At 61.2% G+C, this 43300-nt stretch carries 41 protein-coding genes (1 of these 41 cut by a window edge); 20 read left to right on the top strand and 21 right to left on the bottom strand.

Features of this window, described 5'->3' with window-relative positions; genetic code table 11:
* Positions 1 to 253 precede the first annotated feature (253 nt).
* From QLQ16_RS04520 to hsdR, 3 genes are read right to left on the bottom strand one after another with little or no spacing between them, the layout of a single operon-like run.
* Positions 254 to 2011 carry a restriction endonuclease subunit S gene (locus QLQ16_RS04520; RefSeq protein WP_283223487.1) on the bottom strand — a complete coding sequence of 586 codons (1758 nt, stop codon included), beginning with the start codon at positions 2009 to 2011 and terminating at the stop codon, positions 254 to 256.
* Positions 2008 to 3477, bottom strand: coding sequence for a type I restriction-modification system subunit M (locus QLQ16_RS04515; RefSeq protein WP_283223486.1), 1470 nt, complete (start codon positions 3475 to 3477; stop codon positions 2008 to 2010). Before QLQ16_RS04515 ends, QLQ16_RS04520 begins: the two co-directional genes overlap by 4 nt.
* Positions 3478 to 3486: 9 nt before the next feature.
* Positions 3487 to 5961 (bottom strand): EcoAI/FtnUII family type I restriction enzme subunit R, encoded by a 2475-nt coding sequence (hsdR, locus tag QLQ16_RS04510; protein WP_283223504.1) that lies wholly within the window; start codon positions 5959 to 5961, stop codon positions 3487 to 3489.
* Positions 5962 to 6099: 138 nt separating this feature from the next.
* On the opposite strand from hsdR, the gene QLQ16_RS04505 reads away from it, so the two are divergent.
* Positions 6100 to 6843 carry a tyrosine-protein phosphatase gene (locus QLQ16_RS04505; protein WP_283223485.1) on the top strand — a complete coding sequence of 248 codons (744 nt, stop codon included), beginning with the start codon at positions 6100 to 6102 and terminating at the stop codon, positions 6841 to 6843.
* Positions 6844 to 6947: 104 nt separating this feature from the next.
* Here the strand turns inward: QLQ16_RS04505 and QLQ16_RS04500 are convergent, their stop codons facing one another.
* Positions 6948 to 7994, bottom strand: a complete 1047-nt coding sequence (locus QLQ16_RS04500) for a homocysteine S-methyltransferase family protein (protein ID WP_283223484.1) — start codon at positions 7992 to 7994, stop codon at positions 6948 to 6950.
* Positions 7995 to 8019: 25 nt separating this feature from the next.
* The gene (gene queC / locus QLQ16_RS04495; RefSeq protein ID WP_283223483.1) at positions 8020 to 8739 is read right to left on the bottom strand and encodes a 7-cyano-7-deazaguanine synthase QueC; all 720 of its coding nucleotides are present in this window, start codon (positions 8737 to 8739) and stop codon (positions 8020 to 8022) included.
* Between the two features lie 102 nt (positions 8740 to 8841).
* Between queC and recQ the strand changes: the two genes are divergently transcribed.
* Complete coding sequence (gene recQ, locus QLQ16_RS04490; RefSeq protein WP_283223482.1) at positions 8842 to 10722, top strand: DNA helicase RecQ; 1881 nt, start codon at positions 8842 to 8844, stop codon at positions 10720 to 10722.
* A gap of 15 nt (positions 10723 to 10737) precedes the next feature.
* On the opposite strand, the gene QLQ16_RS04485 is transcribed toward recQ, so the two are convergent.
* Positions 10738 to 10986 carry a DUF3297 family protein gene (locus tag QLQ16_RS04485; protein WP_283223481.1) on the bottom strand — a complete coding sequence of 83 codons (249 nt, stop codon included), beginning with the start codon at positions 10984 to 10986 and terminating at the stop codon, positions 10738 to 10740.
* A gap of 178 nt (positions 10987 to 11164) precedes the next feature.
* Here QLQ16_RS04485 and QLQ16_RS04480 point away from each other — a divergent pair, with 178 nt between their 5' ends.
* Positions 11165 to 12418, top strand: a complete 1254-nt coding sequence (locus tag QLQ16_RS04480) for an Hsp70 family protein (RefSeq protein WP_283223480.1) — start codon at positions 11165 to 11167, stop codon at positions 12416 to 12418.
* A gap of 67 nt (positions 12419 to 12485) precedes the next feature.
* On the opposite strand, the gene QLQ16_RS04475 is transcribed toward QLQ16_RS04480, so the two are convergent.
* Positions 12486 to 14723 carry an NADP-dependent isocitrate dehydrogenase gene (locus tag QLQ16_RS04475; protein WP_283223479.1) on the bottom strand — a complete coding sequence of 746 codons (2238 nt, stop codon included), beginning with the start codon at positions 14721 to 14723 and terminating at the stop codon, positions 12486 to 12488.
* Between the two features lie 290 nt (positions 14724 to 15013).
* Between QLQ16_RS04475 and QLQ16_RS04470 the strand changes: the two genes are divergently transcribed.
* Complete coding sequence (locus tag QLQ16_RS04470; RefSeq protein WP_283223478.1) at positions 15014 to 15727, top strand: YebC/PmpR family DNA-binding transcriptional regulator; 714 nt, start codon at positions 15014 to 15016, stop codon at positions 15725 to 15727.
* Positions 15728 to 15803: 76 nt separating this feature from the next.
* Here the strand turns inward: QLQ16_RS04470 and QLQ16_RS04465 are convergent, their stop codons facing one another.
* The 3 genes from QLQ16_RS04465 to QLQ16_RS04455 all read right to left on the bottom strand — a co-directional run bounded on the left by QLQ16_RS04465 (position 15804) and on the right by QLQ16_RS04455 (position 18541).
* The gene (locus tag QLQ16_RS04465; RefSeq protein WP_283223477.1) at positions 15804 to 16229 is read right to left on the bottom strand and encodes a GlcG/HbpS family heme-binding protein; all 426 of its coding nucleotides are present in this window, start codon (positions 16227 to 16229) and stop codon (positions 15804 to 15806) included.
* Positions 16230 to 16388: 159 nt separating this feature from the next.
* On the bottom strand, positions 16389 to 17465 hold the full coding sequence (locus QLQ16_RS04460; RefSeq protein ID WP_283223476.1) for a 3-deoxy-7-phosphoheptulonate synthase: 1077 nt from the start codon (positions 17463 to 17465) through the stop codon (positions 16389 to 16391).
* A gap of 89 nt (positions 17466 to 17554) precedes the next feature.
* Positions 17555 to 18541 (bottom strand): Bug family tripartite tricarboxylate transporter substrate binding protein, encoded by a 987-nt coding sequence (locus QLQ16_RS04455; protein WP_283223475.1) that lies wholly within the window; start codon positions 18539 to 18541, stop codon positions 17555 to 17557.
* A gap of 71 nt (positions 18542 to 18612) precedes the next feature.
* Here QLQ16_RS04455 and QLQ16_RS04450 point away from each other — a divergent pair, with 71 nt between their 5' ends.
* The 4 genes from QLQ16_RS04450 to QLQ16_RS04435 all read left to right on the top strand — a co-directional run bounded on the left by QLQ16_RS04450 (position 18613) and on the right by QLQ16_RS04435 (position 22474).
* The gene (locus QLQ16_RS04450) at positions 18613 to 19032 is read left to right on the top strand and encodes a PaaI family thioesterase (RefSeq protein ID WP_283223474.1); all 420 of its coding nucleotides are present in this window, start codon (positions 18613 to 18615) and stop codon (positions 19030 to 19032) included.
* A 56-nt stretch (positions 19033 to 19088) separates the two neighbouring features.
* Positions 19089 to 19223, top strand: coding sequence for a hypothetical protein (locus QLQ16_RS04445; protein ID WP_255350435.1), 135 nt, complete (start codon positions 19089 to 19091; stop codon positions 19221 to 19223).
* Positions 19224 to 19589: 366 nt separating this feature from the next.
* Entirely contained in the window at positions 19590 to 21455 is a 1866-nt protein-coding gene (locus QLQ16_RS04440; RefSeq protein ID WP_283223473.1) for a phosphoenolpyruvate carboxykinase (GTP), read from the top strand.
* Positions 21456 to 21550: 95 nt separating this feature from the next.
* Positions 21551 to 22474, top strand: a complete 924-nt coding sequence (locus tag QLQ16_RS04435; protein WP_283223472.1) for a DMT family transporter — start codon at positions 21551 to 21553, stop codon at positions 22472 to 22474.
* 68 nt (positions 22475 to 22542) lie between these two features.
* On the opposite strand, the gene QLQ16_RS04430 is transcribed toward QLQ16_RS04435, so the two are convergent.
* Positions 22543 to 23016: a hypothetical protein gene (locus tag QLQ16_RS04430; RefSeq protein WP_283223471.1), complete on the bottom strand. Its 474-nt coding sequence runs from the start codon at positions 23014 to 23016 to the stop codon at positions 22543 to 22545.
* Positions 23017 to 23165: 149 nt separating this feature from the next.
* On the opposite strand from QLQ16_RS04430, the gene QLQ16_RS04425 reads away from it, so the two are divergent.
* The 3 genes from QLQ16_RS04425 to QLQ16_RS04415 all read left to right on the top strand — a co-directional run bounded on the left by QLQ16_RS04425 (position 23166) and on the right by QLQ16_RS04415 (position 25538).
* Positions 23166 to 24143: a LysR family transcriptional regulator gene (locus tag QLQ16_RS04425; protein WP_283223470.1), complete on the top strand. Its 978-nt coding sequence runs from the start codon at positions 23166 to 23168 to the stop codon at positions 24141 to 24143.
* The gene (locus QLQ16_RS04420) at positions 24140 to 25000 is read left to right on the top strand and encodes a metallophosphoesterase (RefSeq protein WP_283223469.1); all 861 of its coding nucleotides are present in this window, start codon (positions 24140 to 24142) and stop codon (positions 24998 to 25000) included. The genes QLQ16_RS04425 and QLQ16_RS04420 overlap by 4 nt, the downstream gene beginning before the upstream one ends.
* Before the next feature lie 115 nt (positions 25001 to 25115).
* Positions 25116 to 25538, top strand: a complete 423-nt coding sequence (locus QLQ16_RS04415; protein ID WP_283223468.1) for a universal stress protein — start codon at positions 25116 to 25118, stop codon at positions 25536 to 25538.
* A gap of 6 nt (positions 25539 to 25544) precedes the next feature.
* Here QLQ16_RS04415 and QLQ16_RS04410 read toward each other — a convergent pair whose 3' ends face one another.
* A complete protein-coding gene (locus QLQ16_RS04410) occupies positions 25545 to 27149 on the bottom strand; it encodes an alkaline phosphatase D family protein (RefSeq protein ID WP_283223467.1) in 1605 nt (534 codons plus the stop codon).
* A 23-nt stretch (positions 27150 to 27172) separates the two neighbouring features.
* The gene (locus tag QLQ16_RS04405) at positions 27173 to 27958 is read right to left on the bottom strand and encodes an alpha/beta fold hydrolase (protein ID WP_283223466.1); all 786 of its coding nucleotides are present in this window, start codon (positions 27956 to 27958) and stop codon (positions 27173 to 27175) included.
* A 95-nt stretch (positions 27959 to 28053) separates the two neighbouring features.
* Between QLQ16_RS04405 and QLQ16_RS04400 the strand changes: the two genes are divergently transcribed.
* The 3 genes from QLQ16_RS04400 (at position 28054) to kce (ending at position 31088) form a co-directional block, all read left to right on the top strand.
* Complete coding sequence (locus tag QLQ16_RS04400) at positions 28054 to 28938, top strand: DMT family transporter (RefSeq protein ID WP_283223465.1); 885 nt, start codon at positions 28054 to 28056, stop codon at positions 28936 to 28938.
* A gap of 111 nt (positions 28939 to 29049) precedes the next feature.
* Positions 29050 to 30036, top strand: coding sequence for an acrylyl-CoA reductase (NADPH) (gene acuI / locus QLQ16_RS04395; protein WP_283223464.1), 987 nt, complete (start codon positions 29050 to 29052; stop codon positions 30034 to 30036).
* Between the two features lie 128 nt (positions 30037 to 30164).
* The gene (kce, locus tag QLQ16_RS04390) at positions 30165 to 31088 is read left to right on the top strand and encodes a 3,5-dioxohexanoate:acetyl-CoA acetone transferase (RefSeq protein WP_283223463.1); all 924 of its coding nucleotides are present in this window, start codon (positions 30165 to 30167) and stop codon (positions 31086 to 31088) included.
* A 181-nt stretch (positions 31089 to 31269) separates the two neighbouring features.
* On the opposite strand, the gene QLQ16_RS04385 is transcribed toward kce, so the two are convergent.
* Positions 31270 to 32076, bottom strand: a complete 807-nt coding sequence (locus QLQ16_RS04385) for a helix-turn-helix domain-containing protein (protein ID WP_283223503.1) — start codon at positions 32074 to 32076, stop codon at positions 31270 to 31272.
* 51 nt (positions 32077 to 32127) lie between these two features.
* Between QLQ16_RS04385 and QLQ16_RS04380 the strand changes: the two genes are divergently transcribed.
* Genes QLQ16_RS04380 through QLQ16_RS04365 form a run of 4 tightly spaced genes read left to right on the top strand, consistent with a single transcriptional unit; the run spans position 32128 to position 35175 of the window.
* Positions 32128 to 33003, top strand: coding sequence for an AEC family transporter (locus QLQ16_RS04380; RefSeq protein ID WP_283223462.1), 876 nt, complete (start codon positions 32128 to 32130; stop codon positions 33001 to 33003).
* Between the two features lie 30 nt (positions 33004 to 33033).
* Positions 33034 to 33729 (top strand): glutathione S-transferase family protein, encoded by a 696-nt coding sequence (locus QLQ16_RS04375; protein WP_283223461.1) that lies wholly within the window; start codon positions 33034 to 33036, stop codon positions 33727 to 33729.
* A gap of 3 nt (positions 33730 to 33732) precedes the next feature.
* Positions 33733 to 34431, top strand: a complete 699-nt coding sequence (locus QLQ16_RS04370; protein WP_283223460.1) for a glutathione S-transferase N-terminal domain-containing protein — start codon at positions 33733 to 33735, stop codon at positions 34429 to 34431.
* An 18-nt stretch (positions 34432 to 34449) separates the two neighbouring features.
* Complete coding sequence (locus QLQ16_RS04365) at positions 34450 to 35175, top strand: haloacid dehalogenase type II (RefSeq protein WP_283223459.1); 726 nt, start codon at positions 34450 to 34452, stop codon at positions 35173 to 35175.
* 64 nt (positions 35176 to 35239) lie between these two features.
* Here the strand turns inward: QLQ16_RS04365 and QLQ16_RS04360 are convergent, their stop codons facing one another.
* Complete coding sequence (locus QLQ16_RS04360) at positions 35240 to 35428, bottom strand: hypothetical protein (protein WP_283223458.1); 189 nt, start codon at positions 35426 to 35428, stop codon at positions 35240 to 35242.
* Between the two features lie 42 nt (positions 35429 to 35470).
* Here QLQ16_RS04360 and QLQ16_RS04355 point away from each other — a divergent pair, with 42 nt between their 5' ends.
* Together QLQ16_RS04355 and dapD are read left to right on the top strand one after the other, a co-directional pair.
* Positions 35471 to 35953, top strand: coding sequence for a substrate binding domain-containing protein (locus tag QLQ16_RS04355; protein WP_283223457.1), 483 nt, complete (start codon positions 35471 to 35473; stop codon positions 35951 to 35953).
* Positions 35954 to 36162: 209 nt separating this feature from the next.
* Positions 36163 to 37140, top strand: coding sequence for a 2,3,4,5-tetrahydropyridine-2,6-dicarboxylate N-succinyltransferase (dapD, locus tag QLQ16_RS04350; RefSeq protein WP_283223456.1), 978 nt, complete (start codon positions 36163 to 36165; stop codon positions 37138 to 37140).
* Positions 37141 to 37215: 75 nt separating this feature from the next.
* On the opposite strand, the gene yjjJ is transcribed toward dapD, so the two are convergent.
* The 6 genes from yjjJ to QLQ16_RS04320 all read right to left on the bottom strand — a co-directional run.
* Positions 37216 to 38547, bottom strand: a complete 1332-nt coding sequence (gene yjjJ, locus QLQ16_RS04345; protein ID WP_283223455.1) for a type II toxin-antitoxin system HipA family toxin YjjJ — start codon at positions 38545 to 38547, stop codon at positions 37216 to 37218.
* 156 nt (positions 38548 to 38703) lie between these two features.
* A complete protein-coding gene (locus QLQ16_RS04340) occupies positions 38704 to 39657 on the bottom strand; it encodes an alpha/beta hydrolase (RefSeq protein ID WP_283223454.1) in 954 nt (317 codons plus the stop codon).
* Between the two features lie 20 nt (positions 39658 to 39677).
* Positions 39678 to 40571, bottom strand: a complete 894-nt coding sequence (locus QLQ16_RS04335) for an amidohydrolase family protein (RefSeq protein ID WP_283223453.1) — start codon at positions 40569 to 40571, stop codon at positions 39678 to 39680.
* 3 nt (positions 40572 to 40574) lie between these two features.
* Positions 40575 to 40934 carry a YkvA family protein gene (locus QLQ16_RS04330; RefSeq protein WP_283223452.1) on the bottom strand — a complete coding sequence of 120 codons (360 nt, stop codon included), beginning with the start codon at positions 40932 to 40934 and terminating at the stop codon, positions 40575 to 40577.
* An 11-nt stretch (positions 40935 to 40945) separates the two neighbouring features.
* A complete protein-coding gene (locus QLQ16_RS04325; RefSeq protein WP_283223451.1) occupies positions 40946 to 43036 on the bottom strand; it encodes an acetoacetate--CoA ligase in 2091 nt (696 codons plus the stop codon).
* 88 nt (positions 43037 to 43124) lie between these two features.
* Positions 43125 to 43300 carry the 3' end of a cob(I)yrinic acid a,c-diamide adenosyltransferase gene (locus QLQ16_RS04320; protein WP_283223450.1) on the bottom strand. 379 nt of this gene lie beyond the right edge of the window, so the window shows 176 of its 555 coding nt (coding positions 380-555); its start codon lies off the right edge, out of view — the gene reads right to left on this strand; its stop codon occupies positions 43125 to 43127.

Here is a 43300-nt window from a genome sequence, read left to right as displayed (position 1 = left end):
GCTATAGGCTCAAGGAGGCGGCGGCGCGCTTGGTCATCCAAGCTGACGCGTCATAATCTGAGGGCGCTGCCTGGGGGAATTTGGGGTGGCCACGGGTGGGGGAATTTGGACTGACCATCAGGGAGCGCTTCCGCTTCACATTTATTTCTCACCAAGGCATTCATTGCATGAGATTCGTCACGCAAAAAATAGTGCAATTCGAGCCTAGCAATTGCCATCGTTTTCCCCCTGTTGCTTATCTTTGAGTGTGGCTTTATGAAACTACCAAAGTCTTGGTTAGCTGAGTCTGCGCCAACTGAACAGATTCAAGCTGAGCCCGCAAATCGGCGCACAAGCTACGGAGTTCGTTGACACAAGTGACGATGCGGAATTGCTCTGCAAGTGGTGGTAGAGGAAATTGCAGCGAACCAATATGGCCTTGGTTGACCGTCTTCTGACCCGCAGTGGTGATGAATAAGCTTTGTATGCTTTCTCGCACTATTGGACTTTCCCCAAGCAACGCGCAAAAGTCAGGTGCAATCCACTGTCGATCAATTCGCATGCGAATGAAATGGTCACAATAGATCGCATCTACGGGTCTGTCGCAAAGATTGAACTGCCCAACGATTTCTGCACTGCCATTCACTCGGGTGATCAAGATGTCCCCTTCCTCAAGTCGGTACTTGGCAATGTCGTGGGAGGCTATGGGTATTTGACGCGTATCCATCAGAGAAATACGCCTCTTCTTAATGTCAGCAAGACGCAGCACTGTGATTAATTGCCCGCCGGAATCACCGCGACTCGATGCACCATTCTGAAATTCCGGCATCAAATCACACAACCGCACCCACTCCCACCCCCGTGGCAACTCAAACGATTTTTCTTCGTCCGTGATGGGCGGCAGGGGTTTGTCGCGTTTGATCTTGCCTTGGGCGATGAGGTGGTCTTTTTCGGTGCGGATTTTTTGCAGGAGGACGCTGGCGGGTTCGTCGGTGGGGTCTTGGGGGACGAGGAGGCCGCGCACGGCCAGTTGGAGGATGGTTTGTTCGAGGGCGTCTACGGCTTCGGGGCGGTCGAGCAGCACGTCGAAGTGGGTGGCGATGCGTTGCCAGTTGTCGGCCAGTGCCTCGGGTGTTTCGCTTTGGGTGAGCGTGCCCAGCAGGGTGCCTACGAGTTGGGCGTGTTGCTGCGCTTCGAGCTGGCCGCTGGCTTCGAGGGCGTCACATAGTTGCATCAGTTCTTCGACGCGGGTGACTATGCGGGATTGCTCGGCCAGTGGTGGTAACGGAATATCAAGCCCGAGGAGTGATGTCCCCTTGAGGTTATTGATTCCAATGCCTGCTGAGGCTGCCGAAACAGTATCCCGATACAGCGGGCTTGAAAGGTAAATTGCGAGAAAGCCCATGTCAGATAACGGACGAATTACCCCGCAAAAAGCGCCAAACGTGCAAGCTACATCTGAGGTGAAAGGTGCCGCCTTACCTACAAGCTTTTTGCTGCCACTAGCCAAGCACACAAGGTAGTCACCTTTGCGTAAGCACTGGTCATCCGAGACCAAATGCCTTGGAACATATACAAGACCATCGAGGTTGATAGTTGCTTGAATATTATTGGCTCGCAGCAGTGGGAGGTGTTCTTCGACAAATGTTTCGCGTGCATCAGTTTTTTGATAAGTCACACCACGAATCACGTTGAATATTTCGCGACCTTTGCACCATGACCAATTTGTAGGCAACTCAAAGGGCTTTTCTTCATCAGTAATTTCGGCGAACGGCTTGTCCCGCTTGATCTTGCCTTCTGCAATCAGTCGGTCTTTCTCAACCCTGATTTTCTCGAGCAGCTCACTCGCCGGTTCATCGCTCGGGTCTTGCGGCACAAGCTTGCCTTGCACAGCCAGCGTCAAGATGAGTTCGCGCAGGCGGGCCACGCCGCCGGGGGCTTGGGCGATCAAGTCAAAGTGCCGCACCAATGGCGGCTGCAAATTCACCAGGTATTTGGCGCTGGGCTCTTGCGCCGTCAGCTCTGCGCTCACGCTTTGGCTCCCAGCGATTGGGCGAGGATGCTTTTGAGTTGGTCGCGCAGGCTTTGCGCCTCTGCTTGCAGGCGGGCATAGTCGGCCAGCAGTTGTTCGGGGTCGTGGCTCACCACTTCGGCGGCGTGGGGGTTCTTTTGGTCGAGGTTGTAGTTGGCGGCTTTGATTTGCTCAATGCTCACCTTCCAGGCACGCTCGTTTTCCACACGGGCGGCAAAGCCGTCGGCCTCGGTGCCCCACCAGGCTTTTTCGGCGTCGAACTCTTCGATGCAGATGGGCTTGGTTTTGTTGTAGTTCTTCACGCCCGCTGGGTAGGGGTGTTCGTAGTACCAAACGTGTTCGGTGGGCTTGCCTTTGGTGAAGAACAGCAGGTTGGTTTTGATGCCGGTGTAGGGCGCAAACACGCCGTTGGGCAGGCGCACGATGGTGTGCAGGTTGCATTCGGCCAGCAGTTGTTCTTTGATGCGGGTCTTCACGCCTTCGCCAAACAGCGTGCCGTCGGGCAGCACCAGCGCGGCACGGCCGTTGGTTTTGAGGATGTGTTTGATGAGCACCAAAAACAAGTCGGCCGTTTCTTTGGTGCGCACATCGGCTGGAAAGCCTTGCTCGATGCCCGGTTCTTCGATGCCGCCAAAGGGCGGGTTGGTCAAGATCACGTCCACCCGGTCAGCTGGGGTGTAGTCGCGCAGCGGGCGGCTCAAGGTGTTGTCGTGGCGGACCAGGCTGGGCACTTCGATGCCGTGCAGCATGAGGTTGGTCACGCACAGCATGTGGGGCATTTGTTTTTTCTCAACGCCCAAGATGCTGTTTTGCAGCGTGGCTTCTTCGTCGGTGTTGTGCACTTGCTTGCGCAAGTGCTCGATGGCGCAGACCAAAAAACCGCCTGTGCCGGTGGCCGGGTCCATCACGCGCTCGCCCAGCTGGGGGTTGACCATGTCCACCATGAACTGCGTCACGGCACGGGGCGTGTAGAACTCGCCCGCGTTGCCTGCGCTTTGCAGGTCTTTGAGGATTTTTTCGTAGAGGTCGTTGAACTGGTGGCGCTCGGCTTGGCGGTTGAAGTCGATCGCATTGAGCTTGTTGATGACCTGGCGCAGCAACTGGCCGCTCTTCATGTAGTTGTACGCGTCTTCAAACACGCCGCGCACCACATAGCCACGCGGGTTGCGCTGGGCGTCACCGCTCAAGCTTTTGAGGGTGGCAAAGAGCTGGTTGTTGACAAAGTCCAGCAGCGCATCACCGGTGATGCCTTCTGCGTCGGTGGCCCAGTTGCGCCAGCGCATGGCTTCGGGGATGGGGCTTTTGTAGTCGTCGCGGGTCAGCTCCAGCTCTTCTTCGAGTGCGTCAAACACCTTCAGGAACAAGAGCCAAGTGAGCTGCGAGATGCGCTGCGCGTCGCCATCCACGCCACTGTCTTGGCGCATGATGTCTTGGATGGATTTGATGACGGAGGAGAGGTTGGACATTCGGATTCTTTAAGGTTTGGCGGCGTACAGCTCGCGCTCCAGCGTTTGCAGGGCACCCAGGTATTGGGGGCGACCGCCAAAGCATTTCACCAACTCGCTGGCCGAGCCCATTTGGGTGAAAGGCTGGACTTTGAAGACGTCGTTGCTTTCGATGGTGGCGATGCCTTCGTCGGCGTATTTGTCGATCAGTGCGTCGATCACCTTGCGGGCCACGGGGCCGTATTGTGTGAAGGCGTTGCGCTTTTTGACGCGGTTGGCGCGCTCGCGGCGGGTCAGGGGTGGCTGGTTGTAGGCCACATGCAAGAGCAGGTCGAAAGGGTCAAGGTCTTTGCCAATTTCTTCGGCCAGTGCTTCGATCAGCACACCCTGCTTTTCCAGCTCTTCCACCAAGGCAGCTTTGCGGTCGGCGTCGTTCCAGGCCTGCAAAAATTTGTCGAGCGAGTCGTACTGTTTGGCCAAGTTGATGCGGGTGTAGTCGCGCAGACTTTCGGTGATGAGCTTGCCGTCGGCGCTGAGGTATTGCACACGCTCTCGCGCCACAGCCACGGTGACCATGCCGCCGAGGACGTATTTTTTAGGCTCAACATCACTGCCTGCACCGGGCGCGGTGTAACCGCCTGCTTGTGCAGCAAAGGGATCGGCCAGTGGATCGGGTTGTCCCGTCGTCAGCGGGTCGCCCATGCCCGGCGTGCCTGTCAGCTCGTCTGGCGGTGTCACAGGTTCATCGCCTTTGGGCTGGTAAATCTGCACCGGCTCGCCGTCAAACTTAGGGTCGGCAAACAGCTCGGTGGCGCGTTTGAAGTCGAGGATGGTGAACCAGGTTTTGCCCAGGTCTTCGCGCAGGCGGGTGCCCCGGCCAATGATCTGCTTGAACAGCGTCATGGACTTGATGTTTTGGTCCAGCACGATGAGCTTGCAAGTTTGCGCGTCCACCCCGGTGCTCATGAGCTTGGAGGTGGTGGCGATCACGGGGTAGGGCTTTTCTGGGTCGATGAAGTTGTCGAGCTGGCCTTTGCCCTCGGCGTTGTCGCCGGTGATTTGCACCACGTAGCGGGGCTGGTCTTTGCAAATGTCGGCATTGGCATTGGCCAGCGCTTGGCGCATGCGGGCGGCGTGGTCGATGTCTTCGCAAAACACGATGGTCTTGGCGTAGCGGTCGGTGGCCTTGAGGTATTCGGTGACCTTGGCGGCCACCACTTCGTCGCGCTGCTCCAGAACCAGTTTGCGGTTCATGTCGGTGGCGTTGTAGATGCGGTCTTCGATCAGGTGGCCGTGTTTGTCGGTCATGCCCTGCGTGGGCCGCCAGCCAAAGGTGTCTTTGTCCAGGTCCACCCGCACGACTTTGTAGGGCGACAAAAAGCCGTCTTCGATGCCTTGCTTGAGGCTGTAGGTGTAGATGGGCTCGCCAAAGTAATCGCTGTTGGAGGTGTCTTGCGTTTCTTTGGGCGTGGCCGTCAGGCCCACCTGCGCGGCGTTGCCGAAATACGTGAGAATCTCGCGCCACGCCGAGTCTTCATTGGCGCTGCCCCGGTGGCACTCGTCCACCACGATCAGGTCAAAAAAGTCGGGGCTGAACTGTTTGTAGATGTTGCGCTCTTCTTCGGTGCCGGTGACGGCCTGGTAGAGCGAGAGGTAAATCTCGTAGCTTTTGTCCACCAGCTTGGTGGTTTTGTTGACGGCAAGGTCCACCTCTTCGATGGTGACCTGGCCTTGTGCGTTGACCGTTTCGATGCCCTTCGCGTTGGGGCTGAGTTTGGCCATCGCGCCTTTGAAAGGCCGAAAGTCGTTGACCATGGTCTGGTCGATCAGGATGTTGCGGTCGGCCAGAAACAGGATGCGCTTTTTGGCACCGCTCTTCCACAAGCGCCAGATGATCTGGAACGCGGTGTAGGTCTTGCCGGTGCCAGTGGCCATGACCAGCATGGCGCGGTTCTGGCCTTGGGCAATGGCTTCAACGGTGCGGTTGATGGCGTTGATTTGGTAGTAACGCGGCGTTTTGCTGGGTGCGTAGTCAAACTCGGCCACTTGGCGAACGGCGGGCGTCCAGCCTTTCCACGCACAGTAGCGATCCCACAGGTCTTGCGGCGAGGGGAATTCGTCCAGCGTGAGGTTTTTCTCGAGCACGCCATCGGCCAGTGTGGCGTCGCGGAACACGAAGCCGTCCCCATTGCTGGCAAAGCAAAAGGGCACGCCCAACAGCTCGGCATAGTTGATGGCTTGGGCCATGCCCGAGCCCATGGGCTTGTTGTTGTCTTTGGCCTCGACCACCGCAATGGGGATGTTGGCTTTGTAAAACAAGGCGTAGTCGGCCCGCAGCACGGTGCTGAGGTCACGGTGGGCCTTGTTGCCGCGCACGCTGACGCGCCCCGCCCGCAAGGGAAACTCACGGTAAATCTGGTCGAACCCGTGCCACCCAGCCTGCTCCATGGCGGGGCGGATGAACTTGTCGCAGATGTCGCTTTCGGAGAGTTTTGTCTTGTCCAAGCTGGGGCTCGCGTGGGCGATGGGTAAGAGGCTGGTCACAAAGTTCTATTTTTATTCAATTTCCAGGCTTTTCCTGAAGGGGACAGAGATTTCGCAGGGCCTCGGCACAATCAAGGCTGTTTTCAATATGAGGTTCACATGCTCCCTGCTGTTCCTGCCCCTTTGCTGCAAGGCGCTTCCAATTTTCGCGATCTGGGCGGTTACGGCACGGCCAGCGGCCAGCGTGTGCGGCGGGGGCGGGTGTTTCGCTCTGACCATCTGGCTGGACTGACTTCTGAGGACCTCGCACGGTTTCAGCAGCTGGGCATCGGGCATAGTCTGGACTTTCGCGGGGTGTCTGAATACACCGCCACGCCCTATGCCATCCCGGGTGTGCAGCGCGTGGCCCTGACGATCGAGCCCACCGTGGTGGCCCGCATGCAGGCGCTGGTGGCGCAAGGCATCGAGCCGACCACCGAAGAGACGGTGGACCTGATGCGCGAGACCTACCGCGATTTCGTGAACCGCAATGCCGACACCTTCGGCCGATTTCTGAAGCATTTGCTGGCGCAGCCCACCCCGCAGGTGTTCCACTGCACGGCGGGCAAGGACCGCACCGGTTTTGCAGCGGCCCTGCTGCTGTCCGCACTGGGCGTGGACCGCGCCACCATTGAGCACGATTACCTGCTGACCAACCAGCTCTACCGCCGCGACCCCCGCCTGGAAGGCAAAGGCCCAGCCCATGTGATGAAAGTGCTGTGGCAAGTGCAACCCGAGTTTTTGCACGCCGCCTACGAAGCCGTCGATGCCCAGCACGGCGGCATGCGCGACTACCTGCATGGGGCGATTGGCCTCAGCCCACAAGAGCTGACCGAGCTCCAGCGGATGCTGTTGGAGGGTTAAGGCCTGTTTGTCGGGGCTAAAGCCGCCGACCTGCAAATCCAACACTGCACCACTGACCGGGAAGTTGTAGGTCGGAGCTTCAGCTCCGACATGGCTTGAAAAGCTCAGGCCGCTTCTTTATAGAAAAAGCCGCCATGCACATTGCGTGGCGCCAGCGGGCCCACGGCCTTACTGATGGCGCCGATGTGGTCCGGCGTGGTGCCACAGCAGCCGCCCACGATGTTGACCAGGCCTTCGGCGGCAAACTCGTGCAGCAGGCGGCTGGTGACTTCTGGCGTTTCGTCAAAGCCTGTGTCGCTCATGGGGTTAGGCAAGCCGGCGTTGGGGTAGCAGCTGATGAAGGTATCGCCCGCGACCTTGTTCAGCTCCTGGATGTAAGGGCGCATCAGCGTGGCGCCCAAGGCACAGTTCAGGCCAATGGCCAGCGGCTGCGCATGGCGCACGCTGTGCCAAAAAGCCGTCACGGTCTGGCCGCTCAGGATGCGGCCCGAAGCGTCGGTCACCGTGCCGCTGATGATCAGGGGCAGACGCTCGCCGCTGGCCTCAAAGAATTCTTCGATGGCGAACAGTGCGGCCTTGGCGTTGAGCGTGTCAAAAATCGTTTCGACCAAGAGCACATCCGAGCCGCCTTCGACCAGGGCTTCGACTTGCTCGTAATAAGCCGCACGCAACTCTTCAAAGGTCACGTTGCGGGCACCGGCGTCGTTCACATCGGGGCTGATGCTGGCGGTCTTGGGCGTGGGGCCCAGGGCTCCGACCACATAGCGGGGCTTGTCGGGCGTGGAGAACTTGTCGCAAGCGGCGCGGGCCAGCTTGGCGGATTGCAAGTTCATCTCGCGGGCCAGGTGCTGCATGTCGTAGTCGGCTTGGGCGATAGTGGTGGCGCCAAAGGTGTTGGTCTCGATCATGTCGGCACCAGCGGCCAAATAGCCCTCGTGGATGTCGCGGATCACGTCGGGGCGGGTCATGCTCAGCAACTCGTTGTTGCCTTTGACGTCTTTGGGGAAGTCCTTGAAACGCTCGCCCCGGTAGTCGGCCTCGGTCAATTTGAAGCGCTGGATCATGGTGCCCATGGCGCCATCCAGGATGGCGATGCGGGTGTTCAGGATCTCGGGCAGCGCTTGGGCGCGGGTGTAAACAGGGGCTTTCATGGGCCCTATTGTAAAAGTCCGCGTTTCAGGCCTTTTGAAAGCGCGCAAAGCCCGCCGCCCGGAGCTGGCACGCCGGGCACTGGCCGCAGCCGTAGCCCCAGTCCTGGCGCTGGCTGCGGTCGCCCAGGTAGCAGGTGTGGGTGTGCTCCACGATCAAGTCCACCAGCGCTTGCCCGCCTTGCGCCAGGTCGGCTTTTTGGCCCAGCTCGTGCGCCAGTTGCCAGGTCTGGGCCTTGTCGATCCACATCAAGGGCGTTTCGATCAGCAGCTTGCGGTCCATGCCCAGCGACAAGGCGATCTGCATGGCCTTCATGGTGTCGTCGCGGCAGTCGGGGTAGCCCGAAAAATCGGTCTCGCACACGCCGGTGACGATGACCTGCAAACCCCGCCGATAAGCCAGCGCAGCGGCCAAGGTCAGGAACAAGAGGTTGCGCCCCGGCACAAAGGTGTTGGGCAAGCCCGAGCTTTCCATCTCAATGGCTGTGTCGCGGGTCAGCGAGGTTTCGCTGATCTGGCCCAAGATGCCCGCATCCAGCAGGTGGTCCTCGCCCAATTTGGCGGCCCAGGCCGGAAACCGCGCCTTGAGGGCGGTCAACACATTCAAACGGGCATCGAGCTCGACCTTGTGGCGCTGGCCATAGTCAAAGGCCAGGGTTTCGACGCGTTCATACCGCGACAAAGCATGGGCCAGGCAGGTGGTGGAGTCTTGGCCACCGGAAAACAAGACAAGGGCAGAGGTGTGCATGGCGGGCATGTTAGTGCATGTGCATGGGTCTTCGTGAACAACGCTCATGCCCCCAGGCTAAGAGGCACAATATCGGCTGTTTGGCTGTCACACCCCCCGCTTTTGTCCCCTCACCTGCCCATCCTGCGCGAAGTTTTCGGCTACGACGCCTTTCGCGGCCCGCAACAAGCCATCATCGACCATGTGGCCGCAGGAGGCGATGCGCTGGTGCTCATGCCCACGGGCGGCGGCAAATCGCTGTGCTACCAAATCCCGGCCATTGCGCGCCAACGGGCGGGCCACGGCATCACGGTGGTGGTCTCGCCGCTGATAGCGTTGATGCACGACCAGGTGGGCGCGCTGCACGAGGCGGGTGTGAACGCCGCGTTCCTCAACTCCACCCTCACCAGCGAAGAAGCCGCTGACATCGAGCGTCGCTTGCTGCGTGGCGAGATCACCCTGCTGTACGCCGCGCCCGAACGCGTGACCAACGCCCGTTTTTTGGCGCAAATGGATTCGCTGCTCGAACGCGGATTGCTGAGCCTGTTTGCGATCGACGAGGCCCATTGCGTGAGCCAGTGGGGCCACGACTTCCGCCCCGAGTACCGGGGCCTGGCCGTCTTGCACGAGCGCTACCCCAGCGTGCCGCGTGTGGCACTCACGGCCACAGCCGATGCGCTCACGCGTGCCGACATCGTCGAGCGCCTGCAGCTGGAAAGCGCCGAGCTCTTCATCAGCAGCTTTGACCGGCCCAACATCCGCTACACCATCGTCGAGAAAAAAGACGCCAGCACGCAGCTGCTGCGTTTCATCGAGCGCGAGCACCCCGAAGAAGCGGGCGTGGTCTATTGCCAATCGCGCAAGCGGGTCGAAGAGATCGCGGCCATGTTGGTCGAATCGGGCATCCACGCACTGCCCTACCACGCGGGGCTGGACGCGGGCATGCGCCAGCGCCACCAGAACGAATTTTTGCGCGAAGAAGGCGTGGTGATGGTCGCCACGGTGGCCTTTGGCATGGGCATCGACAAGCCCGATGTGCGCTTTGTGGCGCACCTGGACATGCCCAAGAACATCGAAGGCTACTACCAAGAAACCGGCCGCGCCGGCCGCGATGGTTTGGCATCCGACGCGTGGATGGCCTATGGCCTGCAAGACGTGGTCAACCAGCGCCGCATGATCGACGAAAGCCCGGCCGAGGAAGAGTTCAAACAGGTCATGCGCGGTAAGCTCGACGCGCTGCTGGCCCTGGCCGAAGCGACCGACTGCCGCCGGGTGCGCTTGCTGAGCTACTTTGGCGAGGCATATGCCAAAGGCGACGACACGCAAGGCGTGTACATGCCCTTTTGCGGCAACTGCGACAACTGCCTGAACCCGCCCCAAGTGTGGGACGGCACCGACGCGGCCCGCAAGCTGCTGTCCACCGTCTACCGCACCCAGCAAATCAGCGGCCACAGCTTTGGCGCGGGCCACACCATGGACATCGTGCGCGGCAAGAAAACCGACAAGGTGGTGCAGCGCGGCCACGAAGCCATCAGCACCTTTGGCCTGGGCGCCGAGTACAGCGAGCAGCAACTGCGCGCCGTGATGCGCCAGCTGATCGCGATTGGCGCTTTGCATGTGCACACCGAAGAGGGGTTCAGCACCTTGCACCTGACCGAAGCCTCGCGCGCTGTGCTCAAAGGCGATGTGCCGGTGCAGCTGCGCGAGAGCACCAGCCAGCGCAGCGACAAGAAAAGCCGCTCGCGCAGCGCCCAAAGCCCGGCCGCAGCCAACCTGGGCCAAGACGCGATGGTGCGCTACATCAACCTCAAGGCCTGGCGCGCCGAAGTGGCCAAAGAGCACAACCTGCCGGCCTATGTGATCTTCCACGACGCCACACTGGCGGCCATTGCCGAGCACGCGCCGCAAAGCCTGGCCGACCTGCAAGGCATCAGCGGGCTGGGCGTCAAAAAGCTCGAAGCCTACGGTGAGCAGGTGCTGCGGGTGTGTAACGGGGCCAGCTGATCTCGCCGCTCTAACTCAGCGGTAAAACGCCTCGACCTTGCCTTTGAGCTTGATCAAGAGGGGCTGGCCTTTGCGGTCCAGGGTCTTGCCGGCGGGCACTTTGACCCAGCCTTCGCTGATGCAGTATTCCTCGACGTCGTTGCGGTCCTTGCCATTGAAGCGGATGCCGATGTCGTGCTCGAACACGGCGCGAACATGGAAGGGGCTGCGCGGGTCGATGGACAAGTGATCGGGCAATTCAGGGCGCTGTGTGGCTTCGGTCATGGGGGGCTTTGAAAAGAGGAATACGAACAGCTTCCGATTTTCCACGATTTGCAGCGCCCGCTCGGCGAAAAGCGGCCTGCGGGCTGGCACAATCGCCGGTCCTCAAACCAGCTTCGGCCATTTCACGGGCCGATGCCTTGCGCTTTTGGGCACAGCCCGTGCCCCGCTCCTCTTGCTCATGACTTCATCGCACCCCGGCACACTCGGCATCGATTTCGGCACTTCCAACTCGGCCATGGCCTGGGCCACACCCCAAGGCACTGCCCGCCTGATGGCCCTGGAGGGCGAGGCGCTGGCCATGCCAACGGCCGTGTTCTACAACGCCGAAGACGGCACCACGCATTTCGGTCGCGATGCGATTGGCCACTACCTGGAAGGCACCGAAGGCCGCTTGATGCGCTCGCTCAAAAGCCTGCTGGGCAGCCCGCTGTTGATGGAGACCACCCAAATTGGCCACCAGCAGATCAGCTTCCAGGACATCATCGCCACCTTTTTGACCACGCTGCGCGAACGCGCCACCCAATCGCTGGGCTTTGCCCCCACGCGGGTGGTGATGGGTCGGCCCGTGCACTTTGTGGACGACGATGCCGAGCGCGATGCGCAAGCCGAAACCTCGCTGCGCCAAGCGGCGCAAGCTGTGGGTTTTGAGAACGTGTCGTTTCAGCTGGAGCCCATCGCTGCAGCGCTGGACTACGAGCGGCGCTTGACGCAAGACAGCACCGTGCTGGTGGTGGACTTAGGCGGCGGCACGTCTGACTTCACGGTGGTGCGCCTGGGGCCTGAGCGCATGCAGCAGGCCGACCGCAGCGCCGACATTTTGGCCACCACCGGTGTGCACATTGGCGGTACCGATTACGACCAAAAGCTCAGCTTGGAGCAGGTCATGCCGCTCTTGGGTTACCGGCACATCGGCCCCGAGCAGCGCGAGGTGCCCAGCCGCGTGTTCTTTGACCTGTCCACCTGGCATTTGATCCATTGGCTGTACCAGCCCAAGGCCATTGCCCACGCCAAGACCCTGCGCAGCAATTACAGCCAGGCCCACTTGCACGAACGCCTGATGCAGGTGCTGACCGAGCGCCACGGCCACCTGATGGCCCACGAGGTGGAGCAAGCCAAGATCCGTTGCTCGGTCACCGATGCCGACACGCGCATTGACCTGTCCTTGATCGAGCTCGGCCTGCAAGCGGCCTTGGGTGTGGCGGACATGCATGCGCACTTGGCAGGCTTGCTGGCGCGCACCGTGGCCTGCGCACGCGAATGCGTGCAGGCGGCCAGTTTGACCGACCGGCAGATCGACGCGATTTACCTGACGGGCGGCTCCTCGGCGCTGCGCACCTTTCAACGCGCCTTGCAGACGGCCTTTCCGGGTGTGCCGCTGGTGGAAGGCGATCTGTTTGGCGGTGTGGCTTCGGGCTTGGCCTACAGCCGCTGACATCCATCGCCCATGAAAAAAGCCACCCGGGCTTGCGCTCGGGTGGCTTGGCAGACCGCTTAAACGATCAGGCCTTGACGCTGGCCAAAGCCGCGTTGAAGGTGGCGCTGGGGCGCATGATGGCGGCCAGCTTGGCTTGGTCGGGCATGTAGTAGCCGCCGATGTCGACTGGCTTGCCTTGCACGGCGTTGAGCTCGTCCACGATCTTCTTTTCGTTCTCGGTCAAGGCTTTGGCCAAAGGCGCGAACTGGGCAGCCAGTGCCGCGTCTTCGGTTTGTGCGGCCAACTCTTGGGCCCAGAACATGGCCAAGTAGAACTGGCTGCCACGGTTGTCCAGCTGACCGGTCTTGGGCGAAGGGTTCTTGTTGTTGTCCAAGAGCTTGCCGGTGGCCGCGTCCAGGGTCTTGGCCAACACGCCCGCTTTGGGGTTGTTGGTTTTGAGGCCCAGGTCTTCGAAGCTCACGGCCAAGGCCAGGAATTCACCCAAGGAGTCCCAACGCAGGTGGTTTTCTTCGACCAACTGTTGCACGTGCTTGGGGGCAGAGCCACCGGCACCGGTTTCGTACATGCCGCCACCGGCCATCAAAGGCACGACCGACAGCATCTTGGCCGAGGTGCCCAACTCCATGATCGGGAACAGGTCGGTCAGGTAGTCGCGCAGGATGTTGCCTGTGGCGCTGATGGTGTCCAGACCGCGCACGACGCGCTCCAGGGTGTAACGCATGGCACGCACCTGGCTCATGATCTGGATGTCCAGACCGGCGGTGTTGTGCTCGTGCAGGTACATCTTCACTTTGGTGATCAGCTGGGCTTCGTGGGGGCGGTACTGGTCCAGCCAGAACACCACGGGCATGCCGGAGTTGCGGGCACGTGTGACGGCCAGCTTGACCCAGTCGCGTATCGCAGCGTCTTTGACCTGGCACATGCGCCAGATGTCGCCGGCTTCCACGTTTTCGCTCAGCAGCACTTCGCCGGTGTTCAGGTCGGTGATGTTGGCCACGCCGTCTTCGGGGATCTCAAAGGTCTTGTCGTGTGAGCCATATTCTTCGGCTTGCTGGGCCATCAGGCCGACGTTGGGCACGGTGCCCATGGTCTTGGGATCGAACGCGCCGTGCCATTTGCAGAAGTTGATCATCTCCTGGTAGATGCGGGCGAAGGTCGATTCGGGCATCACGGCCTTGACGTCTTTCAAGCGGCCGTTGGCGTCCCACATCTTGCCGCCGTTACGGATCATCGCGGGCATGGAGGCGTCCACGATCACGTCGTTGGGCGAGTGGAAGTTGGTGATGCCTTTGGCCGAGTCCACCATGGCCAGCTCGGGGCGGTTCTCGTGGCAAGCGTGCAGGTCACGCTTGATTTCGTCTTGCTTGGACTGGGGCAACGTGGTGATCTTGTTGTACAGATCGGCCATGCCGTTGTTGACGTTCACGCCCAGCTCTTTGAACAGGCCGCCGTGCTTTTCAAACGCTTCTTTGTAGAAGATCTTGACGCAGTGACCGAACACGATGGGGTGCGAGACCTTCATCATGGTGGCTTTGACGTGCAGCGAGAACATCACGCCGGTTTTGCGGGCGTCTTCGATTTCTTTTTCGTAGAACTCGCACAAAGCCTTTTTGCTCATGAACATGCTGTCGATGACTTCACGGTCGAGCAAGGAAACTTTGGCTTTCAACACGATGGCTTTGCCGCTCTTGGTGATCAGCTCCATCTTCACGTCACGGGCTTTGTCCAAAGTCATGGACTTTTCGCCGTGGTAGAAGTCGCCAGCGTGCATGTGCGAGACGTGCGAGCGCGAAGCTTGGCTCCACTCGGCCATGCTGTGGGGGTTCTTGCGGGCGAACTCTTTGACGGCGCGGGGGGCGCGGCGGTCGGAGTTGCCTTCACGCAGCACGGGGTTCACAGCCGAGCCGGTGCACTTGGAATAACGGGCCTTGAGGGCCTTTTCTTCGTCGGTGGTGGGGTTCTCAGGGTAGTCGGGCAGGGCGTAGCCCTTGGACTGCAGTTCCTTGATGGCGGCGGTCAACTGGCCCACAGAGGCGCTGATGTTGGGCAGCTTGATGATGTTGGCTTCGGGCTTGAGGGTCAGCTTGCCCAGTTCAGCCAGGTTGTTGGTCACGCGCTGCTCGGCAGGCAACAAATCGGAAAACTCACCCAAAATGCGTGCGGCCACCGAAATGTCGCTCTCGGCCACTTCGATGCCAGCGGGGGCGGCAAAGGTGCGGATGATGGGCAAAAAGGAGGCCGTGGCCAACAAAGGGGCTTCGTCGGTCAGGGTGTAAATGATTTTGGATTTGTCTGCTGCCATGGATCGTCTCGTCATCAGGGATGTGAAAAAAGAATATGTGCTCGGCGGTGTGTCGGGCAAATTCGCTAAACCGCCCTTTTAAGGCGGATTAACCCACGACTTTATCTCAAATGACACCCTGTTTTGCTTACGCAGACCCCATCAGCGCCCCCTTGGGCGTTCAGGGTGGCCGCTGGCACAGTTTGGGCGTTTAAACTGACACCCCTTCAGACACGCGCCAAGCCCATCGGCATGGCGCCCCACCCCCCGGCCAGCGCCCGTGCGCGTGGCCACACACCGAGGAGCACCCCATGGGCGCGCAATGGAAAGCCAAAGGCAAAGCACAAGCCGCGGACGCCAGAGGCAAATTGTTTGGCCGTCTGGCCAAGGACATCATGATCGCCGCCCGCAACGGCGCCGACCCGGCCGCCAATTCGCGCTTGCGCTTGGTGGTCGAGCAGGCCCGCAAGGTGTCCATGCCCAAGGAAACGCTGGAGCGCGCCATCAAAAAGGGCGCCGGCCTGTTGGGCGATGCCGTCAGCTTTGACCGCGTGATCTACGAAGGCTTTGCCCCGCACCAGGTGCCGGTGATGATCGAGGTGCTGACCGACAACGTCAACCGCACCGCGTCCGAGATGCGCGTGCTCTTTCGCAAGGGCCAGCAAGGCACCTCGGGCTCGGTGTCCTGGGACTTTGACCATGTGGGCTTCATCGAAGCCGAACCCGCCCAAGCCGGCGCTGACGCCGAGCTGGCCGCCATCGAAGCCGGCGCACAAGACTTTGAGCCCGCCGACGAAGACGGCGTGACGGTGTTCATCACCGAAGCGACCGACCTGGACCTGGTCAGCCGCGCACTGCCCAACTTCGGCTTCACCGTGGTGGCGGCCAAGCTGGGCTACAAGCCCAAAAACCCGGTCGACCCGGCCAACCTGAGCGCCGAGCAGATGGAAGAAGTCGAAGCCTTCTTGGGCGCCATCGACAACAACGACGACGTGCAAAACGTGTTCGTGGGCCTGGCCGGCTAAGACCGTCCTACGCCAAGCAAGGGGGCTGTTCAGCCCCCTTTTTTCTTACTCGGGCTTGATTTGGCGACTCAGGTTTTCAGCCTGCGATCAGGCCCGCGGCCTCGATACCGGCGATGCAGATCGCCTCGTCTTCGTCGCCCGTGCCGCCGCTGGCCCCCACGGCCCCCAGCACTTCACCGGCTGCGTTTTTGACCAACACAGCACCGGGCTGCGCCAAGAACTTGCCCTCGGCGGTGGCCGCCAGCGAGACAAAAAAGTTGGGGTTGTCCTTGGCGCGCTGGGCCAAAACACGGCTGGAGGCGCCCATGCCCACAGCGCCCCAGGCCTTGGCCCGGGCGATGTCAAAGCGGAACATGCTGGCCCCGTCTTCGCGGGCAAAGGCTTTGAGCTGGCCGGACTCGTCGAGCACGGCAAGGCCCATGGGTTTGTAGCCTTGGGCTTTGGAATGCGCCAGAGCGGCGTCGATGATTTTTTGGGCCGTGGCCAAATTCAAAACGGTCATTCGGTTCTCCTGATGGACTGGATGCGCGCCAAGCGCGTTGGGCCCAGTTTAGACAATGCGACCGAACCGAGCCTCTCAAGCCATGGATTGGCTTGATTTTCCTTGGGTCATCCAAAGCCTGGTCCAGCGCCAAGGGGCAGGGCCTTCAGCCTTGCGGGTTCACTGCGCCGCCAAACGGCGCTTTTGCACCGCCTGCGCCAGCGCATCGAGCACGGGCACGGTCTGCTCAAAGCTGATGCAGGCGTCGGTGATCGACACCCCGTATTGCAGGGGCTGGCCGGGCTTGAGGTCCTGACGGCCTTCGTGCAAGTGGCTCTCGATCATCAGGCCCATGATGCGGCGGTCACCGCCTGCCACCTGCGCGGCCACGTCGTGCGCCACCTCGATCTGCTTGGCGTGCTGCTTGCTGCTGTTGGCGTGCGACACGTCCACCATCACTTGCGGTGCAATGCCCGAGGCTTGCAGTGCCTTGCAGGCGGCATCCACGTCGGCGGCCGAATAGTTGGGCGCTTTGCCCCCGCGCAAGATGATGTGCACGTCCTGGTTGCCACGCGTCTCGAAAATCGCGGCCTGGCCCATCTTGGTCATGCCCATGAAAGCGTGCGGCGCTTTGGACGCCACCACCGCGTCAGCGGCCACTTTGACGCCGCCATCCGTCCCGTTCTTGAATCCCACCGGGCACGACAAGCCGCTGGCCAGCTGGCGGTGGCTTTGGCTTTCGGTGGTGCGGGCGCCAATCGCGCCCCAGGTGACCAGGTCGCTGATGAACTGGGGGCTGAGCAAATCCAGAAACTCGGTGGCCACGGGCAGGCCCAAATCGATGATCTCCAGCAGCAACTTGCGGGCCATCTCCAGGCCCTGGTTCATGGCGAAGCTGTCGTCCAGATGCGGGTCGTTGATGTAGCCCTTCCAGCCCACGGTGGTGCGGGGTTTCTCGAAATACACGCGCATGACGATTTGCAGGTCTTGGGCGTGCTTGTCGGCCTCCACCTTCAGAAGCCGGGCATAGGCGATGGCTTGCGCGTGGTCGTGGATCGAGCACGGCCCGACCACCACGACCAAGCGGTCGTCTTGGCCCTGCAGCACCTTCGAGATGTCTTGCCGCGAACGCTCCACCAGCGCCAGGTGCGCGGGCGACGCGGGCAAGCGCTCTTCGAGCAAGGCTGGCGTCATGAGGGGGCGCACCGAGGCAATGCGGGTGTCGTCGATGCGGGTTTTGTCTTGGGTGGAAAGCATGCCAGGAGCCGAAAAATAGCCGTCAAATCAGACCGGCCAGTTTAAAGGCACCTGCGTTTTGGCCTGAAGGGCGCGACCCCTTGGCGCCGTCACTCAATCCGGATCTTGTTGCGCACGATGATGTCCTGGTAGGTCTTCGTGTCTTGCTGGATGCGGGCGGCCAAGCCTTTGGCGCTGGCATCGTCCACCTTCCAGCCTTGCAGGAAGAGCTTTTGGCGGATCTCACGCGTGTTGAGGATTTTCTCCAACGCTTGGCTCAAGCGGGCTTGGTGGGCCGCGGGCATGCGGGCCGGGGCCATCACCGCGTTCCACACTTCAATGTTGATGCCTTTGGCACCGATCTCTTCCATGGACGGCAAGGTCGGTGCCAGCGGTGTGCGCTGGGCCGAGGACACCGCCACGGCTTCGAGCTTGCCAGCCTGTACCAGCGGACTGACGGTCGAAGCGGGCAACAACGTCATTTGCACCTGCCCGCCAAGGATGGCGTTCAAGATGGCAGGTCCGCCATTGAAAGGCACATGGATGGGGCCAATGCCCAGGGCCTGCTTGAGCAACTCCATGCCCAAATGGCCACCCGAGCCCGCACCGACCGAGCCATAGGCCTGCTTGTCACCGTCGGCCTTGATCTGGCTGATGAACGAGGCCACGCTACGCTCGCTGGCGGGTTTGGCCGTCACCCACACCAGCGGCGCGGTGCCGATCAGCGCAATCGGCGCGAAGTCCGTGCTGGGGTCATAGGGCAGTTTGGCGTACAGAAATTTTGAACTGGTCAGCGGGCCGTTGCCCAGCACGCCCACCGTGTGGCCGTCTTCCGCCTTGGCAATGGCATCGGCCGCAATATTGCTGCTGGCACCGGGTTTGTTCTCGACCACCACCGACTGCCCCAAAGCGCGTGCCAAAGGCTCGGCAATCAATCGGGCCTGCACATCGGGCGAAGAGCCGGCTGGGTAACCCACGATGATGCGGATCGGTTTGCTGGGCCAGCCATCGTTGGCCTGAGCGGCCAAGCCCGTCCATGCCAAGGCCATGGCCAGCACATGGCGGCGCTTTCGATTCAGGGTGGGTGTGAAAAGCATAGGATCGCCCGCGAGTGAAGTTCAGCCATTGTGAAGCGAAAATAAGCCATCGCCGCTTTTGAAAGTCACCCATGAGCTCCGCTGACATCACCACCGATCAGCTTCAACAATCCCTTTCAGACCTGTTCGCCCCGTGGGTGCAGGCGCTGAACTTGCGTGTTGAAAGCTTGCATTCCGATGGCGTGACCTTGCGCTTGCCACAAAGCGATCAGCTGTCGCGTGTTGGCGGCATGTTGTGCGGCCAGGCCATGATGGCGGCCGCTGACACGGCCATGGTGCTGGCCTTGATCCAGCACTTTGGGGCGTTTCGGCCCTGCAGCACGGTGCAGTTGTCCAGCACCTTCATGAAGCCGCTGTCGGGGCAAGATGCCCTGGTCACCGCGCGGGTCTTGCGGGTGGGCAAGGCCATGGCTTTTGGCGAAATTGATCTGGCTGGCGCCGATGACGGCAAGAGCGTTTTCCGGGCCAGCACCACCTATGCCTTGATGTAAGGCAAGTGCCGGCCGAGCTTGGCTACAATACGCGCATTCTTGTTTTGAGGTTCACCATGTCTGCTCACAACGACGCACATACATCTGACGATCCCGTGGAAAACGTGGTCAAGCACATTCCCGTGATCATTCCGGCCGCTGGCGCCGTGCTGATTTTCCTGTTGGCCTTCATCGCCGTCTTCATGGCCTGAGGCTTTCAGCCCCCTCGGTGCAGGCGCTTGCCTTCACCGACGCACAACCCGCAACAGCTTTGGCTTTGCGGGTTTTGTTTTTTCTGCGCCACTTTTGCACGCACAACGCGCTTTTACCCCTTTCCACCAGCAGACACCTCCTTTCGAGGGTCTTGGCATAACATCATGCATTTTTTGCATAGATTTAAGCCGGTTTTCGGCCCAAATGACAGGCACAAATTGGCCAGCCTCCCTAAAATCGAGGCCCGCGCAGTTACCGGGCGGTTACATGGCCTGTGTGACACCCTGATTTCAAGCCAATTCGTTTTTTCAAAGTCCCTGCCCAGAGCCTTTGAAAAGACGATTTTTAAACTTTGGAGCTTTCCCATGAACTCACCCGTGATGCAGGGCTTGAACCTGAACACACCGGCTTACGTCAAAAACGCCAAGCTGATCGCTTGGGTCGCCGAAATGGCTGCCCTGTGCAAACCCGCCAACATTTACTGGTGTGACGGCTCGCAAGAAGAATACGACCGCCTGTGCGCCGAGCTGGTCGCTGCGGGCACCTTCAAAAAGCTCAACCCCGCCAAGCGCCCCAACTCTTTCCTGGCCTGGACCGATCCTTCGGACGTGGCCCGCGTGGAAGACCGCACCTACATCTGCTCGGACAAGAAAGAAGACGCCGGCCCCACCAACAACTGGATGGAACCTGCGCAAATGCGCGCCACCTTGAACCCGCTGTTTGACGGTTGCATGGCTGGCCGCACCATGTATGTGGTGCCCTTCTCCATGGGCCCCTTGGGTTCACACATCAGCCACATCGGCATCGAGTTGACCGACAGCGCCTATGTGGCCGTCAACCAAAAACTGATGACCCGCATGGGCAAAGCCGTGTACGAGGTGCTGGGCACCAATGGCGAATTCGTGCCTTGCATGCACACCGTGGGCGCACCTTTGGCCGCAGGTCAAAAGGACACCACCACCTGGCCTTGCAACCCCACGACCAAGTACATCGTTCACTTCCCCACGACCCGCGAAATCTGGTCGTATGGCTCGGGCTACGGCGGCAACGCGTTGCTGGGCAAGAAGTGCTTTGCTTTGCGCATCGCCTCCAACATGGGCCGCGAGCAAGGCTGGTTGGCCGAGCACATGCTCATCTTGGGCGTGACCAGCCCCGAGGGCAAAAAGTACCACGTGGCCTCGGCTTTCCCCAGCGCTTGCGGCAAGACCAACTTCTCGATGCTGGTGCCGCCAGCGGCTTTCGAAGGCTGGAAAGTCACCACCATCGGTGACGACATCGCTTGGATCAAGCCCAACGCCGACGGCAAGATGTACGCCATCAACCCCGAAGCCGGTTACTTTGGTGTGGCCCCTGGCACCAACATGAAGACCAACCCCAACTGCATGCTGAGCCTGCACAAGGACGTGATCTTCACCAACGTGGCCCTCACGGACGACGGCGACGTGTGGTGGGAAGGCATGGACAAGGACACCGGCAAGCTGCCCGATCACCTGATCGACTGGCAAGGCAACGACTGGACCCCCGCCATTGCCAAAGAAAAAGGCACCAAGGCCGCACACCCCAACGCCCGCTTCACCGTGGCCGCGATCAACAACCCGGCCCTCGACCCCGCTTGGGACGACCCCAAAGGCGTGGCGATTGACGCCTTCATGTTTGGCGGCCGCCGCTCGACCACCGTGCCACTCGTCACCGAAGCGCGCAGCTGGACTGAAGGCGTCTACATGGCCGCAACCATGGGCTCCGAGACGACCGCCGCCGCCTTTGGCGCACAAGGCGTGGTGCGCCGCGATCCTTTCGCCATGCTGCCTTTCTGCGGCTACAACATGAGCGACTACTTCCAGCACTGGTTGGACACCGGCGCCAAGGCCCAGGCCGCTGGCTTCAAGCTGCCCGCCATGTACTGCGTCAACTGGTTCCGCAAGGACGAGACCGGCTCCTTCGTGTGGCCAGGTTACGGCGACAACATGCGCGTCTTGAAGTGGATGATCGACCGCATCGAAGGCAAGGCCCAAGGCGAGCAAACCATGTTCGGCGTGGCCCCCACGTACGGCGAGATCAACTGGACCGGCGTGAGCTTCACCGCCGACCAATTCAAGTCCGTCACCAGCATCGACAAAGCCGCTTGGCAAGCCGAATTCAAGCTGCACGACGAGCACTTTGCCCAATTGGCTTTCCACTTGCCCCAAGCGCTGCTGGACACCAAAGCCGCCCTGGAACAACGCCTCGGCTAAACCGATGAGGCATTGCGCCCCACCGGCGCAAGACCTGACAACCGCCCCGGCCACAAACCGGGGCGGTTTTTTTTGAGTTGCACAATCGCAGGCTTATGCCTTTTTTGAACACCCCCGAATCCCGCCAGCGCCTGGCCCTGTGGCTGCTGTGGGTCACCCCGGCGCTGTGGTCCGTCAACTACATCGTGGCCCGCACCGCGCCCGGCGTGGTGCAGCCGCATGTGCTGGCCCTGGGCCGCTGGGGGTTGGCCGGTTTGGTGCTGGCCTTTGTGGCCCGCCATGAACTGTGGCGCCAACGGCAAAGCACCCTGAAAGCCGCTTGGCAGTACCTGGTGCTGGGCGCCTTGGGCATGCTCATTTGCGGCGCTTGGGTGTACCGGGGCGCACAAACCACCTCGGCCATGAACATCGCCTTGATCTATGCGGCCTCTCCCGTGCTGATCGCGCTGGGCGCGGTCTTGTGGTTGGGTGAGCGCTTTTCGTGGCGACAAGCTGCGGGGGTGCTGATCGCCATGACCGGGGTCTTTCATGTGGTGGTCAAGGGCCAATGGCTGTCGCTGGGCCAAGTGCAGTGGGTGGCCGGTGACGGCTGGATCGTGCTGTGCATGGTGGCCTGGGCCGCCTATGCCCTGCTGCTCAAGAAATGGCCCAGCCCTTTGGGGGCCACGGCCCGTTTGGCGGCCACGGCCTTGGGCGGCTCGCTGGTTTTGTTGCCCTTTGCGCTGAGCGAATGGTTCGCACCCGGCCGCCCCGCCTGGTCCACCACGGCCACGGCGCTGGTGCTGGCGGCGGCGGTCTTGCCCGGCATCGGGGCATACTGGGCCTATGGCTTTTGCCAAAAGGTGCTGGGTGCCAGCCGCGTGGCCGCCAGCCTGTACCTAGGGCCTTTGTATGGCGGGCTGGCCGCCTGGGCCGTGTTGGGCGAGCCCATGGGCTGGCACCACATCATGGGCGCGGGCCTGATCTTGCCGGGCATCTACATGGCCTCGCGTCAGCCCACCGAGACTGCCGAGCCCTGAAGCCCATGCAAAAGGCCTCCCGAAGGAGGCCTTTTGTGACGAAACATCGGGCCTTTGCCCGCATCCGATCAGACGTAGTGCATGCCGCTTTTGACGATGCGGGCGGCACGGCGGCTCATCAGGACGTTGATGTCTTGCGCTGGAGTGTCTTCGTCATCGGCGCGGTCCATCGCGGTTTGCAGGTCGCGCATCATGCGGCTGTCGTTTTGGGCCATGGCCCACAGGCGTTGGTCGGCACGGCGGTGGGCCACATGGGCGGACCAGCTGTCCAGACCGGCCATCAGGTTTTGGGCCAGCAAGCGGGTCACGCCACGCAAAGCACCAATGGCCAGCACGGCCACGGCCCACAAGGCCAGCCAAGAGGCCAGCACATGGGTTTCGGCCCAGTTGTCGATCATTTGATCGGTGATCACCACCAAAGCGGCCACGCCCGCGGCGAGCAACAAGGTGGACAGCGCCTTGGCCGAGGTGGCGGGTGCCACCGCTTGGGCGGTGGGTGCGGGCACTTGGCCCAGCGGAGACTTAGAGACGGTCGAGTTCATTTTGTATTCCCTTCAAACTGGTTTTAGGGCTTTGATTGCCAAAACTTTTAAAACCACAAGGCGAATATTAGGGTTAATACGGGTGTTGTTCAACTTTATATTCATGATGTGTATCATTCATATCAGTGATGAATTGACCTCACCGCCCCATGAACTCACACATCCCGGCCGCCTTTCGCACCCTGGACCTGAACCTGCTTCGGGTCTTTGACGAAGTCATGGCCGAACGCAGCCTGACCCGGGCGGCACGCAATTTGTCGCTCACCCAGCCCGCCGTCAGCAACGCGCTGCGCCGCCTGCGCGATGCGCTGGACGACGAGCTGGTGCGTCGCCACGGCCAAGGCATCGAGCCTACGCCCCGCGCCTTGGCCCTGTGGCCCAGCGTGCGCGAGGCCCTGCGCCAGCTGCAGGCGGCCATCGTGCCCAGCCTGTTTGAGCCCGCGCAAGCGAGCAGCACCTTTGTGCTGGCCATGGCCGATGCCACCGCCGCCGAGCTCATGGGCGGCTTGGCCCGCAGGCTGCAAAGCGACGCGCCCGGCGTCTCGCTGCGGGTGGTGCCTTTGACCACACGCGACCCGCGCCGCATGCTCAGCGACGGCGCAGCCGATGTGGCCTTGGGCTACTTTCCGGCGGTGCTGACCGATTTGACCGCCCGCGCCCAGGCCGGTGAGGCCGTGCCTTTTGAACACCAGCGCCTGTATGCGGGTGAATACGTGTGTGTGATGCGCAAAGGCCACCCCCTGGCCGATCAGCCGCTCAGCACCGAAAGCTACTGCGCCGCACGGCATTTGCTGGTGAGCTTTTCGGGCAGGCCTTACGGCTTTGTGGACGAGGCACTGGCCTCGATCGGGCATCAGCGGCGCATCGTGATCACCGTCAACCAGTTTTTCACGGCAGGGCAAGTCGTGGTCAACTCCGACTTGCTCACCGTGCTGCCGCGCCACTTTGTGCCGACCACCGGCATGGCCGACCAACTGGTGCTGCGCGAGTTGCCTTTTGATGTGCCGCCGGTGCACGTGGAGGCCTTGTGGCACCGCCGCCTGCACCACGGCAGCGCCCACCAATGGCTGCGCGAGCAATTGCTGCAAACCGCGCAGCAAGCCTTCACCCCCGAGAACCGTTCATGAAGATCCAATTGCTGTCGGACCTGCACCTGGAGTCCAACCCCGGCTTTGTGCCCACACCGGCCCCTAGCGCCGATGTGCTGGTCTTGGCCGGCGACATCGGCTCGTACCAAAACCATTCGGCGCTCAGCGCGGCGGGCGACACCGACTTTGGCCTGGGCCGCTTTGCGCCCAGCCAAGGCTGGCCCACGCCCGTGCTGTTTGTGCCCGGCAACCACGAGTACGACGGCCTGGACTTTGACGAAGCGCATCAGCGGCTGCAAGAGACCTGCGCCCGCTTGGGCATCACCTGGCTGGAGCGCGAAGTGCTGCAGTTGGGTGGAGTGCGCTTTGTGGGCACCACCTTGTGGACCGACTTTGACGCGCTGGGTCCTCTGGCGGGCAAGCCCCTGCCCGAGAAAATCCCGGCGCACTTCAGCCACCCCAACAGCCAATACACGCGGCAACTCAAAGCCCGCGACAAAGCCTTTCGCGCGGCCAACTACTACCTGCGCAAAACCGGCACCCAACGCGCAGGCGAGCCTTGGCTAGCCGAAGGCGTGCGCGAGCAGGCGCTGTTGTGCCAAGACTGGTTGAGTGCTGCGCTGAGCGCGCCGTTTGAGGGCCCCACCGTGGTGGTGACGCACTTTGCCCCCAGCTTGCGCAGCGCCGACCCCCGCTATGGCGAGACACCCGGCACAGCGGGCTTTTGCAACGCCCTCGATGCGCTGCTGCCCCAGGCCAGCTTGTGGCTGCACGGGCATTTGCACTGCCCCAGCGACTACACCCACCAAGGCTGCCGCGTGGTGGCCAACCCGCTGGGTTATGCGCACAAGGGCGAACAGCTGCGCTTTCAGGCGCAACAGTTGATCGCGCTGTGATCGGTGCGTTGGCGCACCGTGCGGTGCAGCGCGCAAACGCCCTTCTTGACCTGAGTCAACACCGCTTGAACTTGACCCATCTAAGCTGTGCTCATCCACTTTGAAGGAGCACCTCATGAAAATTTTGTTGGCCGTTGACGGCAGTGAATTCACCAAAAAAATGCTGGCTTATCTGGCCACGCACGACGAGCTGTTCAGCACCTCGAACAAATACACCTTGATCACGGTGCAGCCCCAATTGCCAGTCCGCGCACGTGCGGCCGTGGGCAAAGAAGTGGTCGAGACCTACCAGCGCGAAGAAGCCGAGAAAGTGTTGGCCCCTGTCTCGACCTTCTTGACCCGCCACGGCATCGACGCCAAAAGCATCACCAAGGTGGGCCATGCGGGCGAGATCATCTCCAAGACCGCCGACAGCGGCAAATTCGACATGGTGGTGATGGGCTCACACGGCCACGGCACCCTGGGCAATCTGGTCATGGGCTCGGTGGCCACACAAGTGCTGGCACATTGCAAAGTGCCGGTGCTCTTGGTGCGCTGAATCCCTTCAGACTTTTTGCACCCCAGCGACACCGGCCTTGATGTAGAACTGCGCTTGCGTGCCGATGCGGCCATCGGCTTTGGCCGGGTTGGGGGTGGTTCTGAATTGGGTGGCGATGCCTTCGGGTTTCACGTCGAGGAAGGTGTAGCCCCTCTCGTCCGATCGGGCATGCAGGATGTCGGGGTTGCTGTCGCGAATCTGCGCCAACAGTTTTTCGCCCAAGCCGCGTGAGGTGATCGAGGTGGTCACCACCTCGCTGGCCACGATGGGAGACTTCTCGTCGCCCGGCTGCACACGCAGTTGCGCGGCCACGTTCATGTGCACATCGCCGCCCAAAAGCACCACGTCTTTGAGGCCGGCTTGCGCCAAGTTCCCGAGCAATTTGGCCCGCGCTTGCGGGTAGCCATCCCAGCCGTCGGTGAAGGCGCTGCGGCCCAGCGGTGTGTTGATGCCGCTGGAACTCATCTGGGTGGATTGGGCCACCAGCTTCCAGCGCTTGGTGCTGCGCGCAATGCCATCGGTGAACCACTGCTCTTGCGCTGCGCCCAGCATGGTGCGCGAGGTGTCGGCCAGCGCATCGCAGCCCACCACCACACGGCCGCCGCCGCGCATCGGGTCGGGGCAGGCCTGGTGGTCGCGGTATTGGCGGCAATCCAGCGTCCACACGTCGGCCAAGCGCCCCCAAGCCATGCGGTCGTGGATGCGCATCTGGCTGGTGTTGTTGGCGTCGGGCCCCAGGCGCACCGGCATGTGCTCGAAGTAGGCCTGGTAGGCCGCTGCGCGTCGGCGCAAAAACACTTTCGGGTCGGTGTAATCGCGGTCCAGATCGTTGGCGTAATCGTTGACCACTTCGTGGTCGTCCCAGGTCATCACCCAGGGGTGGGCCGCGTGACAAGCGCGCAAATCGGCGTCGCCCTTGTATTGGGCGTGGCGTTCGCGGTATTCACTGAGCTGTTTGGGCACACCGCCTTCGTGCTTGCGCAGCATGTATTGCGGGTTGGTGCTTTCGTAGATGTAGTCGCCCACAAACAGCACCAGGTCCAGCTCGCGCTGGGCCATCTCGCGGTGCGCCACAAAGTAGCCCTGCTCAAAGTGTTGGCACGAAGCCAGCGCGATGCGCAGCCGGTCCACCGCATCGTTGACGCCAGGGCTGGTTCGGGTGTGGCCCACCGGGCTGGTGGCGCTGCCGCACACAAAGCGGTACCAATAATGCCTGCCCGGCTGCAAGCCGCTGGCGATCACGTGCACGCTGTGGGCGCGGGCCGCATCGGTCTGCATGCGCCACTGGCGCACCGGCTGGCGCAAGGCGGCATCGGCAAACAACTCGCACACCACAGGCACAGATTGCGACAGAAGGGCTGCGTCGGCCTCGGCGATGCGCAAACGCGTCCAGAGCACCACGCTGTCGGGCTGCGGCTGGCCGCTGGCCACGCCCAGGCTGAACGGGTCGGCCTGCCAGCGCGGGCCCGCTGCGGCCTCTGCAGAGCTGCTCACGGCTTGGGCCTGCGCGCAAGCGCCCAGCCACGGCGTCATGGCGGCGGCCAAGGCCAAGCGGTGCCAGTCGCGCCGCCGCAAAGTGCCGGCTTTCATGGCTTGTTCAAACGCATTCATCATTTTTCTCCCTGTCCGATCGCTCAATGGGTCCAATGGCGCGTCGGCTCACTCAAAAAATCCAGCAACAAAGCCTCGAAGGCCTCGGGCGCTTCCAGTTGCGGCCAGTGGCCCACGCCCGGCATCTGCACCCAACGGCTGCCCTGAATCTGCGTGGCCATGCGCTCGATGGTGGCGCCCGGCGCCAGTCGGTCGTGCTCGCCGGTGATCAACAAAGTGGGCACATGGATGTGCGCCAAAGCCGCATGCCGCTCGAAGGCCGCTTGCGCTTGCAAAGCATGGCGGTAAATGACCGGTGAGGCCTGGCCCATGCAGAACTTGGCCAACTGCACCCCTTCGGCCAAGGCCAAGGGGCCCACTTGTTCATCGATCAGGGTCTGCGCCAATTGGCGCATGTCGCCGCCGAGCAATGCGTCGAGCCGTGGTGCTTGGGCGGCGGCATCGGCCTGCCAGCCCGAGTCCGGGCCACTGGTGCTGCCCAGCAAAACCAGGCGGCTGACCAAGTCGGGCCTGCGCATGATGAGCTCTTGCGCGACCATGCCGCCCAAACCGTGGCCCACCAAGTGCACCGGGCCTTGCGCTTGCAAGGCCTCGATCAAGGCGATGGCACTCAGGGCCAGGCCTTTGAGGCCATAGGGCTCGACCGGCACAGAGTGGCCATAACCGGGCATGTCCCAGGCCACGGCCTTGAAGCCGGCGTGTGCCAGGCGCTCGACCTGCGGGGCAAAACTGCGGAAATTGCCCCCGGCCCCGTGCAGCATCAAGACCATGGGGCCAGCGCCCAGCGCGGTGAAATGGGGAAGCAACATGCGGCAATACAAAAGACTTGTTGCGGCCATATTACCCGCACCGCGCATGCCCAAGGTGACAGCGCGCCGCGTGCTCGCGCGGCACAATCGAAAGCATGAATTCACGCAAAGAGCAACTGGACGGCTTGGCGATCGGCATCTTGCTGGTCTGCTGCATGTTTTGGGGGCTTCAACAAATCCTCGTCAAATCCATCATGGACGAGGTGGCGCCGCTGTTTCAGGCCAGCTTGCGCAGCATCGGCGCTTGTGCGCTGCTGCTCGTTTGGTGCCGCGTGCGCGGCATTCGCCTGTTCGATCGCGATGGCACGCTGTGGGCGGGGCTCTTGGCCGGTGGCTTGTTCGCGGCCGAGTTTGCCTGCATTTACCTGGGGCTTCGCTACACCGCGGCTTCGCGCCTGACGGTGTTTTTGTACACCTCACCGTTTTGGGTGGCGGCGCTGGTGCCTTTGTTCATCAAGTCTGAACGCCTGCGCCCCTTGCAATGGCTGGGCATGGCCTGCGCATTTGTGGCGGTGGTCTTTGCCATGCGCGAGGGCTTGAGTGCAGGCAACCGCAGCGCCATGGGCGACTTGTTGGGCCTGGCCGCTGGCGCTTTGTGGGGCCTGACCACAGTGTCGATACGCGCCAACAACCTCACCCGCGTCTCGCCCGAAAAGCTCTTGTTCTACCAAATCGCCGCGACCGCCGTGGCGCTGCCCTGGATCTCTTGGGCGCTGGGCGAAAGCTGGAACCTGCAATGGAGCGGCCTGGCCTGGGGCTCGATGCTGGCGCAAACCGTGATCGGTGCCTTTGCCAGCTACCTGGCCTGGATGTGGATGCTGGGCCGCTACCCGGCCACCAAGATTTCGGTGTTCGTGTTTTTGACCCCGCTGTTTGCGCTGCTGTTTGGCACACTGCTGTTGGGCGAATCGGCCACCCCCACCTTGCTGCTGGCCTTGGGTCTGGTGGCGGTGGGCATTGTGTTGGTCAACCGAAAATAAAAACACCCATCCTGTAGGAGCCCAGGTTTTAAGAGCGTGTGCCACGCCCATCGCCCACAGGGTGGGCTCCTACAAAAAACTCATTGACTCCCTTTGATTGAAAGACCCTCCATGACTTACCAAGCCCTGCAGATTGAAAAAGACGACGCCGGTTACCGCTGCACGCTGAAAACGCTGGATGACAGCGCCCTGCCCGAAGGCGATGTGACGGTGCAAGTGGACTTCTCCACCATCAACTACAAAGACGGCCTGGCCATCACCGGCAAATCGCCGGTGGTGCGCAAATTCCCGCTCACGCCCGGCATTGACTTGTCGGGCACCGTGACCGAGAGCCAGCACGGGCTGTTCAAGGCGGGCGACCGTGTCGTGCTCAACGGCTGGGGTGTGGGCGAGAGCCACAGCGGCGGTCTGGCACAAAAGGCGCGCCTCAAAGGCGACTGGCTGGTGCACCTGCCTGCCGCCTTCACCCCGCGCCAGGCCATGGCCATTGGCACCGCCGGTTACACCGCCATGCTGTGTGTGATGGCCCTCGAAAAGCACGGCGTCACCCCCGCCAACGGCGACATCTTGGTCACCGGTGCTGGCGGCGGCGTGGGCAGTGTGGCGATCGCGCTGTTGGCCAAGCTGGGCTACCGCGTGGTGGCCAGCACGGGCCGCCTGCAAGAGGCCGACTACCTGCGCCAACTGGGCGCGGCCGACGTGATGGACCGGGCCGAGTTGTCGGCCCCCGGCAAACCACTGGCCAAAGAGCGCTGGGCGGGCGTGGTCGACACCGTGGGCAGCCACACGCTGGCCAACGCCTGCGCCAGCACAAAATACGGCGGCGTGGTCACCGCCTGCGGCCTGGCACAAGGCATGGACTTTCCGTCGAGCGTGGCGCCCTTCATCTTGCGCGGCGTGACGCTGGCGGGCATCGACAGCGTGATGGCCCCGCGTGCCGTGCGCGAAGCGGCCTGGGCGCGACTGGCCCAAGACCTGGACACTGCCCAGCTGGAGCGCATGACGCGCGAAGTGGGCTTGGCCGACGCCATCGGTTTAGGCGTAGAAATTCTGGCCGGGCAGGTGCGTGGGCGGGTGGTGGTGAACGTCAACGCCTGACGACACCTGCTGCGCTGCAGGCCGCAGCGCAGCTGTAACCCATGCGTCTGCCCTTAGGGGTTAACGTGATGGGAGGCCCGTTGACTCGTCCTTAGGATGGCCTGACTTCCACCTCGTCAGACCCTCCGATGAACAAAGTCATCATCACCTGCGCTGTCACCGGCGCCATCCACACGCCCTCCATGTCGCCGTATTTGCCGGTGACGCCTGAGGAAATCATTGAAGCTTCCGTGGAGGCGGCCAACGCGGGCGCGGCCATCATCCACCTGCATGCGCGGGACCCGGTCACCGGCAAGCCCGACCAAAGCCCCGAAGCCTTTGGCAAGTTTTTGCCGCAGATCAAAAGCCGCACCGATGCGGTGCTCAACCTCACCAGCGGCGGCTCGCCGTTCATGACGATCGATGAACGGATTCAACCGTCCATGCGGTTTGCGCCCGAGGTGGCTTCGCTCAATCTGGGCTCGTTCAACTTCGCGCTGTTTCCGATGCTCGACCGCTTCACCGAGTTCAAGCACGAGTGGGAACGCGAACACCTGGAAAACAGCCGCGACCTGATCTTTCGCAACACCTTCAAGGACATCGAATACGCCTTGCGGGCCTGCGCAGAAAACGACACCCGCTTTGAGCTGGAGTGCTACGACATCGGGCACCTGTACAACCTGGCGCACTTTGTCGACAAAGGGCTGATCAAGGGGCCGTTTTTCATCCAATCGGTCTTCGGCATTTTGGGCGGCATTGGCAACCACCCCGAAGACGTGATGCACATGCGCCGCACCGCCGACCGTTTGTTTGGCGACCAATACCAATGGTCTGTTTTAGGCGCAGGACGTCACCAGATGCGCATCGCCGCCATGGGCGCCAGCATGGGCAGCCATGTACGCGTGGGCCTGGAAGACAGCCTCTGGCTGGGCAAGGGCACCTTGGCCAAGAGCAATGCCGAGCAAGTGCGCCAAGTGCGCCAGATCATCGAAGGCCAAGGCCTGCAGATCGCCACGCCCGCAGAGGCACGGCAAATCCTGGCGCTCAAAGGCGCTGATCGCGTGAATTTCTGAAATTTCGCAACGCTGTCCACATGATGCTCGACGACCCATGTCGGGCACTGGCGCGAAAGCTTGGAAAGCTTGCACCGACATGGACACCACCCACCCTTGAGCCGTGTTTACTGACCCGACACAGCTGGCGCGACTTGGATCTTTAATGCTTTGCCACTGAAGTCACGTACTTTTTCACCTGTCAATCCATGCGGCTGAGCGCCCTGGAGAGCGTAGAAGGACTGGCGTAGCCTGTGCGGGCCGCAATTTTTTTCAAACCGATTCCGGTATGCACCAATTGCCGTGCAATGGCGAGCCGCAAATTTTCCAAATACTTTCCAGGCGAAACCTTCATCACCTCTTTGAAGTTGTTGGCAAATGACGTTCGCGACATGCCTGCCAAGTGGGCCAGCAATTCCAATGTCCAAGGATGCGCAGGTTGGGTGTGCATGGCCACCAAACTCTTGGCAATTCGAGGATCAGACAAGGCCAAAAAAAGCCCTGAAGCTTGTTGGGGGCGCGATGTCAGATGCCGCATCAAACTGATCCACAAAATATCACCTGCCCGATTGATAAAAAGTGGTTGCCCACAACGACTGGCCTGCATTTCATTGGCCATCAAAGACATGACTTGTACAAGGGATGGATCAGCGTCCTTCATCCCAATGGTGATGGGCTGAGACAACTCCGCTAAAAAGCTCGGCCCCATGGGGCCATCAAACACGACCTCCAAACTCATCAGGCATTGCTGACCCGCTTCGAGGAGATTTTGGAGCGCGTGACCGTCAGGGCAAACCAGCAAAGACAGGGCGTCCAGTTCAATGGGCGAAAAGCCATTCGAGCAAGGCCCTGGGGTCACGGCCTGAACGATGTGCAAGGAAAACCCGTCCGCCTTTGCGGTGCGCGTGACTTTGGGGCTGAGCCCTTCCAACAAGGCCGTGAGTCGATCCAGGCGAGGCGTATCCATTTGTACGAATTGCAAATTTATATGTACGTATTGTTGCACCACGTACAAGATAATGCAAAAAGTTGAATCTGCCCTCTCCCCGAGCCAGCGACCATGTATTCAAAAATTGCATCCATCACGCTCCCCATCTTCACCCTGGTGTTGGTTGGATTTCTGTACAGCCGCCGCGTCAAACCAGACTTGGGGGGTGCCAATAAATTGGTGGTGGACATTGCACTGCCCGTCTTGATCTTCATATCGCTGTCGGCCAAATCGTTTGATCCGATTTCTGCCCTGTCGTTCACTGGGGCTTGTGTCGTTTTGATTTTTCTGAGCGGATTGATCGCTTGGCCATTGGCGAAATTTTCGGGCGCAAGCCGGCCAGCCTTTTTGCCCTGTGCCATGTTCACCAACGTGGGGCCGATTGGCATCCCCTTGATTGCCTTGGCTTACGGGCCCGAAGGCATGTCAGCCGCCGTGATCTTGTTGGTGATCTCCAACATTCTCCATTTCACGCTGGGTGCAGGGGTGATGACCGGCAAAGTTGACTTGCGCATGGTCTATGCCAACCCATTGGTTTGGGCAACGGTGCTGGGTGTGGCCAGCGCCCAATTGCAGTGGGCTCTGCCGGATTGGATACAAACCTCCTGCACCATGATTGGCAGTGTTTTGGTCCCCATGATGTTGATGTCGCTCGGCGCAAGGCTGGCAAGCAGCCAAGTGGCCGATGCGCGGGTGGGGATTCAATCTGCCGTGCTGATCCAGATCATCCGACTCCTGGCCGTTTTTTTGACCCTTTACTTGGTCCCCTTGCAAGGGTTAGAACGTGGCGCATTGATTTTGTTTGCTTGTTTGCCAAGCGCTGTCTTCAATTTCATGCTCGCCGACAAATTTCAGGTTGAGCCCAACAAGGTAGCGTCCACCGTCATCGTTGGTCATTTTCTGAGCCTGGCCTTTTTGCCGCTGGGTATTTGGCTTGCATTCATTTGATTTTTTCACCCCATTCAACAAGGCATCCGCATGATCAAACTGCACTTTCACCCCACGCCCAACCCCTTCAAAATTGCGCTGTATTTGGAAGAAACTGAAACACCTTATGAGGTCATTCCTGTTGACACCCGCAAGGGTGACCAACACACGGCGGCATACAAACACCTCAACCCCAATTCCAAAACACCAACGCTCCAAGATGGCAACATCACGGTTTTTGACAGCACGGCCATCTTGCTTTATTTGTCAGAGAAGATCGGTCAATTCCTCCCGCCCAATACGGCGAAAGACCGAAGTGAAATGCTGCAATGGTTGATGTTCATTGCGACCGGCATTGGGCCCTATTGCGGCCAATCCGTGCACTTCAAACATTTCGCACCGGAACCGAAAGAGTACGCCGTCAACCGTTATGACTTCGAAGCCTGGAGGCACTGGAACATCATTGAAGAGCGCCTCAGCCAACACAAATACATGCTCGGCGACACCTACGGCATTGTGGACATCGCATTGTGGCCATGGGCCCGAATGATTCCCAGGATTCTCAATGATGACGCTTTCAAGAGTTTGCCCAACATCAAGCGATTTTTAGATGAGGTGAGTGCCCGACCTGCAGCCCAAAGAGCGTTGGCATTGCAATCGCAACACGAATTCAAAACCACTTTGGATGATGACGCGCGAAAGGCTTTGTTTCCATCTAACGAACGCCTTAAAGCATCGGGGGCATGACACATGATTGACCTCTACTACTGGACCACCCCGAATGGCCACAAGATCACGATGTTCTTGGAAGAGTCAGGGCTTGACTACAACATCAAACCCATCAACATCAGCAAGGGTGAACAATTTGAGCCCGCTTTTTTGAAGATCGCGCCCAACAACCGCATACCTGCGATCGTGGACCAATCGCCCTCGGGTGGTGGTGAACCCATTGGCATATTTGAGTCGGGCGCCATTCTTTTGTACCTGGCGGACAAGACGCAACAATTTGTGCCTCAAGATTTACGTGGCAGAAATGAATGCCTGCAATGGCTGTTCTGGCAAATGGGCGGCTTGGGCCCCATGGCCGGACAAAACCACCACTTCGTGCAGTACGCACCAGAGTCATTGCCATACGCCATTGACCGTTATGTCAAAGAGACTTCGCGTTTGTACGGCGTCTTGAACAAGCATCTTTCCGACGGCCGCGAGTACATCTGCGGCGACTATTCCATTGCCGATATGGCCGCCTACCCTTGGGTCGTCCCGCATGAACGACAACGCCAAGACATGGGCCAGTTCCCCGCGCTGGCCTTGTGGTTTGAGCGGATTAAAAATCGCCCAGCGACAGTGCGGGCTTATGAGTTGGCCAAGTCCATCAATACAGCGCCCACCGTGGACCAGAACGCCAAATCGATTTTGTTTGGGCAAGACGCCAAGACCGTTGTTTGATACCCACCGAGAAACACCATGACCATCAAAGCCGTTGTTTTTGACGCCTACGGCACCTTGTTCGACGTTTACTCGATCCAAGTCCTGGCCGACACGCTTTATCCAGGACAAGGCGCTGACATTGCCGTGAAGTGGCGCGACAAGCAGATTGAATACACCCGCTTGATCACACAGTCCGACCCACATGGTGCTTCAGGCAGTCAATACTTTCGCCCGTTTTGGGAGTTGACGCGCTTGTCCTTGGAATACACCCTGGATCGGCTGAAACTGGACCGTGAATCTGGACAGCTTGAAAAACTGATGCAGCAATATGCGCACCTCACGCCTTTTCCAGAAAACTTGGCGGTGCTTCGAAAGATCAAGGCCAAGGGCCTGATGACGGCCATCCTTTCCAATGGCAGCGTGGACATGTTGAATTCCGCCGTCCAGAGCGCAGGCATGGAAGGCGTTTTAGACCACGTCATCTCGGTCGATCCGATTCGCTTGTTCAAAACATCACCTGAAAGCTATGGGCTGGTTCAAAAAACCATTGCCCTCCACAAGGATGAAGTTCTGTTCGTCTCCAGCAATGCATGGGATGCATTGGGTGCGACCTGGTTTGGCTTCACAACGCATTGGGTCAATCGGCAAGGTTTGCCGTTTGAGACTTTGACACCGCAGCCACACTTTTCTGGACCTGATCTGAATTCGGTTCTGACTTCATTGGGTGATGAGACCGGTTTGCAAGCGCAAATCCCGATCTAAACGCCGGCATACCCACAGATCCTTTGGGGCCCTTGTCACGCGCCTTTGAGGGCGGGTCAGAACCTCAAGCTTTTTGAGCCGCCACCCTCGCGCTTGTGACGGCCACCAGCAAGCCCGTCATGACCAAGAGCAAGCCGATGGCCTCAGCCAGCGCTGGCACATGGCCCAAGACGGGCCAAGCCATCAATGCGGCCAAGCCTGGCGCCAGTGCCGGGAACACCGCCGCACGCGACGGCCCGAGCAGCGACACCATTTTTGAATAGGTGTAGAGCGTTCCCGCGCCTGCAATGACGCCTTGCGCATCGGCGAACTGGCCGACAGCTCGATGGTGGCCAAACGCATCGGCACCACCCAACGCGTGTTGGTGGCCAGCCACGACTACCTGAACACATTGCCCCAAGGCCTGAAAGCGCCCCGCGTGCCGCAGGACTTGCAGCAGCACAACTGCATCGTCTATTCGGAACTGGCCACACAAAACGCCTGGACATTCACGGCAGGCCCTGGAGCGCATGAGCCCGAGGGCACACAGGTCACCATCCGTGCGCAAGGGAACCTGCAAACCAACAGCAGCGAAGTGATTCGCAGCTCGGTGCTGTCGGGCATGGGCATTGGCTACTCGCCCACCTGGCTGTTTGAAAAAGAGCTGGCCAACGGCGAGTTGCAAGTGCTGTTGCCCGACTGGCCTGCACCCTCGCTGCCGATCCACTTGGTTAGCCCACCCCAACGGCGACAGTCCGCCAAGGTGCAGGCATTTGCGCTGCATTTGTCGGGTGGCTAGGGACATTTGTGCTTTGACTTGCAGACACCCATAACTTGGCATGGGTCGGCTCAACTTGCCCATCAAGAGAAGCTGCGCCCAGAAGTTTTAAGGTGGTGTTTTGCGCTCAAGTCCTCGGCTGAGCGCGTTGAGTCGCCATCCCCGATAATCACGCCTTCAGATTTCCAACGGCCCGCCAGCTTTGCGGGCCTTCTTTTGCGGAGCAATACATGAGCACTTTCCAAACCACCGGCGCACGCGCCACAGGCCTGGCCACCTTGGCCGCTGACGGCACCGTGCTGGACACTTGGTTCCCCGCCCCCGAATTGGCTGGCGATGTGGCCGCCAGCGGCAGCACTCGCCTGACGGAAGCCGAAGCTGTGGCGGCCCTGGGCGCTGACGTGGCCAAGGCCCTGAGCGCCTGCGCTGTGCGCGGCACCACCGTGGTGGCTGTGCGCACCGAAATCAAGTCGCTGGCCGACGCGCCTGCCGACACGCACGACGCCTACCTGCGCTTGCACCTGCTGAGCCACCGCTTGGTGCAGCCGCACGGCGCCAACGTGGCCGGCATCTTCGGCCTGCTGGCCAATGTGGCTTGGACCAACTTTGGCCCTTGCGCCGTGGCCGACGTGCCCGCCGCCCGCCTGAAGGCCCGCGCCACAGGCCGTGTGCTGGAAGTCAAAGGCGTGGACAAGTTCCCACAGATGACCGACTACGTGATCCCGTCGGGCGTGCGCATTGCCAACGCCGACCGCGTGCGCCTGGGCGCTCACCTGGCCAGCGGCACCACCGTGATGCACGAAGGCTTTTGCAACTTCAACGCGGGCACCTTGGGCGCGAGCATGGTCGAAGGCCGCATCAGCGCGGGCGTGGTGGTCGATGACGCCAGCGACATCGGCGGCGGCGCGTCCATCATGGGCACGCTGTCCGGTGGCGGCAAAGAGGTCATCAAGGTCGGCAAGCGCTGCTTGCTGGGCGCCAACGCGGGCATCGGCATTTCGCTGGGCGACGACTGCGTGGTCGAGGCCGGCTGCTACATCACCGGCGGCAGCCGCGTGCAGTTGCCCGATGGCAGCCTGATGAAAGCCAAAGAGCTGTCCGGCAAAAACGGCATCCTGTTCCGCCGCGATTCACAGTCGGGCGCCTTGCACGCCATTCCGCGCAACAAGAGCTGGGGCGAACTCAACGCTGAGTTGCACAAGAACTGATTATTTGGGACCTGTCAAAAGGAAACGGCGTGCACGCGAGAGCGGCACGCCGTTTTTGTTTGTGCCGCGTTGAGCTCAGAGCCCCTGCACCATCGTCACATTGGCCCGCGCCACCGCTCGGAACTCGTCACCGATCCGCGCATCCTCCGCCGCCCTTTGCCAAAACTGCATAGCCAGCGCCTTCGCTTGCGGCCAGACGCTCAGGGTATGGGCATTGGGGCGTGGCAATTGGCTGAACCAGTCGCGCTCGACCACTTCACCCGCGACTGGGGCATAAAACATGGGCAGCATGTCGTAGGCAGGGGCCAGTTGCCAGCGGTGCTGGTGCAACAGCAGCGAGACATTGCCGTGGTGGCGGTCGGTGTTGGCGATCAGGGCGCCAAAGGCGTCGAGCAGGCACAAGGTCTCGATGTCGGCAGCGCTCAGGCTTTCGGCACCGGCGCGACCGGTCTGCATGGCGGTGGCCGCCCACTGAGAGCCTATGCCGATGTAGTGCGCGTCGTACATCTCCAAAGACACCATGCCCACGCGGCCCAAGGGCGTGCGGTCAAAGCGGCGGCTTTGCAAAAACACACGGCCTGCGGCCTGCACGATGTCGGACTGCGCGGCAGCAATGCCTGCGGCTTGCAGCGTTTGCAAGGCCAAGGCCTCACACACCAGCAAATCGCGCCAGCGCTGGTCGGCCGGGGCGTCGCCTGCGGGGGAGAACTTGACCAGCACGGGCACACCTTGCACCACAGCGCAGAACTTGGGCTGCTCGCCGCCTGCGCTCGAACCTGGCGCCGCACTGCCCAAGGCTTGCAATGCCAGACGGGGGTAATCCTGCGCTGGGTCCATCACCACCGGCGCTGCGCTGCGCTTGGGCGGCAAGGCCAGATAACGGTCCAACGAAGCCGCGCCCACCAGCAAGTTGCCCAGCAGGTCTTCACCCGCACGCACCAGCGCCAGCAGGATGTGGTCATCGGTCCAGTGGGCCAAATGGGGGGGCAAGGCCAGCTCGGCATGGGCTTGCGCAAAGGCACGACCCAGAAAACCTTGCGGACGCGTGTCCATCAAGAACCAAGGCAGGCTGGCGTGAAAAGCACTTTGGCCGTGGGCCTTGTCGGCTTCGTCCATCCAAAAGCCGCCACCGGCCAGTGGATAGAGCGTGCCAAAACGCTGCAGTTCACCATCGGCTTGCAGCTGGTGGATGAGCACCTGTCGGCCCACGCCGGGCACATCGCGCGGCAGCAGGTAGCGCTGCGCCCGGGCAGCCCCCACCTTGACCACTTGGCCGGAGGCCAGCAAGGGGGCCAGCAAGCGCGAGACCGTCGGCTGACTCACACCCAGTTGCGCCTGCAGTTCGGGGCTGCTGGCGTGGCCGTTGTGGCGCCGCAAAGCGGCGATCAGGGTGTCAGGGGTGCTCATTGAATGAATATCTGAATAGATATTTCAATGGTAGGGGGTATTTAAACCGTTGTCACTCAGAGAATTTTCTGAAAATTAGACAAATTTTAGAAAAATTGTTGAATGGTTTTGAAATAGGCCGGTCGCAGCCCTTTGGCCGCACAAAGGCGGCGCAACTCAACGCACCCGGTCCACCAACTGCTTCATCAAGCCGGTCACCGTGTTGTCCGCGCTGTTGATCGAATAGATCTCGGACATGTGGCTGTGGCCCATGAGTTTGTAAAGGCCAGGGCATTGGCCGGCTTGGCAAAGGGCGGAGTTGAGTTGTTCGCTTTGGCGGTGAAAGTCGGGCGGGTCCAGCTCGGCATAGGCCAGCAGCAAAGGCACTTTGGCCGCCACCAAGCCGGGCACGGCCGAGCGGGCGGGGTACTGGGCGGTGTCTTTGCCAAAGTAGGCTTGCAGGGGCGGGTTGGACTCGGCCGTGACCGGGTCAAAGAGGCCTGACAGCAGCACCGCACCCGCCAAGCCCGAGCCGGGCACGACATGGAATTGCGGATGCCCCACGTACTGCGCCACATGCGCGGCGCCGGCCGAGTGGCCCATCAAGATGATGCGCTGGGGGTTGCCGCCGCTGGCAGCGATGTTTTCGCGCACCCATCTCAGGGCCGACTGGATGTCGAGCTGCGCAGCAGGCCAAGGGTTGGCCGGGGCCAAGCGGTAGGTCATGTTGACACCCACCATGCCTTGGCGCACGGCCCACAGCATGATGTTGTCGTAAAACGGGCTGTCGCCGGTGCGGCGCTCGCCGCGCATGAAGGCGCCGCCGTGCACAAACACCAGCACGGGCTGGTTCGCCTGGGGTTTGTCGGGGGTGAACACATCGAGCAGGTGACGGGCGTCGCTGCCATAGCGCACATCACGACGCACCTTGACGCCGGCATAGGGCTCGCGCTCGGCCAGCGGGGCGTAGAGTTTTTCGGTCGGTGGCGGCGCCACGACGGGGCCAATTTTGAGCAGTTCAGCAGCGATTGGGGCCGGGACGGCCGAGGGGACTTCGGCGGTTTTGGACGTGGGCAGGCCAGCGCAGCCGACAAGGCCCGCAGCAAGGATGACCGTCAGGACAGCACGCATGGTGAACACTCCAACAAGGCTTAAAACCCGAAATGCCGCTTGGGGGAATCCCACAAGATGGCGGCACGTTCGGCCGGTGAAAACTGCGACTCAAACACCTTGAGCATGGGGCCGTAGTCCAGCCGGTACGGTGCTTTGAGGTAGGGCCAGTCAGACGCCCACACGCATTGGTGAACGCCGAAGTTGTGCACCAGGGCATCGGCATACGGGCGCACATCGGGGAACGGGAAACCCGCTTGCGAGAATTTGGCGTAGCCGGAAATCTTGACGACTGCGCGGCCTTCGCGGCCCAGCGCCAGCAGGGTCTGAAACCCCGCTTGCTGCATGTCCTGGTCCAGCGTGGGGCGACCGCAGTGGTCAAACATCATCTTGCCGCCGACGCGCTCCAGCATGGGCATGAAGTCAAGCAACAGGTCTTTTTCGACCTGGAATTGCGCCCACAGGTCCAGCGCTTTCAGGCGCATGAGCAAAGGCTCGATGTCGGCGTAATGTCCAAAACCATGCAGGGCCGGGTTGAAGGCGATGCCGATGACACCGCGTGATTTCAGATCGGCCAGGGTCTCCAGCGGACAGTCGTTGGGCACCACGGCGATGCCTTTGTAGCGGCCTTGGCCCATGGCGATGGCGTCCAGCAGGCAGCGGTTGTCGGTGCCATAGCCCGAGTTGGGTCCCACCAGCAGGGCGTGCGCCACGCCGTGGCAAGCCATGACTTCCAGAAAGTAGCGGGCATCGCCCATCTCTTGCCCGGCAGGGCGGTAGCCCACATCGGGTGCATACGGAAAGCGCTGGGGGTCCAGCACGTGGCAGTGCGAATCGATCTTGCGTTCGTCAAAGATGGCCATGCGGCGCCCGTCAGAAGGTGGCTTGTGGTGTTCGGGCATCACGCCAGACCAAGCCTTGAGGGCCAGACCCATCCATCATGCCAACCAGGCACTCACTTTGTCGCGGGCCTGCTGGCGAACATCGTCGGTCACGTACATGGCCACGGTGAGCACCGCAGACACCAACACCCCGAGGTCGTCCGAGTAGCCCAGCACCGGCGTGATGTCGGGCACCGCGTCGAGGGGCGAGATGAAGTAGGTCAAAGCGCCATAAATGACGGTCTTGGCCCACAGCGGGGTGTCGGGTTTTTGCGCGGCATAAAACAGGCACAGCGCCCGCTCGACCACGTCTTGGCCTGCGGCTTTGGCAAAGTTTTTGAGCTTGTCCCAAAAACTTTTTTCAGAGAAGGTGCTGTGCTCCAGCAGTTTGTCGCCGCTCATGCCGTCGTCCTTCATGCGCCCGTTCCTCAAGCCTTGGCCAAATGTTGCTTGGCCAAATCCACATACCAATCCAGGCAGGCGGGGTTGGCCATGGCGTCTTTGTTGACCACCTTTTCAAGCGGCTGGCCGAGCATGAGTTTTTTGATCGGCAGCTCCTGCTTTTTGCCCGACAGGGTGCGCGGAATTTCGGCAACTTGGAAGATTTCGTTCGGGATGAAGCGCGGACTGAGCGCCACCTTGATGGCGTTGTTGAGCTTGGCCTTGAGCGCATCGTCCAAGGCCGTGCCGGGGCGCAGCACCACAAACAGCGGCATATAGCTTTCTTTGCCCAGGTACTCCAGGTCCACGACCATCGAGTCCATCACTTCGGGCAAGGCTTCGACAGCGCTGTACAGCTCGCTGGTGCCCATGCGCAGGCCGTAGCGGTTGATGGTGGCGTCGCTGCGGCCAAAGATCACGCAGCCTTCGCCCGCGCCTTGGGCATTGCCAATGCGCAGCCAATCGCCGTGGCGCCAAACGCCGCCCATGCTGGCCGGGCCGTCGCCGCCACCGGGCTGGCGGCCATGGCCTGCGGGGTACATCTCAAAGTAGCTCGACAGGTAGCGTGCGTTGTCCTTGTCGCCCCAAAAGAACAGGGGCATGGACGGGATCGGCTGGGTGCAGACCAGCTCGCCGACCTCGCCTTTGACCGGCTCACCGGTTTCGTTCCACGACTCGACGGCTGCGCCCAGCATGCGGCATTGCATGACGCCAGGCTCTTGCGGCAATTCGCGGTGGCCACCCACAAAAGCGCCGGCAAAGTCGGTGCCACCCGAGATGTTGCACCACCAGATGTCGGTGCCGATTTTTTTGAACTGCTCGGTGCCCCAGCTTTGCGTCTCGGGCGACAAGGGCGAGCCGGTGGTGCCCAAGGCCCGCACCCGCGACAAATCGCCGCAGCGGGAAATGTCGAGCCCGGCCTTTTGGCAGTTGGCAAAAAAGGCTGCACCTGCGCCAAAGAAAGTGACTTTTTCTTCAGCGGCCATGCGCCACAAAATGCCCCAGTCGGGGTTGTCCTTGGTGCCGCCGGGGTTGCCGTCGTAGATCACGCAGGTCACGCCGTTGAGCAGACCCGCCACCTGCGCGTTCCACATGACCCAGCCGGTGGAGCTGTACCAGTGGAAGCGCTCGCCCCAGCTGTTGGGGTGGTAGCTACAACCCACATCGTTGTGCAAAATTTTGTTGGCCAGCGCCACGATCACGGTGCCGCCGTGGCCGTGCACGATGGGTTTGGGCAAGCCAGTGGTGCCGCTGGAATAAACAATCCACAGCGGGTGGTCAAAGGGCAACCACAGGGGCTCAAAAGCCTGCACCTGGGCATCGTCCCGCGCAGTGATGACCGACAGGGGCGCGCTGGCGCCCACATCGCAACCCGCAATGTCCACCGTGCCCAGGTTGTCGTGGACGATGACGTGCTGCACGCTGGGCAGGGCGTCTTTGAGTTCCTGCACCACGGCCATGCGGTCAAAGTCGCGGCCGCCGTAGCTGACGCCGTCCACCGCGATCAGCACCTTGGGCTCGATTTGTTTGAAACGGTCGAGCACGGCGTTGGTGCCCATGTCGGGCGCGCAGATGCTCCACACGCCACCCACGCTGACGGTGGCCAAAAAGGCCACCATGGCCTCGGGGATGTTGGGCAAATAGGCGGCCACGCGGTCGCCGGGCTGCACGCCTTGCGCCTGCAAGTGCAGGGCCAAGGCGGCCACCTGGCGGCGCAATTCGGGCCAGCTCATCTCGCGGCGCAGGCCTTTTTCGTTGTGGCTGATGACCGCCTGAAAACCGGCCGCATGGGCCGCTTGCACATGGCGCAGCACCTGGTGGGCGTAATTGGTCTTGGCGCCGTCGAACCAAATCGCGCCGGGCATGGCGTTTTTGGACAAAGCGGCCTTGTGCGGCGTGGGGGACGCCATCTCAAAATAGTCCCAAATGCTTTGCCAAAAGCCTTCAAGATCACTGACCGACCATTTCCAAAGGTCGTTGTACTTTTCAAAGCTGAGGCCACGCTGGTCGCGCAGCCAGTTTTGGTACAGACGGATCTGGGGGACGTAGGGGACAGGGGTCGAAGAAACGGTATTCATGGCAATGAGCGTATCAGCGCCAGTGCCCGGCTGTCACGCCCGACAACCCTTGAAACACGCACCTAGGTGACAGGTGCGCACAGGGGCTTCAGCCCTTCATGCGCTGGCTTTTCCAGTACACATCGTCGCCGCCGTTCATGCGGTTGAGCACACGGGCGAGCACAAACATCAAATCTGAAAGACGGTTGAGGTACTGGCGAGGCGTGTCGTTGATGGACTCTTCGTTGCCCAGCGCCACACAAGCGCGCTCGGCCCGGCGGGCCA

It is taken from the genome of Limnohabitans lacus (genome assembly GCF_030053395.1).
Classification (GTDB): Bacteria; Pseudomonadota; Gammaproteobacteria; order Burkholderiales; family Burkholderiaceae_C; genus Limnohabitans_A; species Limnohabitans_A lacus.
This window is presented reverse-complemented; position numbering and strand designations above follow the sequence as displayed.

Bases quoted from the DNA above. Each gene is read 5' to 3' on its own strand.
- QLQ16_RS04370 (WP_283223460.1), top strand. From the start codon at position 33,733: ATGATTGACCTCTACTACTGGACCACCCCGAATGGCCACAAGATCACG.
- QLQ16_RS04435 (WP_283223472.1), top strand. From the start codon at position 21,551: ATGCCTTTTTTGAACACCCCCGAATCCCGCCAGCGCCTGGCCCTGTGG.
- acuI (WP_283223464.1), top strand. From the start codon at position 29,050: ATGACTTACCAAGCCCTGCAGATTGAAAAAGACGACGCCGGTTACCGC.
- QLQ16_RS04465 (WP_283223477.1), bottom strand. From the start codon at position 16,229: ATGACCGTTTTGAATTTGGCCACGGCCCAAAAAATCATCGACGCCGCT.
- QLQ16_RS04475 (WP_283223479.1), bottom strand. From the start codon at position 14,723: ATGGCAGCAGACAAATCCAAAATCATTTACACCCTGACCGACGAAGCC.
- QLQ16_RS04425 (WP_283223470.1), top strand. From the start codon at position 23,166: ATGAACTCACACATCCCGGCCGCCTTTCGCACCCTGGACCTGAACCTG.
- kce (WP_283223463.1), top strand. From the start codon at position 30,165: ATGAACAAAGTCATCATCACCTGCGCTGTCACCGGCGCCATCCACACG.
- QLQ16_RS04365 (WP_283223459.1), top strand. From the start codon at position 34,450: ATGACCATCAAAGCCGTTGTTTTTGACGCCTACGGCACCTTGTTCGAC.
- QLQ16_RS04330 (WP_283223452.1), bottom strand. From the start codon at position 40,934: ATGAAGGACGACGGCATGAGCGGCGACAAACTGCTGGAGCACAGCACC.
- QLQ16_RS04485 (WP_283223481.1), bottom strand. From the start codon at position 10,986: ATGACCGAAGCCACACAGCGCCCTGAATTGCCCGATCACTTGTCCATC.
- QLQ16_RS04360 (WP_283223458.1), bottom strand. From the start codon at position 35,428: ATGGTGTCGCTGCTCGGGCCGTCGCGTGCGGCGGTGTTCCCGGCACTG.
- QLQ16_RS04415 (WP_283223468.1), top strand. From the start codon at position 25,116: ATGAAAATTTTGTTGGCCGTTGACGGCAGTGAATTCACCAAAAAAATG.
- QLQ16_RS04340 (WP_283223454.1), bottom strand. From the start codon at position 39,657: ATGCGTGCTGTCCTGACGGTCATCCTTGCTGCGGGCCTTGTCGGCTGC.
- QLQ16_RS04440 (WP_283223473.1), top strand. From the start codon at position 19,590: ATGAACTCACCCGTGATGCAGGGCTTGAACCTGAACACACCGGCTTAC.
- QLQ16_RS04325 (WP_283223451.1), bottom strand. From the start codon at position 43,036: ATGAATACCGTTTCTTCGACCCCTGTCCCCTACGTCCCCCAGATCCGT.
- QLQ16_RS04445 (WP_255350435.1), top strand. From the start codon at position 19,089: ATGTCTGCTCACAACGACGCACATACATCTGACGATCCCGTGGAAAAC.
- QLQ16_RS04375 (WP_283223461.1), top strand. From the start codon at position 33,034: ATGATCAAACTGCACTTTCACCCCACGCCCAACCCCTTCAAAATTGCG.
- QLQ16_RS04480 (WP_283223480.1), top strand. From the start codon at position 11,165: ATGACTTCATCGCACCCCGGCACACTCGGCATCGATTTCGGCACTTCC.
- QLQ16_RS04505 (WP_283223485.1), top strand. From the start codon at position 6,100: ATGCTCCCTGCTGTTCCTGCCCCTTTGCTGCAAGGCGCTTCCAATTTT.
- QLQ16_RS04500 (WP_283223484.1), bottom strand. From the start codon at position 7,994: ATGAAAGCCCCTGTTTACACCCGCGCCCAAGCGCTGCCCGAGATCCTG.
- QLQ16_RS04405 (WP_283223466.1), bottom strand. From the start codon at position 27,958: ATGTTGCTTCCCCATTTCACCGCGCTGGGCGCTGGCCCCATGGTCTTG.
- QLQ16_RS04460 (WP_283223476.1), bottom strand. From the start codon at position 17,465: ATGCTTTCCACCCAAGACAAAACCCGCATCGACGACACCCGCATTGCC.
- dapD (WP_283223456.1), top strand. From the start codon at position 36,163: ATGAGCACTTTCCAAACCACCGGCGCACGCGCCACAGGCCTGGCCACC.
- QLQ16_RS04450 (WP_283223474.1), top strand. From the start codon at position 18,613: ATGAGCTCCGCTGACATCACCACCGATCAGCTTCAACAATCCCTTTCA.
- QLQ16_RS04515 (WP_283223486.1), bottom strand. From the start codon at position 3,477: ATGTCCAACCTCTCCTCCGTCATCAAATCCATCCAAGACATCATGCGC.
- QLQ16_RS04400 (WP_283223465.1), top strand. From the start codon at position 28,054: ATGAATTCACGCAAAGAGCAACTGGACGGCTTGGCGATCGGCATCTTG.
- QLQ16_RS04430 (WP_283223471.1), bottom strand. From the start codon at position 23,016: ATGAACTCGACCGTCTCTAAGTCTCCGCTGGGCCAAGTGCCCGCACCC.
- yjjJ (WP_283223455.1), bottom strand. From the start codon at position 38,547: ATGAGCACCCCTGACACCCTGATCGCCGCTTTGCGGCGCCACAACGGC.
- QLQ16_RS04410 (WP_283223467.1), bottom strand. From the start codon at position 27,149: ATGAATGCGTTTGAACAAGCCATGAAAGCCGGCACTTTGCGGCGGCGC.
- QLQ16_RS04470 (WP_283223478.1), top strand. From the start codon at position 15,014: ATGGGCGCGCAATGGAAAGCCAAAGGCAAAGCACAAGCCGCGGACGCC.
- QLQ16_RS04420 (WP_283223469.1), top strand. From the start codon at position 24,140: ATGAAGATCCAATTGCTGTCGGACCTGCACCTGGAGTCCAACCCCGGC.
- QLQ16_RS04455 (WP_283223475.1), bottom strand. From the start codon at position 18,541: ATGCTTTTCACACCCACCCTGAATCGAAAGCGCCGCCATGTGCTGGCC.
- QLQ16_RS04380 (WP_283223462.1), top strand. From the start codon at position 32,128: ATGTATTCAAAAATTGCATCCATCACGCTCCCCATCTTCACCCTGGTG.
- queC (WP_283223483.1), bottom strand. From the start codon at position 8,739: ATGCACACCTCTGCCCTTGTCTTGTTTTCCGGTGGCCAAGACTCCACC.
- QLQ16_RS04335 (WP_283223453.1), bottom strand. From the start codon at position 40,571: ATGGGTCTGGCCCTCAAGGCTTGGTCTGGCGTGATGCCCGAACACCAC.